Genomic DNA, 55,271 nt, shown 5'->3' on the forward strand with positions numbered 1-55,271 from the left:
CTCTGCCCCTCTGCCCCTCTGCCCCTCTGCCCCTCTGCCCCTCTGCCCCTCTGCCTTACTTATGTCGCTTCTGATGCCACTGCCACGCGTCAGCAACAATATCTTTGATAGATGGATACTGAGGTTGCCAGCCTAAGATTGTTCTGGCTTTATCGCTGGTGCCAATGAGAACTGGGGGATCGCCAGGACGGCGATCGCGTTCTTCTACTGGTATCGAAGTTCCTGTCACCTCTTCGACTGCGGCTATGACTTCTCTGACGGAGAAACCGCTGCCATTGCTCAAATTAAAAACTTCGCTATCGCCACCTTTTAATAAATATTCCAATCCCAAAATATGGGCATCTGCTAAGTCGTTAACGTGAATATAATCGCGAATACACGTACCATCGGGCGTGGGGTAATCAGTGCCGAAAATTGAAATGGATTCTCGCTTGCCTAAAGCTGTCATTAGCACCAAAGGAATTAAATGGGTTTCTGGGTTGTGATCCTCACCCAGTAACCCATCGGGATTAGCACCAGCAGCATTGAAATAGCGAAAACGCACTGATTGCAAACCGTAAGCAACATCAAAATCCGAGAGAATCCTTTCTACCATTAGCTTTGTAGCGCCATAGGGATTAATCGGATTTTGGGGATGGGTTTCTGGAATAGGCACGAATTCTGGTACCCCGTAGGTGGCACAGGTAGAAGAAAAGACAAATTTCTTTACAGATGCTGTCAGCATCGCTTCTAACAGGGTCAAAGTACCAAGGACGTTATTGCGGTAATATTTGGCCGGATCGCTCACCGATTCTCCTACGTAGGCATAAGCAGAAAAATGCATCACCGCGGCAATATCGTGGGTTTTAAATACATGATCGAGCAAGGCGCGATCACTTGTGTCCCCAATTATCAGTTCTACCTGTAAAACCTTTTCTACTAGATCGCGATGTCCATAGACCAGATTATCAAGTATGACAACGCCATAACCCGCTTTCTTCAAAGCAAGCACTGTATGGGAACCAATATATCCAGCTCCCCCTGTTACCAGAATAGTAGGCTTTCCAGGCGACATAGTTTTTCCTTTTGAGTAGATTACTTAATTAATTTAGTTTACCGGTATGAGATTACTCTTCTGGAAAATTATAAATAATAGACGCAGTGTCAAAAAATTGCACTAAAATCACTACGACGGTAGTCATTGGGTGTGAGGTTTGAGAAATTTTAAGTCAAACAGTGCGATTACAATTTGACAATAAAATAAATCCATTTCCCGAAACCTCTAGGTTGAGCCTTACGGGTGACGCTTCTAACGTCGCTACCAGTAAGAATTCGCCAGTTGTTTTATGCAGGGAAATCATGCATGGCAGTCCTTTCTGGGTGCAACCCCGCTCGAAACGGACTGCCTCTCCTAACGGAGACGCTACGCGAACACCACCACACTGGCTCACTGCACCAGCAAATTTGAGAGTTAGTCTATGTTTCTATTGTTAAGCCGGGTACTGCTGTGGCTGCTGATTGGCACTATCGTTTATTCTCTGTTCCAGCGATTTTATCCCTCTGGAACTTTTGTCGGGCGATTAATCTTAGTCGTTATCTTGGTAATCGTAGCCCTATCATTTCTTAACCCCAATGAACCTGCTGTGGCGTCGTTGTGGAGGATGCTATCTTTTCCACTCAAGCCTCTGGGAGCCTCTGTTTTACTAATGATTCTTGCCGCTCAGAAAATCAAAGGAGGTGGAATAGACAAACCAGGAGGATACTTGATCGGTTGGGCACTGACGATTTTGCTGTTAGCAAGTACACCAGCAGTCGCCTATTTCCTTTATAGAGCACCTCTAGCAATAACGGGTGAAACATCTGTTGCAAGTGCTACACCAACATCTGGGACACTGGTGGCATTAGGGCAACCTACCACAGCGAACATCTCAGATGTAACGGGGGATAGCATTCTTTCTTATAATTTGAGAGTGCCTCCCTATTTATTACAAGGAAATCCTCAAGATATTCGCACACGCGGTTTACGACTTGAAGACTTTGTACCAAATTCGGAAACATTGCAATTGACAACAAGAACTTGGGAAAGTTATCTCGTTGAAATTTACAGGTTCTTGCGTGTTCAGCGGTAATCAGGCAACAGAACTTTACTGGGTTCGTAGTAAGCGCTTGAGCCATCAATCAAAGGACTAAAGTCCTTACTACGAACTTATTTCTTCATGAAAGTTGCTGTGGTGGACTACTAGTAGTCTGCCAACCCAAAAATGCTAAGTGAGGACTGGGGAAAGGGGAAAGGGGAAAGGGTAAGGGATTTAAACCCTTTCCCCCTTACCCCTTACCCTTTACCCCGCCAAGTTCACTTGGCGAACTACTAGTATCGAACGGCAATAACTATCCAGTTAAAAGAGGTAACAAAAGCTGAATTTATAACAAGCGATATTCCCTCTGCATAGCTGCCTTCTTGGACTAGCAGTTAATCTAGATGATACAGTTGCACAATTGCTTTAATGGCAAAATCTCGACGAATCGCTAAACTCAGTGCTTACCTACGACCCCATTGGCGGGAAGCCTCCTTGGGCATTCTCGCTTTGTTGTCTGTCAATGCACTGGGTGTTTATATTCCTTGGTTGATTCGTGCTGGTGTTGACAAACTCTCGACAACCTTCAGCTGGAACCAAATACTACATTACGTAGTAGTGATTGTCTTGCTCAGTTCGGCGATGTGGCTAATGCGAATGGCATCACGCATTTGGCTATTTGGGGTGGGACGTCAGGTGGAATTTGACCTGAAACAACGGATTTTTGAACACTTACTAAAGCTGGAGCCTGGTTATTTTGCCAGTAATACTGCTGGCGATTTGATTAGTCGGGCTACTAGTGATGTAGACAATATCAAGCGGTTATTAGGTTTTGCGATCTTGAGTTTGGCAAATACTATGTTTGCCTATGCTCTGACACTGCCAGTAATGCTGGCAATTAGTGTGGATCTCACCCTAGCCGCCCTGGCAGTATACCCTTTTATGCTTTTATTGGTGAGTTTGTTTAGCGATCGCTTACGCAAACAACAAGCAGCAGTCCAAGAGCAACTCTCTGACATCAGCGAACTCATCCAGGAGGATATTAGTGGTATTGCCTTAATTAAAATCTATGCTCAAGAAGCAAACGAGCGTCGAGCTTTTGCCAAGAAAAATCAGCAGTTATTGACTGCTAACCTGGAATTGGCAAAAATCCGCAATACACTGTTTCCGCTAATTGGTGGGCTAGCTAATATCAGTTCGCTGGTAATCATCTGGCTAGGAGCGGCACGGATGTCTGCTGGGACACTTCAGGTTGGCGATTTTTTAGCACTGTTAATTTATGTAGAGCGTCTAGTTTTTCCCACTGCCCTTTTAGGATTTACAATTACTGCCTACCAACGCGGTGAAGTTAGTATCGATAGGCTTGAAGCTATTCTCTCTGTCACACCAAAAATTAAAGATGCAGCCGATGCCATACATCTGCCAGTGGCTGAACTTAAAGGGGAACTGACAGCGAAAAATCTCACCTATAATTACCCTGGTTCCACTACTCCAGCTTTAGCAAATGTTAACTTTACCATCGCTCCTGGAGAAACTGTAGCGATTGTTGGGGCAATTGGTTCGGGTAAATCTACATTGGCCAACGCTTTACCCCGCTTGTTGGATATTGAATCAGGACAATTGTTTTTAGATGGGGTAGATATTACTAAGATCGCTTTGACAGATTTACGAGGTGCGATCGCCTACGTTCCTCAAGATAGCTTTCTATTTAGCACTACAATCAAAAATAATATTCGCTACGGCGATCCAGTTAGCGAACAACAGCAGGTAGAATCTGTCGCTAAACTTGCCCAAATTGAATCAGAAATTCAGAATTTTCCCCAGCAATATGAAACTATTGTTGGCGAACGCGGTATTAATCTTTCTGGCGGTCAGCGGCAACGTACTGCTTTGGCTCGAGCAATGTTGGTCAATGCTCCAGTGTTAATTTTGGATGACGCTCTCTCTAGTGTGGATAATCAAACAGCTACGAAAATCCTCAAAAATCTCTCCAGTGGCACTGAACGTAAAACAGTAATTTTTATTACGCACCAATTATCAGCAGCGGCGGCGGCTGACCGAATTTTTGTCATGGAAAAGGGAAAAATTGTGCAGGTCGGAAATCACATAGAACTTTTAAAACAACAGGGTTTATACAGAACTTTGTGGAGCCAGCATCAAGTTGAGGAATTACTGCGGTGAAAGAAGCAGGTGGCCACTGAGCGTAGTCGTTGGCGCAGCCTCTCGTAGAGAAGTGAGACAGGAGGCAGGTGGTCACTGAGCGTAGTCGAAGTGAGGCAGGAGGCAGGTGGCCACTGAGCGTAGTCGAAGTGAGGCAGGAGGCAGGTGGTCACTGAGCGTAGTCGAAGTGAGGCAGAAAGAAGGAATTATGATTGAGTTAGGGACTGGAGATTGGGAAGATTTGAATGGGGATTCAGGCCCCAACCAATTTATTCCCCAGTACCCAGTAACCAGTTCCAGAGCGACCATTACTCACCTTCAAGCTTGGCTAAAATTGGGGAATCCTGGGCGCACCCGTTGAAAAAAAAATTCAGAAATTCCGACTTTACTGAAGGATTGTAAATAGGTCTAGCAAAATAATTGCATTTGTCATAACTTTATAGTTATAGAACTATTGACTCTATCGCCTCATCACTCATGGTTAACACCCTACCCAAGCCAGAAATTAAAACCCCCAGCAAAGAAACTGTACTCACCCCGCGGTTTTACACTACAGATTTTGAAACCGCAGCCAATCTGGATTTGTCTGCCCAGGAAACGGAGTTGCAGGCGATGTTGACAGAAATGCGGACAGACTACAACCGCCACCATTTTGTTCGCGATGAAGCGTTTGAGCAGTCTTGGGAACACATTGACGGTGAAGCAAGGCAGGCGTTTATAGAGTATTTGGAACGTTCTTGCATTTCTGAGTTTTCCGGCTTCTTGCTATTCAAGGAATTATCCCGCAAGCTGAAAAATCGCAGTCCAATGCTAGCGGAAATCTTTCAAATGATGGCGCGTGATGAAGCCCGCCACGCTGGATTTCTCAACAAAGCAATGGCCGATTTTAAACTCTCCCTTGATTTAGGCACTGTTACCAAAACCCGCACTTATACATTTTTCCCGATTGAATGGGTACTTTACACCGTTTATCTCTCAGAAAAAATCGGCTACTGGCGTTACATTATTATTTTCAGGCATTTTGAAAAGCACCCAGAAAACCAGTTTTACCCCATATTCCGCTACTTTGAGAGTTGGTGTCAGGACGAAAATCGCCACGGAGACATATTCAAAGCATTATTGCGTTCTCAACCCCAACTTTGGAACACCTGGAAATCTAGGCTGTGGAGTCGCTTTTTCTTGCTATCAGTATTTGCTACTCACACCCTGACAGTTCATGAACGTTCCGGGTTCTACAAATCATTGGGACTTGATGCCACAGAATTTGATATCCAAGTTGTCCGCAACACCAATGAAACCGCAGGACGGGCTTTTCCTGTAATGTTGAATACCGAACATCCCAAGTTTTTCCCACGTTTGCAACGCTGTGCAGGTTACAACTTGAAAATTGCAGAGATTGAAGGTAGTTATAACCCGAAATTAGTGAAGCTAATTCGCAAACTACCTTTGATTGCAGCAATTGTTTGGAATCTGCTGTTAATTTACCTCATCAAACCAATTGATACTGAAGCCCTGCGGGGAACGGTTCGTTAGCTATTTATTAGACATCTGCTTGTGAAATTAATTATGTGTTCAGAATAACGCATAATTAATTTCACTATATGTCAATTCTTCAGTATTTAGTAGCTGAATGATGAAAAAACTAGACTAAAGTCTATATATAAATATGTCAATAAGATAGTTAAATTTTTGTATAAAATATACTGGAATGCAATATATAAGAGGTTACTAATTAATCTAGAAAATGTAGGAATTGAGAGATGAGCGACATTAAAAGACAAGCCGCTTTGCCTTTAACCACATGGAAGCAGCCCCATATAGGGACATCAAATTTTACGAATCCATCGCTTGTCTCATCCAATATTCCCACATTGGCCAATCCAACACGCGGTTTTGGTTTACCAACAAATAATAATACTGCGCTCAATGGCGACCTTCAAGAAGCCCCGTCTGCTAATGAGCAATTATTAGAACCAGAAGCTATCAAAGAAAAACCTCTTATTCACGACATTAGTCGCATATCTTTGCGTCGTCCACAGCCGCAACTTATAGGTAGCCAGCCAAAAGACCAGTATGAGCAGTCATCTGACCAGATTATGCTTCTACCTAGACTTAAGTCAAATATAAATATCGGTGCAATAGATTCACATATACTACAACGAGAATGTGCAGATTGTGAGCAAGAAAAAGAGGAAGTAGAAACCGAATTGTCGCTACAACGCGTTAGTGATAACAGCGTTCAGACTCAAGACAATATTGAGAGTCAGTTAAATAATAGTAAGGGTGGAGGAAGCCCTTTATCTCCCGAAGTGCGAGACTTTATGGAACCACGCTTTGGTAGTAAATTCGACGATGTGCGAGTACATACTGACTCCAATGCTACGCAGATGAGTAAGTCGTTGAGAGCGCAAGCCTTTACTCATGGTAGTGATGTTTACTTTAGCGCCGAGAAATCACCTGGTAATAACGAGTTGACAGCCCATGAGTTAACCCATGTGGTACAGCAGACAGGCAAAGTGCAGAAACAAAGCGATACATCTACAGCACCAGCCCCTGTTGAACAGACATCTAGTGGTATGCCGCCCAAAAAAGGGACAACTAAAATTGACAAAAAGAATGCCACAATTACTGCTTCGGGAAAAAATATTACCGAAGCAATTACAAACTTAACATCACAAGGAAAAGGCGAAGCAGGGAGTGTTACTTGTGCCCCCGAAAAAGATGTCAAAACTTACCAAGCAGAAGATAAATCTGATGAAATTGTCTACGAAGCAGATGTCTTAGTAACAGAAACTAAGGCAATGCCCGTCTGGACGGAACTCGACCAACAGTGCGAACCTGTTAAAAAAGAATGGGCAAGGTTTTATAGCGCTCTTGATACACACGAGAATGGGCACATTAGTATTGACGAGAAGGCTTTTAAAGATTTACACAAAAAGCTTCTTGGCAAAACAACCTCAGCATCTGACAAAATTTTTAACGATACTTACGCTCAAGCGAATACTGATAACAACGCCTACGACACCACAACGAAACACGGACTCACTCAAGGTACAGGAGTAACTCCGGTACAGTGCGGCCCAGAAAAAGTTTCTCAAAGTGGAGATGAATCAACTGCAAAGGTAGAGGTTCAAACTCAAAAATAGAGGCGAAAACACCATAACGCAAATCGGTTAATAATTTTCGTGTTTACACTGTTTGGAGTCAAATTGAGAAATTATAAAAAGAACGCCGAACGATACGGAAGCCACTTGGTTTGATTACAGTGCAAGAAGTGTCAACGGCGAATTTATTCACAAGGTGCTTGATTCTTCTGGCTGTGTGTGATAGTTTTCTTTTTACAAACCATAAAATACTGTAAATTTATCAAGATGCCGTTGTTTGCGATTTTCGTTAACCTAGTTGCAAGGATTTGAAGTTAAGAATAAATAGCTAATCTATCGAGATTATTTATTGCAGGTATAAGATTGCGAACCAACGAACTAGAAATTAATCTCTAAGCCAGGGCAACCTTATGAGCAAAATACGTGCTGTGATTGTTGATCCCAATGTGCCGGGGCGTTTGGCACTGAGTGAAGTGACTGCACCAAAGCCTGCCCCAGATGAAGCTCTAGTGCGGGTAGCAGCAATCTCCCTCAATCGGGGAGAGATAAAACGTTCAACCACTGCTGAGGCTGGTTGGCAGCCTGGTTGGGATTTGGCAGGTGTAGTGGAAATCGCCGCCGCCGATGGTTCGGGGCCTCCCCAAGGAGCGCGTGTAGTTGGTTTGCGCCGCGTCGGCGCTTGGGCAGAACTCGTGTCTGTTCCTACTGACGCCTTAGCAGTAGTGCCGTCATCGGTATCTTTTGCTCAAGCCGCCACACTGCCTGTAGCAGGTTTAACTGCATACCATGCGGTGTTAAAAGGTGGTTCACTTTTGGGTCGCTCAGTTCTGGTTACAGGCGCATCAGGAGGCGTTGGTTACTTCGCTATCCAATTGGCGCAACTGTCAGGAGCGCAAGTCGTGGCACATATTCGTCAAGCTGGTTATGAAACTCTAGTTAGAGACGCAGGGGCGCAATCGGTGGTGATTGGCGAAGACTTATCACCCGCCAGCGAGTATGGTCCCTACGATCTAATTGTAGAGTCAGTAGGTGGCAAGACTTTGGGGGTAGCTCTTGGCTTACTGGCACAGGATGGGAAAACTGTGCTGTATGGAGTATCAGGGGGAGCTGAAGTGACATTCAACGCGGCTCAATTTTTTGGGACTGGTAGCGTCAGCCTGTATGGTTTACGTCTGTTCGATGAATTGAGATTTGAATCAGCAGCAGTCGGTCTAAAAAGGCTTTTGAGTCTAGTAGAAGCAGGCCAGTTGCATCCTCACATTGATTTAGAAGCTTCTTGGACACAAATAGCTGATGTGGCCCAACAACTACTCGATAGGCGTTTTCCTGGCAAAGCTGTGTTGCACATTTCAAATTGAGCGATCGCAGATGGGATGAGAGATAGTACTGATTTCTGGTTCAAACTAGATCGGCTTGTAGCCCTTAGTAATCTCAAGATAGATCGCCCAAAAGGGACATCACATCCACGTTATCCATCCTTTGTTTATCCGTTGGACTATGGATACTTGGAAAATACTCACTCTGGAGATGGAGCCGATATTGATGTCTGGATAGGTAGTTTGTCTAATCAAACAGTAACTGCCGTCATTTGTAGTGTTGATCTGGAAAAGCGAGATACAGAAATCAAGATACTTCTAGGTTGTACATCTGAGGAAAGCCGAGTCATATTGGATATCCACAATACAGGCTCTCAATCAGCAATATTATTGGTTCGCAATTAAATTACTTAGATTTTTGAGGGTAAGTTTGTATGAGTTTAGAACTAAAACTATCAGGTAAAAGTGCGATCGTTACAGGAGGAAGTGCGGGCATTGGTTTAGCTACTGCCAAAGCACTTTATAGTGAGGGTGTGAATGTTGCGATCGCAGCCCGCAATCAAGAAAGACTAGAAAATGCAATAGCTGACATCCAGTCTTTACCAACTTCTGGCGCTAAAGTTATTGCCATCAGCGCCGATCTAACTAAAGCAGAGGATGTTGAGAAAGTTGTCTCCACAACATTGTCCCAATTTAATCAGATTGATATTTTGATTAATAATGCAGGTTCAGCCCGTGCTGGGTCTTTCCTAGAATCCACTGATGATTTATTTTTGGATGCTTGGAACTTAAAATTATTGGGCTATATCCGCTTAGTTAGAGCCGTCGTTCCCCATCAAAAAAGTCGCGGTGATGGGCGGATTGTCAATATAGTCGGCGGTGCAGGACGGACACCTCGTCCGAACTTCCTAGCTGGCGGTACAAGTAATGCTGCTTTGCTGAATTTCACAAAGGGCATTTCTAAAGAGCTAGCCGAGTACAACATTCGCATTAACGCTATCTCTCCTGGTGCTACAGCTACAGAGCGTGCCGAGACTTTAGCGCGGCAAAACGCCCAAGCGCAAGGCATCACTGTTGAGCAAGTGAAGGCACAAAATATCCAAAGTATTCCTTTAAAAAGAATCGCCCAGCCAGAAGAAATTGCCGCGCTGGCGCTATTTTTGGTGTCCGATCTTGCTGCATCGATTACAGGAACAGAGATTATCGTTGATGGCGGATCTACCCCTGGTGTTTAGCAGACGCGATTCATCGCGTCTGATGAATCGCGTCTCTACATTTTGTAAAAACATAAACTTCTTGGAGATCAAAAACATGGGTTCTCAATACTTTGATATCAAACCAGTTGCAGGACGTATCGGTGCTGAAATTATTGGTGTTAATCTGAGTTCTAATCTCAGCGATGACATCATCAGCGATATTCGCAAGACTTTAGTCAAATACAAAGTGATATTTTTCCGTGGTCAGCAACAGCTTGATGCTGATGGACAGGTCGCCTTTGCTCGTCGTTTTGGTGAAGTCACTACAGCCCACCCAACTGTACCATCGCTGCCAGAAAACCCAGAAGTCTTAGACCTGAATTATGGTCGTACCACTTCCCGCGCCAATAGCTGGCATACCGATGTGACATTTGTAGACCGTCCACCTCTCGGTTCTATCTTACGAGCGCTTGATATTCCCCCAACTGGTGGCGATACAATCTGGGCAAACTCGGTGACTGCATACCAAGATTTACCTATTCATCTGCGTAATCTCGCAGACCAACTTTGGGCAGTACATAGCAACAAATACGACTATGCAACTGCATTTGACTTACCTGAAGATGCCAAGGCTTACCGGGCTGTCTTCACCTCGACTGTGTACGAGACTCTGCACCCAGTTGTACGCGTCCATCCCGAATCTGGAGAGCGTGGGCTATTCATCGGCGGATTTGTGCGCCAGTTCCGTGGCTTATCAACAACTGAATCAGATGATATTCTCCGGCTGTTGCAAGCGTATGTAACACGTCCTGAAAACACAGTCCGGTGGCGTTGGCAAGTTGGTGATGTTGCTTTTTGGGATAATCGGGCTACTCAACATTATGCGATCGCAGATTACGGCGACCAGCCCCGCCACGTTCAACGAGTGACAATTGTCGGCGATCTCCCAGTTGGCATCGATGGTAAACAAAGTGAGGCTATCAAAGGAGATGCTTCTGAGTACAACCGTCGTCAGGCGGTGACTGCGTAGTACTTGGGCATCCCTTCGGCTTCGCTCAGGGCAAGTGGGCATTGGGCATGGGGAATAACAGAGAGATCAGTCTTTGATACTTGTGAACGAGTGTTTAATATTCGTGAATGAGGCTTTGAGCTTCATTAATGAGTCTTTGAACTCCATTAATGAGGCTTTGAACTCCATTAATGAGTCTTTGAGCTTCATTAATGAGCCTTTGATACTCGTTAATGAGTCTTTGAGCTTCATTAATGAGTCTTTGAGCTTCATTAATGAGGCTTTGAGCTTCATTAATGAGTCTTTGAACTTCATTAATGAGGCTTTGAGCTTCATTTCCCTGTCCCCTGCCCTTTACTGGCTTAACCTTCTGCTGACTAATGACGATCGCGCTTTTTTATGAAACTCTTCTATACACCTAACTCACCTTATGCACGCATTGCACGGGTAGCAATAATAGAATTGAATCTGTGCGATCGCATCGAAACGCAAAAAGTCATTGCACGAGATCCGAACAGCGACCTACTGAATTACAACCCTACAGGTAAAGTACCAACCCTAGCGACTGACGACGGATTTATCTTGAGTGAAACACGTATAATTTGCGTCTATCTGAATCACTTAAATCCTGAAATTAAACTAGTTGCTAACATTTCTAATGGCTTTTTACAGCAACTTGAAGGTATGACTGGTGGGTTCATAGATGGCATTGCTGTCTGGGTACGGGAGTTAAGGCGTCCCCACAGCGAACAGTCTCCTGGGGCGATCGAGTTTGAGCGTGAGCGAGCGTTGAGAATTTTGGGCTACTTCGAGAAGATATCAGATAAACTCGACCAAACTCCAAAACTTGCTCATATAACCCTCGCCTCTGCACTTGGACTAGAAATCCGCCTTCCCGATCTGCAATGGCGGCAAAAATATCCAAAACTTGCCCATTGGTACGATGAATTCTCTAAACTACCCTCCATCCAAGCAACAAGACCAGAGTCTTAATAACTAACATTTTCTTGTTCCAAACTGGAGAACGAAAAAAGCATAAGTACGCCCTCGCAAATAAAAATATGAGTACAAAAAAACAACTTAAACTTGGAGCATTTTTACCCGGTAGTGGCCATCACGTTGCAGCATGGCGGCATCCCAACACTCCGGCTGATGGAGGTTTGAACTTCCAACATTACAAGCGGTTGGCACAAACGGCTGAACGGGGTAAATTTGATATGCTTTTCCTCGCAGATGGTTTAGCCGTCTGGGATAGAGGGCAAGGGACTGAGGCTTTTAGCCGTTCGGGACAATTCAGTGTCCACTTTGAACCTTTAACCTTATTATCGGCTCTGTCTGCGGTGACAGAAAATATCGGGTTGGTGGCGACATCATCAACGACTTATGATGAGCCTTATCATCTCGCCCGCAAGTTTGCATCACTAGATTATCTCAGCGGTGGTCGTGCCGGATGGAATCTCGTAACCTCCTCTGCTGAAGCCGCAGCGCAGAATTTCAGCCAAGAAAACCACCTAGAACACTCGCTACGCTATGAACGGGCGAAAGAATTTGTGGATGTTGTCACCAAACTTTGGGACAGTTGGGAAGACGATGCTTTTCTCCACGATAAGGAGTCAGGTATTTACTTTGATGCAGAAAAGTTGCATGTTCCCCACCACAAGGGCAAATATTTCTCAGTGCGCGGCCCGCTCAATGTGGCGCGTCCACCGCAGGGATATCCAGTAATCGTACAAGCTGGATCTTCTGAGGCTGGACAGGATTTAGCTGCCCAAACAGCAGAGGCGATTTTCACTGCACAACAGACATTGGCAGAAGCTCAAGCCTTCTACGCTAGCGTTAAGGGGAGATTGGCTAAATACGGACGTTCCCCTGACCATCTCAAAATTATGCCAGGTGTATTCCCCGTAATTGGTAAAACTGAGCAGGAAGCTAAGGATAAATATGAGCAACTTCAGGAGTTGATTCATCCCTTGGTTGGATTAGGGCTACTTTCTGGGCTAGTGGGTGGTCATGATTTGTCTAAGTATCCCCTAGATGGGCCGTTGCCGGATCTGCCTGATACCAACGGTGGCAAAAGCCGCTTGCAGTTGATCACCGATCTTGCCCGCAGAGAGAATTTAACAATCCGGCAACTGTATTTGTGGATTGCAGGAGCGCGGGGACATCGAACGATTCTCGGAACACCAGAACACATTGCCGATCAGTTAGAAGATTGGTTCGTCAATGGTGGGGCTGATGGATTTAACATCATGCCGCCCTGGCTACCTGGGGGTTTAGAGGAATTCGTGGACTTGGTAATTCCCGAATTGCAACGCCGAGGAATATTTCGTACTGAGTATGAAGGTAGTACTTTGCGTGAAAATCTTGGTTTGCCCCGTCCGGTGAACCAGTTCACCACAAAGACTGCTCCTGAACCTGTGGGCGTCGGTTCCTTGGCATAGTTTTGATTAGACATCTTGCAAAAGTAACTTTTGCCTTGATGTTGGGGTGCATGTTAAAGGTTAAAGGGTAAGGGAAAATTCCATACCTTTACCCTTTACCCCTTACCCTTTTCCCCACAATATCAAGAAGTCTATTGAACAACTGGCAGCGTTTTTGAAGCGACGGCTTTGATTTCCTCAAACTTCATCTGGTTTGTTATTCCAGTGGTTTTAACAATACAATCAAGTCGTCTCTAAGGAAACTTTTTATTGTGTTGGGCATCTTAACGGTTCTACTATCCTCCTTTGTTTTGACGTTTCACAACGTTACTGTCCGAGTTTTGTTTTCAGAACATCTCGTACTAGGTTTATTTTTACTCGGTGGATACGTTAAACCGGATTTGCAGAATTCCTTCTTGCTGATGTTCATGCGAATGCTGCTAGTAGTTCCACTCATGGCATCTCTATCATTCAAGCTATATCCATCTGCTTGGACAGAACTCCGATACTTGTTTACCCGCAACGGTAAGGATGTTTTAATCCAAGCTCTTGGCTGTGGGGTGCTGATGTTTGTGTATATCGCCTCACTCTACATTGCTATTGGCTTGATTCCCACAGGTATTGCCTTAACCCTTTTCTTCACCTATCCCGTATTTACAGCGCTGCTATCTTGGAGGTTTTTTGGCGATCGCCCCACATTGTTCCGTTGGCTAGTAATGGCTATTATTCTGGTGGGAAGCGCTCTCACCATTCCCCAATCTTCTGCCACCTACAGTAGTCATACCATTGCGATCGGCATTTTCGCTAGTTTTGGCGCTGGGATCGTTTACGCCTTTTATTGCATAATTGCTCAAAAATGTTTAGAAAAATTCCATCCAATTCCCTTTACCTGGATCAGTTTTGCCTGTACTTTACTGCTCTCTGGTATTAGCTTAGTGTTCTGGCCAGCTAAAAGCGGACAACTTGACTGGACACCTTTATGGATTGGTAGCATATTTTCGGGTCTTGTCAGCTTTCTCGGACACACTTTAAACAATGTGGGAATTCGGATGGTTGGCGCATCTACCGCCTCCATAATCGGCTCTAGCAGTCCAGCATTGACAGCGTTAGTGGCATGGATAACCATTAACGAAACTTTAAACTTGATTCAGAGTATAGGGATTGGTGTTGTCACATTAGGGATTGCTTTGCTAAGTGGAGAAAGCTTTATTCAAGCATCTATTCTTACCAGAAACCCAAAATAAATCATTATGAATTACTAAAAATGACTACTATAGAACAAACCTCTTCTCTATCTATCGGGATTGTACTATTCCCAAATCTGACGCAGTTAGATTTTACTGGGCCCTACGAGGTTTTTAGCAAACTACCAGACACACAATTATATCTGCTAGCGGAGACTTTAGAACCGATTCAAAGCGATCGCGGACTCACTTTTTTACCTGACACGACATTTACTGAGTCGCCAGCTTTAGACGTGTTATTTGTGCCGGGAGGGCCTGGTATTGATGCCAAGCTGGAAGATAGCAAATTTCTCGATTTTCTGAAAACTCAGGGAGAACAAGCACGCTACGTGACAGCTGTTTGCACGGGTTCTCTACTACTGGCGGCGGCTGGTTTACTCCAAGGGTATCGTGCCACTACTCACTGGGTATACTTAGATTTGCTGGAATTATTGGGCGTTGAGGTAGTAAAACAAAGGGTTGTAATTGATCGCAATCGGATTACAGGTGGGGGTGTGACAGCAGGAATTGACTTTGGACTAGTCATAGCTGCGGAATTATTCACAGAAGCGATCGCCCAATCGATTCAATTAGGAATAGAATACAATCCTCAACCGCCTTTTCAAAGTGGTTCACCCGAAACTGCACCAGAAGTAATCATCAACAGAGTCAAAGCTGCTAGCAAAAATCGTCGAGATAACCGTCTACAAATCATCCAAAAGATAATTGCTCAATCACCAACTTCTGTATCATAAAAATCTCAATTTTGTATGAATTTAATCCAGGCTTGTTTTCTATTTTTCAGTGCTTGGCTCAGTGGGGTATTAAATTCAGTTGCAGGAAAAGGTGGATTGATTATTTTTCCAGCACTTTTACTAACTGGTCTACCAGCTATCAATGCCAATGCAACAAGTACGCTAGCGTCATCTACTGGATACATTGCCAGCGTGGCTGCCTATCATGACAAGTTGCCGGCACAACAACTCTCATGGCTCCTTGGTGGTGTTAGCGTGATTGGTGGACTGTTAGGTGCAGTGTTACTGCTACTTCTTACTTTTTTATCCGCAGATAAGCAAAAGCTGATGAAACTACATATCAATCACTTAGGTCTAATTTGATATTAATATATGCTTTGTGACGCTGTCCTTTTTGATTTAGACGGGACTTTGACAGATCCTAAACCTGGCATCACTGGTTGCATTCAGTATGCGCTATCTGAACTCGGTTACAAACCACCGGATGCTGATGAATTACATTGGTGTATTGGCCCACCACTGAAAGATAGCTTTTCGCAATTACTTAATACCTTGGATAGCAAAGTAATTGAACAAGCTATTTTACTTTATCGTCGTCGCTTTGCCACAATTGGATTATTTGAAAACTCCCTTTATCCTCAAATTTCAGAAGTCCTGAAAGCCATTCGTTTTGCTGGTTATAAAACTTTTGTTGCTACTTCTAAACCATATATTTATGCTACGCAAATTATTGAACATTTTGGATTAACATTGCTTTTTGATGGTGTTTATGGTAGCGAACTTGATGGAACGCGGAGCATAAAAGGTGACTTAATTCACCATATTTTATTAACAGAAAAACTTTTACCCTCTAGTGTGGTGATGGTAGGCGATCGCTCACATGACATTATTGGAGCCAAGCACAATCAGATCGCTTCAATTGGTGTTACCTATGGCTATGGAACTGAGGAGGAATTAAAAGCTCATGGTGCTGACTTGATTGCCCATTCTCCAAGTGATATTCCCAAATTAATAATTTGTAAATAATGCCACCATCTTTAACACTTTTCCATAGCTTACTTCTGTTTAGTACCGCTTTCATTGCAGGCGGCTTAAATGCTGTAGCGGGTGGTGGAAGTTTTATCACCTTTCCAACTCTCATATTTACTGGTGTACCCCCGATCGCAGCTAATGCCACCAATAATACTGCAATTTGGGTAGCTTCCCTAGCCAGTGCTGGAGCATACCGTCAAGATTTGGGCATCGAGCGGCGAGATTTTTTACTTTTATGTGGCGTCAGTTTATTTGGTGGCATGATTGGCTCCATAGCTTTGTTGTATACATCGCCAGATGTCTTTAAAAAGCTGATTCCCTATCTATTGCTGCTAGCAACAGTTGTGTTTACCTTTGGTGAACCGTTCAAAAAGTGGTTGCAGCGTCGAAACCAGAACACCTCACCGGAATCTGTACCGTTGTTTAATTTGGTATTGGCTCAACTAGCGATCGCCATCTATGGCGGTTTCTTCGGCGCAGGTATAGGGATTTTAATGCTGGCAGCTCTAACATTTTTAGGCATCAAAAGTATTCACAAAATGAATGCTTTCAAGACATTTTTAGGGAGTTGTATCAATGGTATTGCGATCGTTCCATTTCTTTTTGCAGGTGTGATTGCTTGGCATCAAGCTATTTTGATGGCAGTCGGTGGCTCTCTTGGTGGTTACTTAAGTGCCCATTATGCTCGTCAACTTGAACCCCACTTAATTCGGAAATTTGTCATGATTGTTGCCTTCAGCATGACTGCTTACTTTTTTATTCACGGTTAAGAACTGGGAACAACTCAGGAGTGATGTATGGAAGCATCAAAAAAATCACAAGTCATGCTCCGTGCTTTTAGTTCCAGAAATTTTCGCCTGTACTACACAGGTCAGGCAATTTCTCTGATTGGTACGTCAATGACTCAAGTGGCTACTAGTTGGTTAGTATATCGCCTCACCGATTCCGCTTGGTTACTAGGTCTAGTGGGCTTTGCCAGCCAAATTCCCACACTTATGTTGATTCCTCTGGGTGGAATCATTGCCGATCGCTGGAATCGTCATCAAATTCTACTAGTTGCCCAGATTTTGGGAATGCTTCAGTCTTTAGCTCTAACGTGGCTAGCTCTAAGTGGTACGATTAATATTGAGTACATTGCAATTCTTGGTGTACTGCAAGGGGTTATTAACGCTTTCGATATTCCGACTCGGCAGGCATTTCTTCCCGAAACAGTTGGTAAGGAAAATCTTGGTAATGCTTTTGCTTTGTACTCTTCCCTAGTGAGTGTGACGAGTATGTTGGGGCCTGCGATCGCAGGTTTATTAATTGTGGCGCTGGGATCGGGGCTATGTTTCCTGATTGATAGCATTAGTTACATCGCTGTAATTATTGCCCTCCTAGCAATACGGTTGACATCCAGAAAAGCCGTCATTCCCAAACGCAAACCTTTAGAAGAATTAAAAACTAGTTTTAAATATGCCTTTGGGTTTTTGCCAATTCGCTCAGTCTTAATTGGTTCGGCTTTAGTTTGCTGCGTGTGGGGATTTTATTTAGCTTTGGGGCCGATTTTTGCCAAGGAGATTTTGCAAGGTGGCCCTAACACCTTCGGCTTCTTGATGACAGCTTCCAGTTTGGGAACCTTAGCAGGTGGTATCTATTTAACGAAGCATAGCAATGTACTAGAGTCGGGTAAAGTTCTAGCATTGGGTATAGGTTTTATGGGAGTAAGCTTAATTGTCTTTGCCCTATCCCATGTGTTCTGGCTTTCACTGCTTTCATTATTAGCAGCTGGTTTCGGCTTTATTTTGCAAATAATTGCCGGACGCACTTTGCTTCAGTTGTTGGTAAGTGATGAAAATCGCGGACAAATTACCGGTCTTTACGTTATGGCATCTACAGGCGCAGTACCTATAGGTAACTTAATAGCTGGCGCACTAGCAAGCAAAATTGGTAGTAGCAATACTGTCATTTTTGGTGCAAGTATTTGTATTGCAGGCTCAATCTTCTTTATGCAACAAATCTCCACCTTCCGCGATCTGGTTCGTTTAAATATACGTACTGAAGGAGCTTAAAAGAAAAATAGCTCTGACGATTTAAAAGAGTGCATAATCAGCCATAACATCAAAAATTGGTAACAACAATGACTACTATAAATGACCCTACTGTTGTAGCTGAAGTAACCGATTTGTACCTCAAATATGAAGAAGCCCTTTCTAATAACAATTTGGAGGTGATGGATAGCTTGTTTTGGGATGCGGTTGAAGTCGTGCGCTTTGGAATCACAGAAAACCTCTATGGTAGCGATGAGATTCGTAACTTTCGCCAGAATCGGCCAAGCCCAAAAATAGAACGAGAAATCTCGAATCTCAAGGTTGTCACCTTTGGGAAAGATGCCGCAACAGTGACATTAGAATTTCGCCGGATTATCAATGGTGTAGAGCGTTTCGGGCGACAAAGCCAGACTTGGTACAGGTTTACCGAAGGCTGGAAGGTAGTTTCAGCCCATGTTTCATTATTGCCAGTGTGAATTTTAAAACTATGACTAGCATTACCGAAATTGCCCCAGATATCTATCGCATCTCAACCTATGACCCAAAAATAGATATGCAATTCATCCAGTTTTTAGTGAAGGATGAAGAACCATTATTATTTCATACGGGTCTAAAGGGGATGTTTCCACTAGTACATGATGCAGTGGCAAAGATTATTGACCCATCACAAATTCGCTGGATTAGCTTTAGCCATTTTGAAGCTGATGAATGTGGATCGCTAAATGAATGGCTGTCCATTGCGCCAAATGCTCAGACAGTTTGTAGCCCCATAGCAGCCTTTGTGAGTGTAGATGATTTTGCAATTCGTCCATCCAAAATTATGCAACACGCTGAAGTTTTAAACACTGGTAAATATAGTTTTCAGTTTCACCATACACCACAAGTTCCTCACGGATGGGATGCAGGATTATTCTTGGAAACTAGTCATAAAACCTTGTTTTGCTCAGACCTTTTCCACCAGTTTGGAGATGTGGAAGCAATAACTGAGTCTGATGTGATTGAACGATTCCGTAAAACAATTGTCAATTATGAAGCCAGTCCTTTTCCCAATTACATACCATATACAACACATAGCGATCGCATTCTCCAGGAATTAGCAGCTCTCAAGCCGCGTACACTGGCGACAATGCATGGTTCAACGTTTGTGGGAGATGGTGAACGTGCATTGCAAGATTTAGCAGTTGTGTTGCGAGAAGTTTTGGTGAAGGAGTAGGCATGACAACTTATCCCGTCGCCTCTAGTCCATCATTAGTGCAGCAGGCCGAATCTCTAGCTGCACAACTTGAGTTTACCCAATCCTCACTTCCAGAAGTTGGTCGCCTGTTGCATGTCCTCACCAGCCACATCACACAGGGTCAAATTGGCGAGATTGGTAGCGGGTGTGGGGTTGGTGCAGCGTGGATTGTGAGCGCATTACACCCAAATAGTACATTCATTACTATTGAAAGCGATCGCGATCGTGCCAAAGTTGTGCAACAGCTATTTACTGATAAGTCTAATGTCCGCGCACTTCAAGGCGACTGGCGCGACTTGCTCACCTACGCTCCCTTTGATTTGTTATTTGCCGATGGCGGAAAGGCAAAACTTACAGAACCTCAGACATTAATCACAGCACTCAAACCTGGAGGCTTCATCTTACTAGACGATCTCACACCCGAAGAATACTGGCCACCAGAATGGCACGGACGTACAGATCCAATCAGGGAATTTTGGCTCAAAGATCCTCAGATTGCCGCCACAGAAATCCGCGTGACAGCAAAAAATGCAGTAATTTTAGCAACGCGCATCCAATGAATTATTTATGAATGCGACTTTCAATAAAAATAGTGTGCAAAAATTAATTCTGGTTAGACATTCGCTTCCAGAGAAAATAGCAAAATTGCCTGCTAGAGACTGGCCATTATCAGCAGAAGGACGAGAACGCTCAGAGTTGTTAGCGCAAAGGTTAGCAAATTTCCAACCAAGTACTATAACTGCTAGCAATGAGCCAAAAGCTATAGAAACTGCCCAAATTATTGCCCAGAAATTTAATCAATCAGTTGAAGTTTTTGCAGGATTAAATGAACATAACCGTAGTAATCTTAGTTTTATAGAAGAAAAAAAGTTTATTGAAACCCTGACTGCTTTTTTCACTAAACCAGATGAATTGGTGATGGGATTGGAAACAGCAACGCAAGCTCATCAACGCTTCCAGCAAGCTGTAGAAAATATTATTGCTAAAACTCCAACTGGTGATGTAATGATTGTGTCGCACGGCACTGTTATGACGCTGTTTATTGCTGCTTTTACTGGCAAACAACCATTTCATTTCTGGCAGCAACTTGAGCATCCAATGGCTATAGTACTAGCTTTACCAAATCTAAAATTACTAGAAATAATTACTGTAAAAAGCAGAGAAATAGAGGTTTAAATATGGGAAATTCATTTGATTGGATTGTATTAAAATCTAGACATATAGTAAAAGACAAATGGATTTCAGTACGCTCTGATACTTGCCAAATGCCTAATGGAACAATAGTTGATCCCTATTATGTTCTGGAATATCCAACATGGGTAAATGTTGTAGCTTTAACAAAAAATCAAGAAATTGTATTAGTAAAGCAATATCGTTATGGCATTAACAAAACAGTTTTAGAATTACCTGGTGGTTCTATGGAAGTAGAAGATACTTCACCATTGGAAGCGGCAAAACGTGAGTTATTAGAAGAATCAGGATATACAAGCAATAATTTTATTGAAACGGCTATACTCTCACCGAATTCAGCAACTCACAATAATCTAATTCATTGCTTTTTAGCAATAGATGTGGAATGTGTAGCTGATTTAAAGTTAGACGTAACAGAACAAATTGATGTAGTTTTATTACCCCTAGAAAAGGTAATTGAAGGTATTGAAAATGGTATATTACTGCAAACATTACATATTAGTTCATTATTCTTTGCTCTAAAAAAACTTGATAAAGTGCAATTTACTTAGCCATCTAGCTAGAGTTATCTTTGTCAATAACTTCACTAATGCATTAGATTCTTCTGATTCCTTATGTCAAGCCTGATTGAGATGCTCTTACCCTGCTAAACGACATACTTTTACTTTATTCATAATCTTTGCACCTATTCTTTCATAAAAATTGATTCCACGCTCGTTAGACACAGCTACAGTCCAATCGATTCTGCCACAACCATTTTCTTTGGCAATCTGGCGCAAGCGTAGCATGAGTGCTTCACCAACTCGGTGGCTTCGATATTCAGCTTTGACATATAAATCATCAAGCCAAATTCCCGGTTTTGCTAAAAAAGTTGAATAGATAAAGTGATAAGTTGCCAACCCAATAGTATCGCCATTAACCTCAGCCAAAAGAACAAAAGCAAGAGGCGTTTCTCCAAATAAATCAATTTCTAGTTTTTGAGGAGTTGCTTCTACAGATTCAGGACAACCATCAAATTCGGCTTTCAAGTAAATCAATTCCATAATGGCAGGAATATCCGTTTGGTTTGCATCTCTAATTAGAATATTTCTGCCCTTTATGTTCTCCATATTTGCTATTTCACTAAAACTCATATTGGGGAATAACTTCTGTCTCATTCTTTGCTGCATTTATCCACTCTTGCATTGCTGCAAGTGCCAAAACTGACTCCGCATAATCTCTAGAAATAGTATCTAACTGCACATCATAGGCAATAAATCGCAGGACAACTGGAGCAAAAAATGCATCAGCAATTGTGAAATTGCCAAACAAAAAATTGCCAACATTCCTAAATTTTTGACGTGATTCTTGCCAGATGCTAGTAATACGGTCAATGTCTTGTTGTACGCCAGGTTCTAAACCTTTACCAGGATATTTAGTACGGCAGTTCATCGGCATATTCTGACGCAAGTTTTGAAATCCTGAGTGCATTTCTGCACTGACAGAACGAGCTAATGCTCTTGCAGCCTTATCCTCTGGCCACCATTGCAGGGTTGGAAAAGTTTCAGCTAGATATTCACAAATAGCAAGAGAATCCCACACTGTTTGCGTATCGTGCAATAACACAGGTACTTTTCCTGATGATGAATATTGCCGAACCTTTGCTGAAAAATCTGGGTCGTTATAGAGAGGAATCCGAATCTCATTGAATTCCAAACCGAATTGCTTCATCGCTAACCAAGGACGAAGTGACCAAGATGAATAATTTTTGTTGCCGATTACCAAAGTAAGTTGTGTCATGTTTTTAATACCGATAAAGTTGTTCAATCCACATAAACACATCAGTTTCGGAACCAGAAGAAAAAGATTTTCCGGTTGCCGGGTCGTAAGCTTGCCAATAGATATTACCGTGGCGGTCAACCTTTTGCCAAACTTGTAATTCATTAGGATCGGCTAGCAGTTTTTTGACAAAATTTTCCCAAATCAGATGCAGAGATTTCCATAAGTTTGAATGGATTTTTTTCTGGAATGACGGACTACAATTTATTTCTATATCTTCTGTTGATAGACATCTAATGTTATTGTTCATAAAATTATTCCTGAAAGTTGCTCAGTAAATAAAACAGTAACAACATCTCAGTTAGGAATCAAATCATGGCTTGTATAGGTTCTATAAATGGGATTTATAGATATGAAAAATCACTAATACAACCTTTTTGCCACAATGAAGTCAGGATGTGTATACCCTTGTTCTCATCAATTGCCTATGAAACTCTCCCAACTCCGAGCCATAGTTGCAGTCGCAGATTGTGGTAATTTTAGTGAGGCAGCCTTAGAATTGCAGCTTTCCCAGCCTGCAATTAGTCATGCGATCGCCACCCTAGAAGAAGAATTAGGTGTACCATTATTTGCGAGAGGTCGTCACGGTGCTGTACTTACACCTGCTGGAGAGCGCATTTTGTATCATGCGCGTCAAGCAATGCAGCATTTAAAAATGATGCAACACGAAGCAAACTTGCATAAAGGTTTACATGGTGGTCATGTGCGAATTGCGGCTTTTCGGAGCGTTGCTACTCATTTATTACCGAAAGCGATCGCTCAATTTCACAATCAATTCCCAGAAATTGCTGTCACAATCATAGAGTGTGCTGCTTTCACAGATGTAGAGCAGTGTTTGCATGATGGACGTGCCGATATTGGTATTACCTGTCTGCCAACTGGTGAAGAATTTGAAACCTGGGAAATTTTTCGGGATGAGTATGTAGCTTTACTACCACCAGATAGCAAAATTAGCAGTTCGCAAATTACTTGGGAAGACATAGCAGCCTATCCGCCGGTTTTGCTTCCTTGTACACCCTGTGGACGCATTCTTCACAACCACCTGAAAACTTTGGCAATTCCAATCCATACTGCTACCGACATTCAAGAAGATTCCACAGTCGTTAGTATGGTGAATCAAGGACTGAGAGCAGCTATTATGCCTCGTTTAGCAGCTGTACCCATTCCACCAAAGGTGCAGGTATACAGTTTACCTGCACCGCTTGAAAGAGTCATTGCAACTGCAACTTTATCTAATGCTCTGCAAGTACCTGCGGTATTCACCTTTTTGGAAATGTTGAGTAAATTTGATTTTTATAGTTTAGCTAAATTCACTTATTGAACACATCCAAATTACGAACTTGTATTGAGCGTCTTGCCTTGAGCGAAGTCGAAAGGAGCCGAAATATTACGCATTAGTTAAACCGATGCCTCCTTTAGCGAATTCTTCAACAGTTTTTTGGGAGAATTCATGAGTTGCGATCGCCTGCAACATTGCCAATGGTAAAGTTAAATGATCCGCCCCGGCTTGTAACGATGCGGCTGCTTCTTCAGGAGATTTGATACTAGCTGCCAAGATTTCCATATCACTGCCTTTGAGTACGCTAGCCATATCCCTCACCAAAGCAATACCATCACCTAACAATCGAGTAGCTCGATTTACATAAGCTATGGCAATTTTAGCTCCTGCTTCTCTTGCTACTGCTGCCTGTGCTGCACTATAAATCGCTGTCACTGAACAGGTAATTTCTGGTGATAGACTCGCTACCACTTCAAACCCTAACGGTGTTGCGGGAATCTTCAAAATTGTTTGTGAACCAATAATCTCGAAAGCTTTTCTACCTTCAGCTAGCATCCCAGCTTTATCAGATGCCATAAGTTGATAATATAACGGGCCATTTGTCAAGGAAACCAATTTTTTGAGCGTGGTTTCTGGTGGAGTATCGCTTTGAGATAACAGCGTGGGATTTGTTGTAATACCTTTTACCCATCCCCAAAGCTTAACAACTTCAGCTTCCGATGCGATCGCTGAGTCTAGATATAGTGCCATACTTAATTCCTCACTTTTACTATCTGCATTTCTCCTGCTATACACCCTACATCGTTCAGAAGCTCTGTACTGAATATTTCTGCCAATCCCTATCAGATAAGCATTTTATTTGTTGATTCTATACTTTTTTAAATACCTACCCTTGCAAGCCACTATCCATTCCCCTTTCCTGAAGAAATGCATCAAATGTAAACCTATCCGGTAGCGAAGTTTGTGCGCCTGGTTTTGTCGCTGTCAAAGCACCTGCTGCTGCACCCCAGACAACTGCTTGATGTAAGGAAAGTCCTTCAAAAAGTGCCGCCGCTAAACCACCATTAAAAGCATCGCCTGCGGCTACTGTGTCAACTGCATGAACTGAAAACGCAGGTACAAAAAACTTTTCTTCAGCAGTAGCACAAAAAACACCCTTAGCACCTAGTTTGACGATCGCACATTTCACACCCCGTTGCAATAAAACCGCAGCTGCTTTAGCGGCTTGTTCCTCACCATTCACAGGAAAACCCACCAATTGCGCTGCTTCAACTTCATTCGGTGTAATAATGTCTACCAATGGATACAATTCATCTGGTAAATTAGATTGTGCGGGTGCGGGGTCAAAAATCACTTTTATGTTTGCACCTTTTGCGGCTTTAGCAGCAGCAATCACGGCAGTAATCGGAATTTCTAGTTGTAAAAGTAGTGCTGTAGCTTCTGGTAATAAGTGGGATAATCGCTCTATATCTTCTTGATTGACGCGCCCATTTGCACCAGGAATGACGACGATTTGATTTTCACCAGTATGACTCACGGTGATAATAGCGACTCCAGAACTTACAGTTTTATCTACAAAAATGTTATCAGTCTGCACACCAGATGCTTGCAAATTGTTAACAAGTTCCGTACCAAAATCGTCTGCGCCTACACGCCCCACTATCTGGGTAGGAATGCCCAATTTTGCCAATGCTACGGCTTGATTGGCTCCTTTCCCTCCCGAAACTTTAAAAAAATCTTCTCCTAGTAACGTTTCTCCTGCAACTGGCAACCGGGGTGTTGTTGCTACCAAGTCTATATTGATGCTGCCGAAGACGATAATACTCATGATGCTGCTCTTAAAGTTATTTTGATTGATATTACAGGATGCGATGTCTACGACGGGTGGTTCCTGAGCGCAGCGTCTCCGATAGGAGAAGGGCTACGCCTACGCAAATATGTAAGTAAATTAGGGTTATGTGAAACGCCCGAAATGATCAATTCTCATAATTTACATCATGGTTAGTTGTACAGTGCTTAAGTGATAAACTCCTTTAACCCTTTTGGTGGTGTTGCTGATTATATGTATGAATTTTTTGTAGAAAGGCAAAATCATTGTGGTAAAAGCGTAAACTCTACGGACACAATACTTTTCGGATAAACCCAACAATCTCTTTTTTGGTTTGGGAGAAAGGTAAATTTAAACCTTTTCCCTTTCCCCTTTCCCCTTTAACCGAAAAGTATTGCTACGGACACTTGCTTCTCTTTTCTGACACACCGTGAAATTTTTCACCAATAACTGGGAACCATATAACCATTGTTTTAATGGTTGTCTTGTTAGGAGTAGGTTATGACATTCAAAATTCTCAGTTTAGATGGTGGTGGAATTCGTGGTGTAGTTTCAGTACAAATGCTCAAAGAGGTTGAAAGTCGAATCCAAGCAACTTACGGCTTAGAATTACACCAATACTTTGACATGATTACTGGTACTTCTACTGGTTCAATTATTGCTGCGGGACTGGCGAAAGGCTTAAATACCACTAAACTGCTGGAACTATATCAAACAAAAGCCAAGGATATCTTTCCGCAGCCAAGGAATTTTGAAAAACCTTGGCGATTTGTCAGAGATATATTTTCACCCAAATATTCTCATGATGGATTAGAGAATGCGCTTAAAGATGATTCTGCTTTGGGTGAAACTAAAATTGGCGAAATTACCAATACCATATTGTTGATTCTCGCCTATGATATGCGTTATCGCAACACAACTTTTTTCACCAATTTACATCCTGATTTGGGCGCTCAGTGGTACGATGGACTTCCACTCAAAGATATATGTATTAGTTCGGCATCAGCGCCAACTTTTTTCCCTCCACGCGAGTTAACAGCATCTAACGAACAGGTATTTGGTAAATGGTCATTCCCTCACATTGATGGTGGAGTTTGTGCTAATAATCCATCCTTGGCAGCAATTAGTCATGCTTTAAAAGTGAGTCGTTCTCGTAAACTATCGCCAGAAGATAAGAAAAAACATAATTTAGAGAATCTCAAGCTAGAGGATATTTCTGTACTTTCTATCGGTACGGGTAGAAGCGCGAACCCATTTGAATATGAAAAAATAAAAAAATGGCACAAATTAAGCTGGGTAGAACGGCTTGTGGATGTATTCATGGAGCCAACAGGTGAAATCAATGCTACGATTTGTCAAAATATCCTTGGAGGTTTTGAGTTAGGGCACTATCTCCGATTGGATTTTGATTTGAATGAGAGATACCAAATCTCAGCAAATGAAAATTATAAAATGACTCGTACTCTCATAGAAAAAAAAGAGGAAAGAAAAAATAAGTATTTAGTTAAAGCTGTAAATACAAACCCCAAAGAATACAAGAATTATGAGAAGGATATGCGTGTGAATGAAGAGATGGATGATTCCACAGATAAAAATATTACCACTTTGATTGCTACAGCTCAAGCTTTCATTGACTATGGTCTAATTTTTGAGTCTAGAGTATATGGTGAAGGGCCTCAAGTAAAAGAGGCAATTAGACAATTCATTGACAATAATCCTGTTACTCATACAATTACTAATCAGACCGAGGCGCTACCAGTTTGACATCGTTGCTAGGCAACTCTAGCAATCCTGAATCATTCCTGAAAAACAAGATATCCGACCTCTTTGATAAATCGGATATCTGCGGCTTAAAATTCTCACAAATCAAATCAGATTGCGATAAAAACAGAATTTGTTCTGAGGCGATCGCAGCAACAGTTGGCTCGCTGTTATATGACTCCTATTTGATTTTTTAAATATACTTAGGTTGCCCACTAAAAACTGGTGTTAACCTTTGCAAAACTTGCTTCAATACCATTACCGTCCAATCTATATCAGCTTCAGTCGTATCACGCCCCAAAGTTATACGAATTCCCCCCAAGGCAGCTTTTTCTGAATAACCCATCGCTAACAATATCGGGCTAGGGCTAAGTTTACCACTGTGACAAGCAGCACCAGCACTGATACCGATGCCAGCAAGGTTTAGCTGTCGCACCAAGGCTTTACCGCTAAGTTTTTCCCCGTCGGCGTATTCTAGGCACATACTGACATGGTGAGGTAAACGATCGCAAACATCCCCTGTAGGAATTAAACCAGGAATCTCAGCTAATTGGGCAAAAGCGCGATCGCGTAACTCAATTAATCGTGGTGTTTCTGTAGCTAATTCTTCGGCTGCTAATTCTGCTGCTACACCAAATCCGGCAATTATCGGTACTGCTTGCGTACCAGAACGCAGTCCCATTTCCTGTCCACCACCACCCAGTAAGGGCATCAACTCTACACCAGGACGCACATACAGCGCCCCTACACCTTGCGGCCCATATATTTTATGACTGGAAAGGCTAACTAAGTCTACAGGTAGTTGTTGCACATCTATGGGTAAGCGTCCCGCAGCTTGCACCGCATCTGTATGGAACAAAGCACCATGCGATGGCTCCGCCCGCCGCAGGCATCGCACTATCTTACCCAGTTCTGCGATCGGTTGCACAGTCCCAACTTCACTTTGACCGTAAATTATAGAAACTAAGGCTGTGTTATGTCGCAACGCCGCCTTTAAATCTAAGGGATTGACTCTGCCTTTAATATCTACAGATAAGCGCGTAACTTCCCAACCCCACATTTCTAGCAACCGCACTGTTTCAGAAATTGCGGAATGCTCAACACTGGAGATAATTAGATGTTGAGGTACAGCATATAACCGAGCTACACCCATAATTGCTAGATTATTTGCCTCAGTGCCACCAGAAGTAAAAACGATCGATTCAGGGGTAGCGGCGTTAATTAAACCAGCAACTTGGACTCTGGCTTGTTCTACAACCGTTGCTGCTCGTTGTCCCCACTCATGTAAACTGGAAGGATTGCCCCACTGTTGAGTGAGGACTGTTTGCATAACTGCGATCGCTTCTTTTCGAGTCGGAGTAGTGGCGCTGTAATCTAGATAAATTTGCATATAACCGATAATGGTGAGAACACACGTTGGTGATAAACTGCGGATTTGTCAGGATATACAGTTTTTGTGGACAAATCCTGAAAAAAATATCTGTAATTTTACATCTAACAGTGAATTTTTCCTTGACTTGGAAACTTATTTCTCTACTTAATTCAGACCACAAAATTTTGGGAATGATAAATATATCCACTCCCAATTCACTTTTAACAGATTACAGTGCAACTTATCTCTAGACAAAGATATTTTTTATATATCTTTTTACTGATATTCTCCCTCCCTGGTTGTCAACGAGTCCAATCCTACAATCAACGTCCAGCACCCTTACCACAAGACCCGTTAATTCAAGCTTACTTTAACCATTCTGAGTCTTCAGAATACCAAGAAGCTTACCGTCAGCAAACTCGCCTGGGGGATGATTTAGAAAAACAGATTGCGGATGCGATTACGAATGCTAAATCTACAGTAGATATAGCGGTGCAAGAATTACGTTTACCCAAGGTTGCCCAAGCATTGGTTGATAGACAAAAAGCTGGGGTAAAAGTCAGGATAATTTTAGAAAATATCTATAGCCGACCTTGGAGTAGCTTAACATCTGCTGAAGTAGGTAAGTTAGATAAAAGAGAACAAGAACGCTACAACGAATTTCGCCAATTTATTGATATTAATCAAGATAATCAACTTAGTCCAACCGAAATCAATCAAAGGGATGCTTTGATAATTTTGCAGAATGCCAAAATTCCCTGGCTAGACGATCGAGCAGATGGTTCAACGGGTAGCAGCTTGATGCATCATAAATTTGTGATTGTGGACAATCGCCTCGTAATTATCACTTCAGCTAATTTTACATTAAGTGATACTTCGGGTGATTTTACAAATTCTAGTAGTTTAGGCAATGCCAATAACTTATTGCAGATTGACAGCCCAGAATTAGCTGCTTTATTTACAGAAGAATTTAACATTATGTGGGGTGACGGGCCGGGAGGTCAAGCAGATAGTCGATTCGGTTTGCAAAAACCGATACGTTTACCTAAACAGATAACTTTGGGTAATACCAAAATTACTGTGCATTTTTCGCCTACTTCTCCAACTCAACCTTGGAATAACAGTAGTAACGGTTTAATTGGTAAAACTTTAGATTCAGCAACCAAATCTATTGATATGGCGTTATTTGTCTTTTCTGAACAGCCTCTTGCCAATATTTTAGAAAAACGCCATCAACAAAGTGTGCAAATTCGCGCTTTAATTGAACCACAATTTGCTTATCGTTCTTATAGCGAAGCCTTAGATATGATGGGGGTTGCTCTTAGTAATAAATGTAAATATGAAATTGACAATCATCCTTGGTCAAATCCAATTACTACCGTAGGTGTACCTGTATTACCCAAAGGCGATTTATTGCATCATAAATTTGGTGTTATTGATAGTCAAACAGTAATTACAGGTTCTCATAATTGGTCAGATGCTGCCAATAATGGTAACGATGAGACGCTTGTAGTGATTGAAAATCCGATAGTTGCTGCCCATTATGTGCGAGAATTTGCTCGTCTTTATACCAAAGTTAAACCCGGTTTACCACCAGCAATTCAAGAAAAAATCAAATTAGAACAAACACGGTGTCCTCAGATAAAAACTTCTTCATCAAGTGAGTTACAAGCGATTCAAAAAGTCAATATCAACACTGCAAGTTTAGAAGAATTAGCAACTCTCCCTGGCCTGGGTAAGAAGTTAGCACAGCGAATAATTATTAGTCGTCAGCAGCAAAAATTTACATCTTTACAAGACTTAGAACGAGTTCCAGGAGTGAGTGCTAGAACTTTAGAAAAATGGAGCGATAGCGTGACTTGGTAGGGTAGCACAGTTTTGTTACCCTACGAGAGTCTATATTCTACTTAGTTAATTAAAAAGATGTAAGATTACACAAATGCGATCGCTAGCTAGCTAAATCAACTAAACTGCGGAAATGCCCATTCTGAGAAAATCGTTCTGCTATTATTTGTTGATAAACCGCCTCATAGCCATCAGTCATGTGCTTAACGCTAAAAAAGTTTTCGACATAGCGACGACAGGCATAGCGGTCTAATTCTACGACGCGATCAATGGCACTGATGCACTCTTGAATATTATTGCAGAGGAAACCCGTCTTACCGTGGGAAACTACCTCTTCAGTAGACCCCAACTTCAGCGCAATCACTGGCGTACCTGAAGCCATTGACTCTACCATCACCAATCCAAAGGGTTCCCGCCAAGTGATGGGGAACAGAGTTGCGACTGCACCTCCCATCAGGTCATTTTTTTGAGCGTGGTTGGCTTCACCCAAATACTCAATTTGCTCTCCGTCAATATGTGGTTTAATTTCCTTCTCAAAGTATTCCACATCAACGACATCTATCTTACCCGCCATTTTTAAATGCCAACCAGCAAGTTTTGCAATTTCTATGGCTAAATGCACTCCCTTTTCTGGAGACATCCGGCCTAAAAATGCTAGGTAAGGAGGATTTTCTGGTTGGGAGTGAAACTTATAACTGCTAACATCAATCCCGTTGTAAACCGTCGCTATACAGTTCAACCCTAACCTTGCTTCTCGTTGTGAATTGGAAATACTGACGTAGGGTTGTTTTTTCGCAAAACTAAACATCTTTTCGTTGTCAGGGGTAAAAGTACCGTGCAACGTGTGAACTGTAGGAGTTTTTACTAGATTTGCATAAGGCAGTGCCCCATGACCAATATGGGAGTGGATAATATCAAACTCTTCTGCACGTTCATACACCGAAGCTAGATTTAGCATCTCGTAAATGCTGTAATCTTTGATTGTGCCATCGAGTCTGAGAGCGCGGGGATGAACTGAAATGAGTTTTGCCAGACTAATAGAATCTCCCGATGCAAATAAAGTTACTTCGTGTCCGCGTCGGACTAATTCATCGGTCAGCAACCCCACTACTAACTCTATGCCACCATAAGCTGGAGGTGGAACTCTTTCCCACAGTGGAGCTAATTGAGCAATTCGCATCATAAACCTCCTAAAAATCAAACTTGAATTAGAAGTTTTTTATTTCTGTTGTTTGAGTGCTTATAATTGATTCACTTGGCATCAATAAAGTAGCTTCAAATACTAAACTTCTTAACAACTCCCTTTAAATTTTATGCTCTTATTTATATATTTTTCATCTATCCTAGTACGGAAATTACCCACTCCTCAAGAGGTAAATACACTCTGATTTATTGTTTTTTAGTGTTTGGTGCAATTTTAAATATAGATTTTTTTACAGCCAATAATTTCCTAAAATCGTCAAAAATCAAGTTAAATGCTGATAATAGGCAGAAAAAGTCAGCTATTACCTATCAATTGTCCGATTTACAAATATTAATTAAAAAATAATTCATGTAGATACTTTTTGGGCGGCTTTCCGTACTCTCAATAATAATTTGTAGCCAACCAAAGGGTAAAGTCGGTAGCTTGAAATCAGAAGCAGCAATTTTTCTTATAAGTTCTATCCAAGTTCTTAAAGATAGCAATTAACTATTAGACATATTCAGAAATTAAATATGCGTTATCCAGAACCGTTATAGAGACATAGCAGTGCTACGTGTCTTTTTCGCCAGATGTCTAGGGCGAAAGTTTACCTACCTTATAACCAGTTGCTCAGAGAATTTATCTGATTAATTGAGATGCTATTGGATTCTCCACTAGTCAAAAAGGAAAGAAGATGTTAAATCATTGACTTATTACATAAAATATGATACTTTATATTGCTATCTAAGAAAAATCATATATAAACGTGAATATCTCTTCATCTCTTAAAAAACCGCGTGTCTCATGGCAAGCGGTTTTCTCACTGCTGATATTTGTGTTCATGTACCTGCCTATACTGGTACTTGGCTTTTATAGCTTCAATAAGTCGCCTTACAGTGCAACTTGGCAAGGATTCACCCTCGATTGGTATCGCAAGTTGTTCAGTGACGATCGCATCTTATCAGCTTTGCAAAACAGTATGATAGTTGCAGGTTGTGCCGTGGCAATTTCCGCAGTGCTGGGAACCTTGATGGCGGTAGGGTTGGCGCGTTACGAATTTCCTGGTAAAAAATTGTATCGGGGTATTGCTTACCTACCATTGATTATTCCTGATATTGCGATCGCAGTGGCTACCCTAGTATGTCTAGCAGCCTTTGCAATACCTTTGAGTTTGTGGACGATAGTTGCAGCCCATGTGGTGTTTTGTCTGGCCTACGTTGGGCTTGTAGTTGCTTCCCGACTGACTAATTTAGATCCTCACTTAGAAGAAGCAGCACTAGATTTAGGCGCGACACCAACCCAAGCTTTCATCAAAGTATTGCTACCTCAATTAATGCCTGGGATTGTTGCTGGTTGTCTCTTAGCTTTTGTTCTTAGCTTAGATGACTTTCTTATTGCTAGTTTTACTGCTGGTAGCGGTTCTAACACCCTACCAATGGAAATTTTTAGCCGGATTAGAACCGGAGTTAAACCTGATATTAATGCTCTGAGTGTAATGTTAATTTTAGCATCTGCGATCGTTGCCCTTGTAGCTGAATTAATTCGCGCTTCTGGAGAGAATAAAGCTTTTAAATAAGAGTCGCAATTGGCAATAAAAGTTACAGGTAGGTGATTTGGTTATTCGTGAACTTTTTTAGATAGTAAACAACAGTTATATTAAAATTTAGGGTGGATTACGGCAAGCCTAACGCCCGAATATTATGGCAATATGCCGTGCTTTCTGCTAACACAACGTCATAGTATAGATAAGTCAATAAAGATAATTAATTTATCCTTATGCCCTCGTGTGAAAGATAGTTTTAAGCACATGAATAAACTTCCGTGTTCGCTTCTCTACATAACTGCTTTCAATTAGATAATATTGGGGCTAACTTTGGAGAAGATGCTATTTCCCCCTCATTATGCAAATCTGCCAAAATCCCAATTGCTCAAATCCATTCAACTCTGATAGCAATAGATTTTGCGTGAGTTGCGGACAAAGCAACTTTGGCAAACTTCTCAGAAATCGTTACCGCGTATTAAGACTCTTAGGTGAAGGCGGATTTAGTAGAACATATTCTACAGAAGATGTAGACAGACTAAACGCCCCTTGCGTCATCAAGCAATTTTTCCCCCAATTTCAGGGAACAGGACAACGCACTAAAGCCGCAGAATTTTTCAAAGAAGAGGCTTTTAGATTGTATGAACTGGGAGAAAATCATACCCAAATTCCCAGATTACTAGCCTATTTTGAACAAGGTACTAGTTTGTATCTCGTACAAGAATTTATTCAAGGCAAAACTCTCTTACAAGAAGTTCAGCAACAAATTTATGGTGAACAAGAAATTTGGGAACTTTTAGCTGATTTATTGCCAGTACTGCAATTCATTCATACTCATAATGTCATTCATCGAGATATCAAACCAGAAAATATCATCCGCCGTGCAAGTGATGAAAAACCTGTATTAATTGACTTTGGTGGTGCTAAACAGGTAACACAAACTAGTATAGGAAGACAAGCTACGGTAATTTATACCCTTGGTTATGCCCCAACAGAACAAATGGCTGGATTTGCTTGTCACGGTAGTGATTTGTATGCTTTGGGTGTAACTTGTGTGCGTCTTTTAACTCAATGTTTGCCCTTGCAGGATGCTTCTGGACAGATTAATGACCCTATTTATGATGCCATGAGCGCTAAGTGGTTGTGGCGCGAACGTTTACAAGAAAAAGGTATTACTATCAGCGACGAATTAGGAAAAATTTTAGATAAATTACTCAAACATCTACCGAGTGAAAGGTATCAAACAGCAGTAGAAGTCATCAACGATGTAAAGTTCGCCACATCGAACATTGAACCTGTTGCCTTAAAAATTGTTTCGATGCCTCAACCTATATTATCGCCGCCACCACAAAAAGTAATCGTCCCATTGCCCCCATTAGAAACCTTTGAATTCGACGTAGTGACAGTAGACACAGGTGGCAGAGAAGTAAACCGCATGAGTGGTAACGCAAACTTCTTTGCTGAAGAATTAGGTAAGTCTGTCACATTAGAAATGGTATCGATTCCTGGTGGTACTTACATGATGGGTTCACCGGAATTTGAAGGAGATGCTGACGAACGCCCTCGACATCAAGTTACCGTTGAACCATTTTTTATGGGGAAATTTCCCGTAACTCAAGCACAGTGGAGAGTAGTAGCAGCTTTACCCAAAGTCAAACAAGCTTTAAATCCCCATCCATCGAAATTCAAGGGTCTAGATAGACCAGTAGAAAATGTATCTTGGTATGAGGCTGTAGAATTCTGTCTTAGGCTATCAGAAAAAACTGGACGCGACTATCGTTTACCGAGTGAAGCTGAATGGGAATATGCTTGTCGAGCCGGAACTACAACATCATTCCACTTTGGCGAAACCATTACCTCTGAGTTAGTCAGCTGCACTATGGAACAAAAAAGCAAATTCCGTAAAGAAACAACCAATGTCGGTAGTTTTGAAGTCGCCAATGCCTTTGGATTGTACGATATGCACGGGTTAGTTTGGGAATGGTGTGCTGATTCGTGGCATAACAATTACAACGATGCACCCTTAGATGGAACAGCTTGGGAAGTTGGCGGTGATATGAATCGTCGCGTGCTACGCGGTGGTTCTTGGAGTTTTAGTGCAGAACTGTGTCGCAGTGCTAGCCGTAGCTGGAATGAGTCAGACGGTGGACTGAGGGTTTGTGGCTTTAGAGTAGTATTTTCTGTAGAGGAGATTATTTTGTAATTTAATTACGAGGCTGTATAAATTATGAATAACAAAATTGAGAAAGGTGACATAGTAGTTATAAATAAAAATGGAAAATATCATCAGCAAGTAGGTGAAGTTAGTCAGATAGATTACAATATTTTCTTTGTCAAAATAGTTGTAGTAAAGTTAGGTAATCAAGAAGAAGCCTTTGAAGAAAAAGATTTACAATTACAAACTAAAAAGCCCAGCTTGCAAGAAATAATTGTATCAGTAGACAAAATTTTAGAACAAGTTACTCAGATTGCCCACTTGCCGACAAAAGAGAAAGTAGAGTTACCTAACCGTCTGAAATATCTGAAATTAGATATTCCTAAACTAGATAAGCAGTTGATTCAAAAAAACTTCGACACTATAGATAAAATACTCGCAGCAACAAGAGAAACAGACTCATCAGCAAGCTTTTGGCAGGAAATAGATCCTAATTTGAGGAAAATAAGCTGGTGGATTAGAACAAGTCTGTGAACTAAGAAGTAAATCAGCTTTCTCTGGTTCTCAGCTAGAGTCTGCGAATCAGGGTAAGAGCATCTCAATCAGGCTTGACATCAGGAATCAGAAGAATAAACTTCTTGCAAAAATCGTTGAATCACCCCTCTCCAACCCCCCCGTATGTATTGGAGAGGGAGCAAGATTTCAATTTTCCCCCCAATATATCGGGGGGATTAAGGGGGGGTCGATTCGACTTATGCAAGAGGTCTAATCTAATGTATTGTCAATGAAACAACTGAGAACCTGAATTATATAATATTATATGAATGAATAAAATAATCAATCAGGCAAAGTTAGGGTAATTTACTCAGTGGTGTCGCTAAACCGTCAATGCTGACAAGATTTTTATTTTGTTGATATTCTCGAACTCCCTCTTCGCCTTTTTTAGTAGCCCAGTTTACTAGAGTCTGGCGCTGACCTTGATATTCATAAAGTGGTACGCCAAAACCACAGGAAGTCTGAATTTTTTCAATGTCAGCGACGATAATTTGACGAGTTCCAGGTATTGGCAAAAATAGAGAATACAGGGAGTCCCACTCTGGAGAATTCGGTAAAATTGTGGTTCCTTGACCGTAAAGACGCAAGATACACGCGGGTTCTTGAAAGGCACAAAACATGAAGGTTATCCGCCCATTTTCTTGCAAATGGGCTGATGTTTCGTTACCATTACCTGTTAGGTCTAAATAACATACTCGGTTGGGAGACAGGATACGAAAGCAGTCCTGACCTTTAGGAGACAGGTTAACATGACCCGTGGGACTCAAAGGTGCAGAGCCAACAAAGAAAAGGTGTTGGGCAGCAATAAAGTCTTGCAGTTCTTCAGTAATAAAGTCAAACAATTTAGACATAGACTGTCTGATTTATATTTACAAATTGATTGTATTCTCAGCCTATGTCTTAGCTAAAAATCTAGCAAGGTATAATTACCGATGTCTGGTTTATCGCAAGGGAGTGGGGAGTTGGGAGAAAACTTTTACTGTCTCATATATCGACTAGCCATTTGGATGGCATCAGCAATATCGACATCACCATCACCATCAGCATCCAAGAAGGAATTTAGTACAGGATTTCCGCCAGCTTGGGGATTTTGAGTATTGGCACCTGATTGCAAAAACTTTAGCACCAAAGGTACTGCCAAAGGCAGCAATTGTTGAACGATACCAGCATCCAACCCAGTGCGCTGGGCAGCAACTTGAGCTACTTGCTGTTGTATCTGAGGAGAAAACAACGAATTGACGGCTTGGGGATTGGGAGAAGTACCAGCATATTGACTGACTAAATTTTGTGTGGCTTCATTACCATCTGTGGCTTGTTTGTTTTGTAAAGCAGAACGCACTTGACCACCCACAATTGACAAAACTGATTGGATGGTAGAAGGGTCTGTGCCTGTGCGATCGCTCAACTGCTGTACAGTATTAACAATGCTTCCTATTTGACTTAAGCTGCCCTGTTGATTGGGATTAGCAACGGCACCAAGAATTTGATCGAAAAGTCCCATAAGTTTGTTTCTCTCTTTGTTCTCAAAAACTTGCCAAAACTGGCTGGAAGTTTTTTGTGTACGCGGACTTTTTTTGTAAGTCTAATAAAAGATTAAAACACGCTAGCTCTAAATTTTAACAGTTACTAGCTCAAGTATGAGAAATCGCTCGAGCAATGACAAATTCTGTGCTTCGATTTAACTCAGACTGGCAAGTAATTTTACCCTAATGTTTTTCTACCACAATTTTAGATGCGTAGGCGTAGCCCGCACCTCGACATGGTTCGGCTTCCTTCTCTACGAGAAACTGCGCCTTAAACGTAGCTATGCCGCAGGCTTTACGACTGCGCTCAAGGCATCACTAGCCTTTAACCCTTAATGCGTCCTACTTTGGTTGTAAAAAATGCTTCAAGTTCCCACTAACAAAATAAATCGCTGTCTGTAGAAAAATGTTTATCTATCTTACAGACAGCGATTGCAAAACGCTCAACTTATTTGCTCTACGCTAATGCCCCTACTTTCTCTAGTAAGCCTTGAAACAACCTTAAGCCGTCACTACCCCCTAGCATTGCGTCTGATGCCCTTTCTGGGTGCGGCATCATTCCCAACACATTACCCTGGCGATCGCTAATCCCGGCAATGTTGTTGAGTGAACCGTTGGGATTCTCCCCTTCATAGCGAAATATGACTTGTCCGTTATCTTCAATTTTTGCGAGAGTGGCTTTATCAGCGTAGAATCGCCCCTCTCCGTGGGCAATGGGCAAAGTGATAACTTCACCAGTTGTATAAGCTTGCGTCCATAGATTAGTACGTTCAACTTTCAAGGGGACGCGATCGCAAATAAAATGCAAATCCCGGTTTCTGGTTAACACCCCTGGTAAAAGTCCAGCTTCAGTTAATACCTGAAAGCCGTTGCAAATACCGAGGACAAACTTACCCTTTTGGGCGTGTTCCACAACCTGCTGCATCACGGGTGAAAAACGCGCGATCGCACCACAGCGCAGATAATCCCCGTAACTAAAGCCACCAGGAATAATCACGACATCCAAATCAGCAATATCTGTTTCTTGATGCCAAACCATGCGCGTTGGTTGCCCCAGTAAATCTCTGGTTACATAAGCAACATCGCGATCGCAATTAGAACCGGGAAAAACAACAACACCGAATTTCATGATTAGTTAGGGGAGTAGGGAGCAGGGGAGGCAGGGGGGCAGGGGAGCAGGGGAGCAGGCAGGGCTGATTCATTCCATTTCAAACAGGATTTGTCAAGATGGTTAGCAAGAAAATTGTAAGTAAGCGTGACGAAGAGATGAATATTTAAGCACTGAAATATCAGTAAAATAGTTGGTTTCATCGGCACGCTAGTAACAAAATAACTAATTTTTAATTGCTATAACCCTTGATTTTTAAAGCTCTTTGGGGAATGAAACAGCCCTGGGGGAGCAGGGGGGCAGGGGAGAAGTTGCAGTAAGTTTTTCCTCTCTGCCCCTCTGCCCCTCCGCACCTCTGCCTCTTATGCCCAGTCCCTAAAATACCCCGGTTTGAGTTTCGACCTCAATTAATTCAAAGCGGTAATTTTCAATTACGGGATTTGATAGCATTTGGTCACAAATGGTATCAAGGTCTTTACGCGCTTTCTTCTCATCAGTTGAGGTGATGGTGAGTTCAATGTACTTGCCAATCCGCACCTGGTCAACGTTATCGTATCCCAGTTGCTTAAGACCGGATTGTACTGCCACACCAGCGGGGTCTAAAACTGAAGGACGAAGGGTCACGAAAATTTTGGCTAGATACTTGGTTTGCACGGGCTTTTGCTGAATGCTGCGATCGCTATACTATAACTTTCTGTTCCAACTGAGTGAAAATAAGATTACGAAGCGGTTAAAGTTAATCGATCGATTAACTCATCTAACAGCTTCAAACTACAGTGGCATACTTAAATAATTGTCTATGAGAGCCATACGCACCCGCAGTCAAGAGCGTATTTTCAACCTGCTGAAAACTATCAAAAAAGGCATTTCCGCCCAAGATATTTACGTAGAACTACGTAATACAAATCAGAGCATGGGTTTAGCAACAGTTTACCGTTCTCTAGAAGCTTTAAAACTAGAAGGCATGGTACAAGTGCGGAATTTGGCTAACGGTGAAGCCCTCTATAGCCTAGCACAACAAGATAAACACCACCTTACTTGCTTGCAATGTGGTGTCTCAATTCCAATTAATCAATGCCCCGTTCATGACTTAGAAAACCAGCTAGAGTCAAGCCATAAGTTTAAAGTTTTTTACCACACTCTAGAGTTTTTTGGGTTGTGCAGTCAATGCCAGGTAAATCAAGCTACTGAGATTGGTCAATAGTCATATCAATTTTATATGGTGTTGCACTTTATTCTCCTACAAACTAAAGCCTGTGGCTACCAGAACATAGAAGCAAATCGGCTTCCCGCAGGGTAGCCTGCTTAGACGGCTAATGATATGAATTTTCATAAATAAATGGCGTGAGCAGGAAATTTTCTTTGCTCTTCAAGCTTAATTACAGGAGTAATGCAGTGTTGAGAATTAGCGTTGAAGAAGCAGCTATGAATTTAAAATCTCTTTTGGAACTAGTAGCTAGGGGAGAAGAAGTAATTTTGCTAGAGCAAGATAAAGCTGTCGCTCGTTTAGTTCCTCCGCTACAAAAAGAAGAACAATTAGCAAGTATGAAGCAATTTCGTGATTCCCTTGCGATTAAGGGTGAATCATTGAGTACAACTGTCATAAATGCACGTACAGAGGAACGTCGTTGATTTATTTAGATACAAGTGTCATTGCTCCTTTGTATTGGACAGAGGCTTTAAGCGATGCAGTTGAACAATTACTACTCAATAATGCTGAAGTAGGTTTAAGTCAGTTGGTTGAGGTTGAACTCGTTTCTGCTTTATCGCGTCGAGTCAGAATGCGAGAAATATCTCAGGAAGATGCAATAGCTATTGTAGAAAGGTTTCAATCAGATTTGGATAGTGGATTTTATACTCAAATTGCAGTGGAAACAGTTCACTATAATTTAGCGCGTGAGTGGATTAGTCGGTTTGATACACCATTGCGTACACTTGATGCTCTACATTTGACAATTGCATTTCAAAATAATATCCAATTGGTAACGGCTGACGAAGCTTTAGCAACAAGTGCTGAAATTTTAGGAGTTGAGGTTTTGTTACTGCGGTAAATCAACTTTCCTTTACAAATATTCATTTTCTATAATGATTCAGAAGTGCATTAGCGTCAGCTTACTGTTGCTTTATTCAAATAAAACTCAACCAACTAAATACATCTGCAACTGTTAATTGCCAATTTTCCAAAACACTCAAAACGGGTAATATATCTTGTTGTTCTTTTAATTCTGGTAATTTATTAGGTTCAAAAATCATGATTGACTCATCAGCAGAATCGAGCAACCAACCTAGCTTTGCTCCATTTTGAATAGAAAATGTAATTTTGCGGATAACTCGATTTGCTGATTGATCTGGTGAAAGAATTTCAATTATCCAATCTGGGGCAATTTCAAATTTATTGGCAATTCTACCTTTAGCATCAAGGGGAATTCTTTGCCATTCAAACACAGCAATATCCGGTACTATTGAACGACCTTCAAATGTACAGCGTAATTCAGGAAAGGCATAAGCAATCTTTTGCGGTTTAGCAATCTCATTAATAGCTGTGACTAAACTGCTTTGTAATGTACTGTGTTCTCCTTGCGGCATAGGCTTTTGGTATATTTTTCCGTTAAAATACTCGCTTGCTGGTTTTGTCTCTGCTAGTTGTAAGAACTTTTCTAAACTTAGTACTGTGGTTGGCTGAATAGATAATGTCATAATTTACAACTTATCAAAACTGGATTATTTCATTTATAGAAGAATGCGACAATTTAGTGCGTAGGCGTAGCCCGTCGTAGAGATCGTATTGTTTTCACTAGCCATTGTAATCTTATCAAATAGGTTAGATGAAATCGGAGCCGATGTCTACGATGGGCTAGCTTATCGTCAGGTATCACCTAAAATTTATTCTCCATCTTCCATAGCACCTAATGCTCTGAGAGTTGCTTTTTTAGATTCGGTTAAACCTGTAACGCCTGTAATGTTCATCTCTTCGTAAGGTCTTTTTGATCTAATAGTTCTTATACAATTACCTGTGCTAGTCTCCCAAAGCATTATTGTGCCATCACAACTACAACTAGCAAGCATTTTACTATCCAGACTAAAAGCAACTGAACGAATCCAAAGAGAATGACCTTGTAAAATTTTTAGGCATTTACCACTGTTTATATCCCAAAGTATTACAGTCTTGTCGTCTGCACCACTCGCTAGAGTTTTACCATCTGGACTAAAAGCAACTGCTGATACTGATTTGGTATGACCTTGTAAAGTTTTCCAGCATTCACCCGTTAAGGTACACCATAACCCAACGCTTTCATTAAAAGTACCACTAGCTAAAAGTTTACCATCTGCACTAAAAGCTATTGAACGCGTCCAAGAGCCCCTTCCGATTTCTAATGTTTTAAGACATTGGTTTGTATAAATATTCCATAGCTTTATCTTTCCGCCATAATTGCTAATAGCTAATGTTTCACCATCGGGGCTGAAAGCAACTGAGCGTATTGAGTGATTGTCTTCAAAAACTTTCCAGCATTCTCCCAGTTTAATATCCCATAATCTTACACTTCCGTCACCACTAACACTGGCAAGTATCTGAGCATTTGGGCAAAAAACGATTGATTGTACCCAATCACTATGTCCGCGCAAAATATTCAAACATTCTCCTGTGCGGAAATTCCATAATCTGACTGTTGTATCAGCACTACCGCTAGCAAGTATTTCACCATTTCTATCAAGAGCAACTGATTGCACCCAATTAGTATGACCTTGTAGAATTTTTACAGATTTACCAGTACTAACATTCCATAATTTTACTGTTGTCTCATCATCTGCACTAATAATTATTTCACTATTTAAGCTAAAAGCGATAGAGTTTATCCAAGTGCTGTGTCCCTGTAAAACTTTTTGGCATTCACCTGTCGCAACACTCCAAAATCTTAGTGTCTTGTCATAGCTACCGCTAACAAGAGTGTCTCCATCTGGACTAAAAGCAATTGAACGTACTGAATTAAAGTGTCCTTTTAATATTTTTAGATATTCACCCGTTTTTACATCCCAAAATCTGATATTTTGGTCGCCGCTACTAGCAACTATTTTACTATCAGGGCTAAAAGCAACTATTAATGATGAGATATCATGCCCTTGCAAGGTTAAATTACATTCGCCTGTATTCACGTTCCATAATTTTATAGTTTCATCATAACTACCACTTGCAAGCATTTTAGCGTCTGGACTAAAAATAACTGATTTTACTGAGTTTCTATGTCCTTCTAAAGTTTTTAAACATTGGCTAGTTTGAATATCCCATAATTTTATCGTGCGATCAGCACTACTACTAGCAAGCATCTCACCATCTGGACTAAATACAATTGAGTGTACTAAATTAGTATGCCCCAGCAAAATCTGTAAGCATTTACCAGTTTGAATATCCCATAATCTCACTGTTTGGTCATTACTGCCACTAGCAAGAATCTTACCTTTAGGACAAAAAGCAACTGAATTTATAAAACTATTGTGTCCTTGTAAAATTGTTAAGCATTTACCAGTGCGGGTATCCCATAGCCTAATTGTCCCATCGTGACTACTGCTAGCAACTTTATTGCTATCGTGACTAAAGTCAACTGAAACTATTCCGCCAGTATGTCCATTAAAAGTCAAAATTTCTTCGCCAGTAGCAACTTTCCATATCCGAACAATGCCTTCACCATCACCAGTAACTACAAATTGACTATCAAAACTATACGCAACTGAGAAAATTGCACCAAATACTTTAGTAAAAATACTATCAACCAAATTTGCTTGTGCAAGATTAACATGATGCAAGCTAGCCTCACTAAAATCAGCACCTTTAAGTACAGCACCGCTTAAATTTCTTCCATCCAAAGCAAACTTGTCAATCTTTACCAAAATGGTTGCTGCATTTCCCCCAACATAACCAACTTCATCCTCACTTTTCCCCCGCGTCTCTTCAATAATCTTAATTACTGACTCTTTAGCCTCAACATCAATCATCCCTACCAGCAAATCCATTACTGCTTTTGTTAAAGGTGCTTGACCAAAAGTCACCCTCAATTTTTCTAACGATTCACTTATAAATCCCTTCAATGCTGGAGTTGGCAAAATCTCTCCAGCCGTATTTACCTGACGACTGAAATAAGCAGACCAACTATAATCAACAGGTGCAGCATCATGATTTATCTGGAACCGCACCCGCGCTAATTCAGTAAAATCACTTGCTAAAGCTCCAAGCTCTGCTGCAAATTTATACGCCACAAAAAACTCTAACAGCGACCGATGTGCTGGAGTATAGTCACCATCAGCATTGCGGATGAGCATTGTTTGCCCCATCATGTCGTAATGCCAGTGGTCTAAATCCTTCTCTTCTTGCACTACCGAACCAAATAACCGCCGAATTCTGTCAGGGAAAAGCCGATAATTGAGGCTCATTTCGTCTGTAGACAGCATTTCCCAAGAAAGTTCGCACAAAAAGTATAGCTTTTCTGCCAAAGAAGTAAAAGTACGATCGCTCTTAATATCCCGTTCCATTTTCCGCCGCACAGCGTACAAGTAAACCCGCGACATATCCACAGGTTTACCCGCCTCAATATCTGGCAAAGCTTCCAAAATTAACTCTGTCATCACCGGACGACGGGCTAAATCCAATAATTGCGGATTTCCCATTACTTGTTCAACCGTTGCAGCTTCCGTTTGGTGCGACAACACCAGCCGAATTTGCTCGTCGTTAAATTTCTCCAGTTCCAGTACTTCAAACTGCGGTGTTTCACCCGTCAGTTGCTTGGTAGATGCTTGCAACTCGGCATTGAGTAAAGCGCGTCCTTCCTTTGCGTCGGGAAAATGTTCAGTGCGACAAGTCAGCACAACCTTGGCACCGGGAACCACCACTTTTGCCAGTTCCCAAAAGTTATTAATCATCTGCTGACGGTCAACTTTTGCTGCCATTTCGTCAAAACCATCGAAAATTAGCAGCAATTTACCCATGCGGTTCAGTTGGTCAAATACTTCGCTAGTTAAACGAATATTATGTTGTGTAAAAAAGAACCCTGCTAAAACGTTCTCGACATTTATTGCTTTGGCAAAATCTCGCAGCGTAATTACCAAAGGCAAACGGGGACGCTCAACACCACGTTTTTGGGCATCTCGGTAACGTTGCAATGCCACCCAAGCATAATGGAAGGCAAACCAAGTTTTCCCCGTACCAAATTCTCCTAGTATAGAAATATGCTCTTTGGCGGGATCGTCCAACCACATATCAATATAACCATCAATCCAACCATCGCGATCGCTATAATGGCTGATGCCAATACGCTGTTTAGTATCGGGGTCAATTTCCTCTTTTGTACAAGCTAGAGGAACGTATTTTGTATCGATTTGCCGCCGGATAATTTCCGCTTCTAACCAATCGAGATAATCACTAAAATCAGCATCTTGGTCAATGAGTTCGTCAAAAGTGTAACAACCTAAGTGGCGATTTTCCTCCTTTTCCACCTCATTCCGCGCCGCGCGGGCAATGCGTCTTGCTGTTACTAACCAACCTTCATCAGTTCTCTGCTGCTCCACAGAAGAACGCAAAACAGCAACATCCTTGAGTCCAACTTCCCCCTCAATTCCCCGGATGAGAATGCGGTCATATCGGTTACGCCGCGTTGGTACATTAATAATCCACTCAAAATATGAATCACCCCAAATTTCATACTTTTCAAAGCGGTAGCCCAAGGTTTCAAACCAGCCGCGCATTTGTTGAGCTAAAGCTATAGCTCGACATTGATTTTCGGTGGATGTTTCGGCTTCCAGCAATGCTGGGGGATTCTGTGCAGCCAACCGCGCTATTTCTGTACGAATACCTTCTAAAGTCGGCAACCTGTCAAGTATTTCTTGGATATTTACAATGCGTTTTTGCAAAGAGCCAATTTGTTGACTCATTAATGTATCTGCTGGGTTGCGAGTGCGTTTAGCAACTTCCGCAAAAACAATATAAAACGCGGCAACTTCTCGTCTAATGTCAATTCCCAAACTTCTAATGTCATCACCCAACGAGTATGCATCAAGCGAAGCATCAACCTCAGAAAGCAAAATTGAGGGATTATTATGGTCAAATGCTTTACGGAAAGCCTGTTTTATTGCTTCTTGGCGAAAAAGTTCTAAACAAGGCTTGGGTTTCCCAACACCATACTCTACCAGGGTGTATGCGTAAACCCCACTAAAATCTGCTGGTGGATGCTCTGGATCGAGGTTAAACTGCTGAAGTAATTTAATTACAGTCTCATTGCGCTGAATTTTTTCCTTAATTAAAGGATTTGCGATCGCAATAATAGCGTTGATGACCTGTTCTGGGTTAATTATCATTAGTCATTAGTCATTAGTCATTGGTAGGTTTTACGCACAAGAGATCCCCCAACCCCCTTAAAAAGTTGGCTCTTTCAGCTCCCTCCTTTTTTAAGGCTACGGTGTACACACAAGTTATCGAATCACTACCAGTCCTCGAATTACCCCACCCTAACCCTCCCCGTATGTATTGGGGAGGGAACGAGATTCTCTTGTTTCCCCCCTTTCCAAGGGCAGGGAACGACGAGATTCTCTTGTTTCCCCCCTTTCCAAGGGCAGGGAACGACGAGATTCTCTTGTTTCCCCCCAATGCATCGGGGGGATTAAGGGGGGTAATTCGATTTGTGTGTACACCGTAGCCTTAAAAAGGGGGGTTAGGGGGGATCGAGGTTTCAGGTTTTGACTGCGTAAGTCCTAATTGGAAAGAGACAAAGAGACAAGTTTCTTGTCCTCTTGCCCCCTTGTCCCCACTTCTAACTAGGGCGGTTATTTTCTAATCCTGGGATTTGCTTAGAAAACAGCTCGTTAGAGTCAACCTGACCATTTGAGATAACGGAACGCATACCCTCGAAAGCAGCAGGAATAGTGCGCGGATCTATAAATAATACCTTGCTGCTATCGCTTTTACCAATTGTCGCGCCCATATCCAAATAGCCCAAGGCAAACAGTACTTCCACTGCTTTATTGGCATTAGAGTTAGTGTGGAGCTTTTGAGCAATAATTTCTGCTGATTCTGCGATCGCTTGGGCTTTCAGAACTTGCTGCTGACGTTCCGCTTGAGCCTTCAAAATGATCGCCTTTTGTTCAGCTTCCGCTTGCAAAATTACCGATTTTTGACGAGCTTCCGCATCCAATATTTGCGCCTCAGCTTTACCTCTGGCGCTATTGACAGCAGCTTCGCGATCGCCCTCAGAAGTTAAAATTGCTGCCCGTTTGCGTCGTTCTGCCGACATTTGCAATTCCATCGATTCACGCACAGCTTGAGACGGAATAATATCTCGCAGTTCTACCCGTGTCACTTTTACACCCCAAGGATCGGTAGCAACATCCAAATCCTGTAATAAAAGCTCACTGATATGAGAACGAGCAGTAAAGGTTTGATCCAACTCCAGTTGTCCCATTTCGGCGCGAATTTGAGTCAGCACCATGTTTACCATTGCCGACTGGAGATTTTCTACCTTGTACCAGGCTTTTTCCATATCCACGATGCGCCAGTAAAACACCGCATCTACCTCAATGCCAACGTTGTCACGAGTGATGCACTGTTGAGGAGGAATATCTAAGACTTTTTCTTTAATAGTTTCTCGGTAAACAATTCTATCTAGGAAAGGAACGACAAAGTTTAGTCCTGGTTCCAGCTTTTTGTTATAACTACCCAATCTTTCCACCAAAGCTTGATTGCCCTGATTGACGACTTTCACCGAACCTGCCACAGCAGAACCACCAAGAGCTAAAAATACTAGTAAAAAGAACTGTTCCATTGTAAATCTCCTAATTTTTAATAAAAGAAGTGCGGAGTGGAAGATATGAGTGAGCAGAGAAATTAGAGTAAAAAGAACTATTGAATTGTGACAAATGACAAATACTTAAGAATTCAACAGATTTTCCGGTACAACAATCAAAGTAGTACCTTCCCTCCTAACCACATAAACTCTTTGATGGGGTGGTATGGTAAATTTGTCATCGTCACATCTTGCTTGCCAAGAATTTCCCTCATACCGCACCCGCCCTGTTTTCCCAGGCAGAATTTCTGTTAAGGTTTCAGCTATGACTGCATCCCGAATTTTTGATTTGCGTTGTCTTGGTTGCAAAAACCGACGAGAAAGCACGATTAGCACCGTGGAAAGCAAGAGCCAAACCACAATTTGCAACCATACACTTCCCATACCCACTCTAGACAGCAGCGCCACCACAAAAGCGCTAATTCCCATCATGAAGGCGACAAACGCCGATGGTAAGAACAGTTCTGTTAAACACAGAACTGCTCCTGCCAGAAGCCAGATTAAGGTAAAACTTGGCATAGCGCCATCCTAGTCTCTACATTATTGACGTAAATGCATTTCTACGATTAGATACAGCCAGACATAAGTTATTTACAGAAAACAAAACTGGGTATTTCTACCAATAATTTTGATTAATTTCAGTAACAAGGTGTAGTTAGCGGTACACAAGTCCAGTTTATTCTAGCCTTCAATTCATTGCCAGCTAAAGTTAATCGAAGTTTATGTATAAAGAAGAATTCTGACTCCTATTTTATGATTTCTACTCAACTGATAATTTTTTGTATAAATCCACGCTGTAATAGCCCCATTAATCCTATGGGAGATAACGTTTGTGCTAGTTGCCAAACTCCTTTAGTTCACCGCTATCTTTGGGCGACTGGCTCATTGTCTGCTTACATCCCACCAGGGACAAAGGTAGCAGATAGGTATGAGGTAATTAAACAACAGATTTGGCTGGATACTCAACCGGGGCTGCCGCCAGATGTACCGGAAGAATTGCCAACCGAAGTAATTCCTTATTTACAATTATATGAAGAGCGGTTACATCTGCCCCAGGCTTATGGGTTTGTTAGTAATCTTGAGCAAGATACAACTGATATTCTCTTATTGGAAAATGCGCCGATAGATAAGACAGGAAATATCTATCCAACTATTGTTGAGGCTTGGGAAGAAGCCACGGCAGTACGACAAGTTTATTGGTTGTGGCAAATTCTTCAACTTTGGACACCTCTAGCAGAATTGGGACTTAGCCGCAGTTTACTAGTAATAGACAACTTGCGAGTCGAAGGTTGGTGTGTGCGACTTTTGGAACTCTACCAAACACCAGATGATAAAAAGTTGAGTTTACAAAATCTGGGGGAGTGTTGGCAGTTTTGGGTAGCTTCTGCAAAAGCATCAGTAGCTAAAGGGTTACAAAACATTGTCCAGGAGATGTGTGAAACTGAGATTGAGTTAGAGGCGATTAATATTCAACTCAATAATTTACTACTAGCAGCTGCGGCAGAATTGCCATTAGTTTTAAAGGTGGCAGGTTCTACAGATATTGGCCCGATGATGGCGCAAAATGAAGATGCTTGCTATCCCAATAGTTTGACTGATTTAGATGAACCTTTATTGCGCCACTTGTCGATTGTTTGCGATGGCATTGGCGGGCACGAAGGCGGTGAAGTTGCAAGTCAATTGGCAGTGCAGTCTGTAAAGTTACAAATTCGCGCTTTACTAACTGAGGTGACAGAACAAACTGCACTTGTACCACCTGAGTTGTTACAGGAACAATTAGAAGCGAGCTTACGGGTAGTAAATAATGTAATTTGTGCCCGCAATAACGAGCAAAAACGCCAAGGCAGAGAACGCATGGCTACAACTATTGTCATGGCGTTGCAAGTTCCACAACGAGTCCAGACAAGTACTGGGTGGCAATCAAATAATACCCATGAGCTTTACTTGGCTAATGTTGGTGATAGCCGTGCCTATTGGATTACTCGCAATTATTGCCAGCTACTGACAGTAGATGATGATGTGGCAACGCGAGAAGTACGCTTTGCTAAAAGCTTGTATCGAAAGGCACTTCTCAGACCAGATGCGAGTGCCTTAACTCAAGCATTGGGGACAAGAAATTCAGAATTTTTGCGTCTTAAGATTCAGCGATTTATTCTGGAAGAAGATGGCATTTTGCTACTGTGTTCTGATGGTTTAAGTGATAATAACTGGGTAGAACAATCTTGGCAGGATTATGCAACACCCGTGTTAGCAGGGCAAATGACAGTTGAAGATGCTGTCCGCAACTGGATTAACTTGGCAAACGAAAAAAATGGGCGTGATAATACTTCGGTTGTTCTCACTTATTGCCGTGTCTCTCCAGAATACTTAGTACCTGTGACTCCGGCGTTGCCAGAAGAAATTATAGAAGCAGAAATACAGGAAGAAGAACTAGAGGAACTAGAGGAACTAGAAGAATTAAAAGAATTAGAAGAACCAACTTCTTTTACAGAAAGTTCGCAAGCTTTGCTAGACTTGGATCTAGATTTGGATCTTTCAGAGGAACCACCTCTCAATCCAGAAATTTCACCAACTTTAATTACAAAGCCGAAGCGGGGTAAACCTTTAGTGATGCTGGGGGTAGGGTTGGCGTTGCTTGTAGGGGGTACAAGTCTGGGATTATTTGCTTGGTGGCAAATTAATCCTCAAGGATTACAGCAGATGTGTCGGCAATTTCCCCAAAAAGTACAGTCAGTGTGTCCGAGTAAGAAGTAAGTTATACCGAAATGTTCTAATGTTGATGAGAAATATTCCAGTATTGATAAGGAATCTTGTAATGTTGATGAGAAATATTACAACATTCCTTATGGATATTGTAATATTGATGAGAAATGTTGCAATGTTTGGGAGAAATATTACAACCTTCCTTATAGATGTTGTAATGCTGATGAGGAATATTGCAATGTTTGGGAGAAATGTTGCAATCTTGACAAGAACAACTTAACGCTAAACCCGCTTGGTGACAACGTTTTTAAGCATTTTTCACTTTCCTTATGATCTGGGGAATGGGTTTGCGGGTAAAGGGGAAAGGATGTATTCAAAACCTTTCCCCTTTCCCCTTTACCCGAACCGTATTGCAACAGCGTCTATTTGACCCTTTTTTACGACCAAACCAGTAGGTAAGGGAATTGGTTTAGGAATGTTAATTAGCTATCAAAAAATTATCACAGAAAAACATCAAGGACATTAGACCTGCCTTGAAAATAAGGCAGAAGGCAGGAGGCAGGAGGAAAAGACATTTTCATTGTTCCTTGTGAGCGTAGCTCATGGAGTCTCTTGCAAAAATATATTTTTGCACTCTTAGGGAAAAGGATGCATGTTAAAGGGAAAGGATTTTGAAGACCTGAATCCTTACGGTATGACAGCTATGCCATATCTATTCTTGATGATAAAAGTCACAACTACTTTTGGGAATTATAAACTGGACAACCTGTGTTGAGGGTTACTGGCCTTCAGCTATCTGCACGGAGATAAGAAATGCAGCAAACTCGCGATCAGCAGCAATTCCTACCCAAGCTGGATCGTCCATTTATAATAGCAGCACTGACTATTCCTATTGTTCACCTCGGACTGGGATACATAGGTTTATCCATGACATTTGTCGGTGGTGCGTCAGCATTTTGGCCTTCATTCGGTGTGTTTTTAGCAGGAATGTTATTGGTAGGCTATCGGGTCTGGCCCATCATATTTTTGAGTGATTTTATTGTTAGTTATACTCTCTTTTTTAAGAACAATCTTTTACTTAGTACTATCATTCCGGCTGTCAACTTAATTACTCCTTTCGTAGCAACTTTTTTAATTCATAAGTTTATCAGGCGTCGCCATTTTTTAGAGCGATCGCAAGATATTTTTAAATTTATGGTTCTGACTATACCCAGCCCCCTAATCAGTTCCATCTTGGCTGCACTAACACTTTGTATTAGTGGTATTGCACCTTGGTCAATATTTACTAACGTTTGTCGAACTTGGCTGACATCAGACAGCACAGGTATTTTAATTGTTACACCTTTAGTGCTGGCATGGTTGCAAAAATCTCCATCGCCGAGAAGCTTCCATCGGCGACAAATTATCGAGCTTGCATTCGTCTTATTGTCAATGATGACGATTGTTCGGGTCGCTTTTTCAGGGGGATACCCAATCGAATACATGATCATTCCGCCGTTAATTTGGACGGCATTTCGATTTGAAGCGCGGATATCGACTCTAGCTGTACTTATTGTGTCAGCGATCGCGGTTTTTGGTACTGTTAAAGGCTTTGGTTCGTTTGCTAAACAACTTTCACCGAATGAATCGCTCATCTTGTTGCAATCATTCATTTGTGTAATTGCTATCACTACCTTTGTTATCTCTGCGGTAACTAGTGAAAACCAAAGATCAGCAATGATACTGCGGCAAACCAATGATGAACTAGAGCGACGAGTTGAAGAACGAACTGCCCAACTCAACGAAGCAAAAACTGTTGCCGAAGTTGCCAATCAAGCCAAAAGTGAATTTCTCGCCAACATGAGCCACGAATTACGAACTCCACTTAATGGCATCCTCGGTTATACTCAAATTCTCCAACGTACTGAAACCTTGTCCGACAAAGGATACAAAGGAATTGAAATTATCCATCAATGCGGCTTTCATCTGTTAACTTTAATTAATGACGTGCTGGATTTGTCTAAAATCGAAGCCCGCAAAATGGAGTTGCATCCCATCGATTTCCATTTTCCTTCGTTTCTAGAAGGAGTAGTCGAAATCTGTCGCATTAAAGCCGATCAAAAAGTTATTTCCTTCACCTATCAGCCTGACTCTCAACTCCCGGTTGGTATCCACGCCGATGAGAAAAGACTGCGGCAAGTTCTGATTAATCTTTTGGGTAACGCAGTCAAGTTTACAGATAAAGGAGGGGTGACTTTAAAAGTAAACGTTATTAATCATTCGTCCAGAGTCAGTAGTCAAGAAACGGAACAAATAACTAATTATAAAATTCGTTTTCAAGTAGAAGATACAGGGGTTGGGATGACATCGATGCAATTGCAGAAAATCTTCCTTCCCTTTGAGCAAGTAGGAGACATCAAACGACAATCTGAAGGATCAGGTTTAGGATTAGCTATTAGTCAAAAAATTGTTTACCTCATGGGTAGTACTTTGGAAGTTGAAAGTCAAATTGGTCAAGGTAGTATTTTCTGGTTTGAAGTAGAGTTACCAGAAGCAAAACAATGGGCTGCAAGTTCCAGAGTAATGCAGCAAGGAGCTATTACAGGCTATCAAGGCAAAAAACGCAGCATTTTAGTAGTAGATGACAAGTGGGAAAACCGTTCGGTAATCCTTAATTTATTAGAACCAATTGGATTTGAGTTAATAGAAGCTAGTAATGGACAAGAGGGGATTGATCGGGCTGTTACATCTCAACCTGACTTGATCGTCACTGATTTAGTTATGCCTGTAATGGATGGCTTTGATCTGATTCGGTATATCAAGCAATCTGCTCAGTTAAAAAATATAGCAATAATTGCTTCTTCTGCAAGTGTGTTTGACAGCGATCAAAATCGTAGTTTAAATGTTGGTGCGGATGCTTTTTTATCTAAACCTGTTGTAGCTGAAGTTTTGCTGGAATTACTGCGATTAAAATTAAATTTGGTATGGATTTATGCACCAAAATTGGAAGTTGATTTAGAGTGCAACCAAACTAAGATTCAGTCGGATTCTCAGAATATCTCTTTACCTTCAATTGATATCTTGACTAGCTTGTATGAGTTAGCAAAAGATGGCAATGTTGATGAGATATTGCATGAAACCAATAATTTAAAGAGTAATCATCCTGTTTATTTTGATTTTGCTCAACAAGTAATCCAACTTGCCGAGAATTTCCAAATTAGGAAATTGCGAGAGGCATTAAATCAATGGATAGCTCAGTCAAAATAAACTGTAAGTAATCCTTAATAAAATTTGTGGTTCTGTTAATTCATTTTATAAAAAACATTTGATAACCATGAAAAACTCTGATTTTGTTTTAATTGTTGATGATAATCCAACTAATTTGTCAGTACTATCACAAGCACTAAAAAGTGCAGGTTTCGCGGTTAGAGTCGCCGAAGATGGAGAAAGTGCGATCGAAATGGTGCGGCATAAACCACCTGCTCTAATTTTGTTAGATGTGCAAATGCCGGGAATAGATGGGTTTGAGACTTGCCAGAAACTTAAAGCTGATCCATTAACGCAAAACATCCCAATTATTTTTATGACAGCGTTGGCTGATACTGGAAATATGGTGAAAGGGTTCTCGTTAGGAGCCGTTGATTACATTCCCAAACCTTTTGAACAAGCAGAAGTGATTGCCAGAGTGCGAATGCATTTGCAACTGAAGCAATTAACCGATAATCTTGAACAAATGGTTACAGAGCGAACGACAGCATTACAAAAGGCACAAGTGCAACTGGTGCAACAAGAAAAGCTTTCAATGCTTGGTCAATTGGTAGCAGGTGTAGCACATGAAATGAATAATCCTATTAGCTGCATTGTTAGTAATATTCATCCTGCTCAAGAGTATATTGCCGATCTCACTCATATCCTGCAATTATGTCAGGAAAATTATTCCCAGCTACCGCCTGTCATTCAGAATGCGATCGCTCAAACAGATTTAGACTTTCTCTTAGAAGATTTGCCCAAACTCCTCAATTCTATGCAGGTTAGCACAGAACGAATTAAAGAAATATCCGTGTCGCTGCGAAACTTTGCCCGGATTGACACATCGGTAAAGGTTAAGTTTGATGTTCATGAGGGACTTGACGATACATTATTAATCCTGCGACATCGTTTTAAAGGGTTGGGACAGCAACCTGAAATTAAAGTCGTCAGAAAATACGCTTCCTTACCAAAGGTTGAGTGCTATCCAGGACAACTCAATCAAGTGTTCATGAATATCTTAGCTAATGCTGTAGATGCTTTAGAAGATGTTTGGCAGCAGGGCAAGCGAGTCAATGATTCCCTAGCAATCAATATCTTTACAGAGATGTCCAGCCCTGGATATCTAACGATTCGGATTGCCGATAATGGCATTGGCATGACAGAGGAGGTGAGGCAACAAATTTTTAATTATCTATTCACAACGAAAACAGTTGGTAAAGGTACTGGACTGGGATTGGCGATCGCTTATCAAATTGTAGTAGAAAAGCATGGTGGAGCAATTAAGGTTAATTCCACACTCAATCAAGGAACTGAATTTGCAATCATGTTGCCTTTGTAGGACTTACATAGTCAACTCTGACAAACCACACCATCCCCATCCCTATCAAGCCTGTGCCGATCCAATACTTTTCGGTTAAGGGGGAAAGGGGAAAGGGAAAGGGTTTGATATTTACCTTTACCCCTTCCCCTTTAACCTTTACCCAGACCAACTTGCTTCAATTCCTCAGAATATCCTTTCGGCGGATTGTACAAATCAATAAATTGGCGTTCGCGTTCGCGTAGCGTCTCGTAGAGAAGCGGGGCGGAACGCACCTCGCACGATACGCAAATGTAATGCAAGTTTACCTCTTTGCTTTCCGTTCTTACGAATTTCCGTAGATCCGCAGTATGGACATTGCACAGTAGATGGCCTCAATTCATCCTTCTATAGCCGTAGTCACACAGATTAGGACAGTGTTGATTGCTCAAAGTCTTGAAAAAACTGGATTTTTACTCAGCACTTAGCACTCAGCACTCAGCACTCAGCACTCAGCACTCAGCACTCAG

Annotated in this window: 50 protein-coding genes and 1 pseudogene; 34 read left to right on the forward strand and 17 right to left on the reverse strand. The window is 41.7% G+C overall.

Annotation, left to right across the window (positions count from 1 at the left end; genetic code table 11):
• Positions 1-55 precede the first annotated feature (55 nt).
• A complete protein-coding gene (galE, locus tag RMY27_RS26070) occupies positions 56-1,054 on the reverse strand; it encodes a UDP-glucose 4-epimerase GalE (RefSeq protein WP_322667769.1) in 999 nt (332 codons plus the stop codon).
• A gap of 403 nt (positions 1,055-1,457) precedes the next feature.
• On the opposite strand from galE, the gene RMY27_RS26075 reads away from it, so the two are divergent.
• The 22 genes from RMY27_RS26075 to RMY27_RS26180 all read left to right on the forward strand — a co-directional run bounded on the left by RMY27_RS26075 (position 1,458) and on the right by RMY27_RS26180 (position 21,275).
• Positions 1,458-2,108, forward strand: a complete 651-nt coding sequence (locus tag RMY27_RS26075) for a hypothetical protein (protein ID WP_322667770.1) — start codon at positions 1,458-1,460, stop codon at positions 2,106-2,108.
• Positions 2,109-2,483: 375 nt separating this feature from the next.
• Positions 2,484-4,235, forward strand: coding sequence for an ABC transporter ATP-binding protein (locus RMY27_RS26080; protein WP_322667771.1), 1,752 nt, complete (start codon positions 2,484-2,486; stop codon positions 4,233-4,235).
• Positions 4,236-4,341: 106 nt separating this feature from the next.
• The gene (locus tag RMY27_RS26085) at positions 4,342-4,575 is read left to right on the forward strand and encodes a hypothetical protein (RefSeq protein WP_322667772.1); all 234 of its coding nucleotides are present in this window, start codon (positions 4,342-4,344) and stop codon (positions 4,573-4,575) included.
• A gap of 116 nt (positions 4,576-4,691) precedes the next feature.
• A complete protein-coding gene (gene acsF / locus RMY27_RS26090; protein ID WP_322667773.1) occupies positions 4,692-5,747 on the forward strand; it encodes a magnesium-protoporphyrin IX monomethyl ester (oxidative) cyclase in 1,056 nt (351 codons plus the stop codon).
• 227 nt (positions 5,748-5,974) lie between these two features.
• Complete coding sequence (locus RMY27_RS26095; protein ID WP_322667774.1) at positions 5,975-7,360, forward strand: eCIS core domain-containing protein; 1,386 nt, start codon at positions 5,975-5,977, stop codon at positions 7,358-7,360.
• A 368-nt stretch (positions 7,361-7,728) separates the two neighbouring features.
• The gene (locus RMY27_RS26100) at positions 7,729-8,676 is read left to right on the forward strand and encodes a zinc-binding dehydrogenase (RefSeq protein WP_322667775.1); all 948 of its coding nucleotides are present in this window, start codon (positions 7,729-7,731) and stop codon (positions 8,674-8,676) included.
• 15 nt (positions 8,677-8,691) lie between these two features.
• Positions 8,692-9,039 carry a hypothetical protein gene (locus tag RMY27_RS26105; RefSeq protein ID WP_322667776.1) on the forward strand — a complete coding sequence of 116 codons (348 nt, stop codon included), beginning with the start codon at positions 8,692-8,694 and terminating at the stop codon, positions 9,037-9,039.
• Positions 9,040-9,068: 29 nt separating this feature from the next.
• Positions 9,069-9,869, forward strand: a complete 801-nt coding sequence (locus tag RMY27_RS26110) for an SDR family oxidoreductase (RefSeq protein WP_322667777.1) — start codon at positions 9,069-9,071, stop codon at positions 9,867-9,869.
• A 76-nt stretch (positions 9,870-9,945) separates the two neighbouring features.
• Positions 9,946-10,860, forward strand: coding sequence for a TauD/TfdA family dioxygenase (locus RMY27_RS26115; RefSeq protein WP_322667778.1), 915 nt, complete (start codon positions 9,946-9,948; stop codon positions 10,858-10,860).
• Between the two features lie 378 nt (positions 10,861-11,238).
• A complete protein-coding gene (locus RMY27_RS26120) occupies positions 11,239-11,832 on the forward strand; it encodes a glutathione S-transferase family protein (RefSeq protein WP_322667779.1) in 594 nt (197 codons plus the stop codon).
• Positions 11,833-11,900: 68 nt separating this feature from the next.
• Positions 11,901-13,280: an LLM class flavin-dependent oxidoreductase gene (locus RMY27_RS26125; protein ID WP_322667780.1), complete on the forward strand. Its 1,380-nt coding sequence runs from the start codon at positions 11,901-11,903 to the stop codon at positions 13,278-13,280.
• A gap of 251 nt (positions 13,281-13,531) precedes the next feature.
• The gene (locus tag RMY27_RS26130; RefSeq protein ID WP_322667781.1) at positions 13,532-14,503 is read left to right on the forward strand and encodes a DMT family transporter; all 972 of its coding nucleotides are present in this window, start codon (positions 13,532-13,534) and stop codon (positions 14,501-14,503) included.
• A 20-nt stretch (positions 14,504-14,523) separates the two neighbouring features.
• Positions 14,524-15,237, forward strand: a complete 714-nt coding sequence (locus RMY27_RS26135; protein ID WP_322667782.1) for a DJ-1/PfpI family protein — start codon at positions 14,524-14,526, stop codon at positions 15,235-15,237.
• 15 nt (positions 15,238-15,252) lie between these two features.
• Positions 15,253-15,600 carry a TSUP family transporter gene (locus tag RMY27_RS26140; RefSeq protein WP_322667783.1) on the forward strand — a complete coding sequence of 116 codons (348 nt, stop codon included), beginning with the start codon at positions 15,253-15,255 and terminating at the stop codon, positions 15,598-15,600.
• Positions 15,601-15,609: 9 nt separating this feature from the next.
• Positions 15,610-16,263: an HAD family hydrolase gene (locus tag RMY27_RS26145; RefSeq protein ID WP_322667784.1), complete on the forward strand. Its 654-nt coding sequence runs from the start codon at positions 15,610-15,612 to the stop codon at positions 16,261-16,263.
• Complete coding sequence (locus RMY27_RS26150) at positions 16,263-17,039, forward strand: sulfite exporter TauE/SafE family protein (RefSeq protein ID WP_322667785.1); 777 nt, start codon at positions 16,263-16,265, stop codon at positions 17,037-17,039. The genes RMY27_RS26145 and RMY27_RS26150 overlap by 1 nt, the downstream gene beginning before the upstream one ends.
• A 27-nt stretch (positions 17,040-17,066) precedes the next feature.
• Complete coding sequence (locus tag RMY27_RS26155) at positions 17,067-18,320, forward strand: MFS transporter (RefSeq protein WP_322667786.1); 1,254 nt, start codon at positions 17,067-17,069, stop codon at positions 18,318-18,320.
• A gap of 68 nt (positions 18,321-18,388) precedes the next feature.
• Positions 18,389-18,775: an oxalurate catabolism protein HpxZ gene (hpxZ, locus tag RMY27_RS26160; protein WP_322667787.1), complete on the forward strand. Its 387-nt coding sequence runs from the start codon at positions 18,389-18,391 to the stop codon at positions 18,773-18,775.
• Between the two features lie 11 nt (positions 18,776-18,786).
• Positions 18,787-19,512, forward strand: a complete 726-nt coding sequence (locus RMY27_RS26165) for a hypothetical protein (protein WP_322667788.1) — start codon at positions 18,787-18,789, stop codon at positions 19,510-19,512.
• A 2-nt stretch (positions 19,513-19,514) separates the two neighbouring features.
• On the forward strand, positions 19,515-20,093 hold the full coding sequence (locus tag RMY27_RS26170; protein WP_322667789.1) for an O-methyltransferase: 579 nt from the start codon (positions 19,515-19,517) through the stop codon (positions 20,091-20,093).
• 7 nt (positions 20,094-20,100) lie between these two features.
• Positions 20,101-20,709, forward strand: a complete 609-nt coding sequence (locus RMY27_RS26175; protein ID WP_322667790.1) for a histidine phosphatase family protein — start codon at positions 20,101-20,103, stop codon at positions 20,707-20,709.
• A gap of 2 nt (positions 20,710-20,711) precedes the next feature.
• A complete protein-coding gene (locus tag RMY27_RS26180) occupies positions 20,712-21,275 on the forward strand; it encodes an NUDIX hydrolase (RefSeq protein WP_322667791.1) in 564 nt (187 codons plus the stop codon).
• 87 nt (positions 21,276-21,362) lie between these two features.
• Here RMY27_RS26180 and RMY27_RS26185 read toward each other — a convergent pair whose 3' ends face one another.
• From RMY27_RS26185 to RMY27_RS26195, 3 genes are read right to left on the reverse strand one after another with little or no spacing between them, the layout of a single operon-like run.
• Positions 21,363-21,857 carry a GNAT family N-acetyltransferase gene (locus RMY27_RS26185; RefSeq protein WP_322667792.1) on the reverse strand — a complete coding sequence of 165 codons (495 nt, stop codon included), beginning with the start codon at positions 21,855-21,857 and terminating at the stop codon, positions 21,363-21,365.
• Complete coding sequence (locus RMY27_RS26190; RefSeq protein WP_322667793.1) at positions 21,847-22,503, reverse strand: glutathione S-transferase family protein; 657 nt, start codon at positions 22,501-22,503, stop codon at positions 21,847-21,849. The genes RMY27_RS26185 and RMY27_RS26190 overlap by 11 nt, the downstream gene beginning before the upstream one ends.
• Positions 22,504-22,507: 4 nt before the next feature.
• Positions 22,508-22,792, reverse strand: a complete 285-nt coding sequence (locus tag RMY27_RS26195; protein ID WP_322667794.1) for a hypothetical protein — start codon at positions 22,790-22,792, stop codon at positions 22,508-22,510.
• 177 nt (positions 22,793-22,969) lie between these two features.
• On the opposite strand from RMY27_RS26195, the gene RMY27_RS26200 reads away from it, so the two are divergent.
• A complete protein-coding gene (locus RMY27_RS26200; protein ID WP_322667795.1) occupies positions 22,970-23,863 on the forward strand; it encodes a LysR family transcriptional regulator in 894 nt (297 codons plus the stop codon).
• Positions 23,864-23,929: 66 nt separating this feature from the next.
• On the opposite strand, the gene RMY27_RS26205 is transcribed toward RMY27_RS26200, so the two are convergent.
• Together RMY27_RS26205 and rbsK are read right to left on the reverse strand one after the other, a co-directional pair.
• Positions 23,930-24,571, reverse strand: coding sequence for a transaldolase family protein (locus RMY27_RS26205; protein ID WP_322667796.1), 642 nt, complete (start codon positions 24,569-24,571; stop codon positions 23,930-23,932).
• A 136-nt stretch (positions 24,572-24,707) separates the two neighbouring features.
• On the reverse strand, positions 24,708-25,649 hold the full coding sequence (gene rbsK / locus RMY27_RS26210) for a ribokinase (protein WP_322667797.1): 942 nt from the start codon (positions 25,647-25,649) through the stop codon (positions 24,708-24,710).
• Between the two features lie 501 nt (positions 25,650-26,150).
• On the opposite strand from rbsK, the gene RMY27_RS26215 reads away from it, so the two are divergent.
• Complete coding sequence (locus RMY27_RS26215) at positions 26,151-27,413, forward strand: patatin-like phospholipase family protein (RefSeq protein ID WP_322667798.1); 1,263 nt, start codon at positions 26,151-26,153, stop codon at positions 27,411-27,413.
• Positions 27,414-27,603: 190 nt separating this feature from the next.
• Here the strand turns inward: RMY27_RS26215 and RMY27_RS26220 are convergent, their stop codons facing one another.
• Positions 27,604-28,800: a cysteine desulfurase family protein gene (locus tag RMY27_RS26220; RefSeq protein ID WP_322667799.1), complete on the reverse strand. Its 1,197-nt coding sequence runs from the start codon at positions 28,798-28,800 to the stop codon at positions 27,604-27,606.
• A 216-nt stretch (positions 28,801-29,016) separates the two neighbouring features.
• Here RMY27_RS26220 and RMY27_RS26225 point away from each other — a divergent pair, with 216 nt between their 5' ends.
• Positions 29,017-30,648 carry a phospholipase D-like domain-containing protein gene (locus RMY27_RS26225; protein WP_322667800.1) on the forward strand — a complete coding sequence of 544 codons (1,632 nt, stop codon included), beginning with the start codon at positions 29,017-29,019 and terminating at the stop codon, positions 30,646-30,648.
• A gap of 82 nt (positions 30,649-30,730) precedes the next feature.
• Here the strand turns inward: RMY27_RS26225 and RMY27_RS26230 are convergent, their stop codons facing one another.
• Positions 30,731-31,807, reverse strand: a complete 1,077-nt coding sequence (locus tag RMY27_RS26230) for a glycosyltransferase family 4 protein (RefSeq protein ID WP_322667818.1) — start codon at positions 31,805-31,807, stop codon at positions 30,731-30,733.
• A gap of 769 nt (positions 31,808-32,576) precedes the next feature.
• Here RMY27_RS26230 and RMY27_RS26235 point away from each other — a divergent pair.
• The 3 genes from RMY27_RS26235 (at position 32,577) to RMY27_RS26245 (ending at position 36,039) form a co-directional block, all read left to right on the forward strand.
• A complete protein-coding gene (locus RMY27_RS26235) occupies positions 32,577-33,386 on the forward strand; it encodes an ABC transporter permease (RefSeq protein WP_322667801.1) in 810 nt (269 codons plus the stop codon).
• 325 nt (positions 33,387-33,711) lie between these two features.
• Complete coding sequence (locus RMY27_RS26240; RefSeq protein ID WP_322667802.1) at positions 33,712-35,553, forward strand: bifunctional serine/threonine-protein kinase/formylglycine-generating enzyme family protein; 1,842 nt, start codon at positions 33,712-33,714, stop codon at positions 35,551-35,553.
• A gap of 24 nt (positions 35,554-35,577) precedes the next feature.
• On the forward strand, positions 35,578-36,039 hold the full coding sequence (locus tag RMY27_RS26245; protein ID WP_322667803.1) for a hypothetical protein: 462 nt from the start codon (positions 35,578-35,580) through the stop codon (positions 36,037-36,039).
• Positions 36,040-36,356: 317 nt separating this feature from the next.
• Here RMY27_RS26245 and RMY27_RS26250 read toward each other — a convergent pair whose 3' ends face one another.
• From RMY27_RS26250 to purS, 4 genes are all read right to left on the reverse strand, one after another.
• Positions 36,357-36,911, reverse strand: a complete 555-nt coding sequence (locus tag RMY27_RS26250) for a pyridoxamine 5'-phosphate oxidase family protein (protein ID WP_322667804.1) — start codon at positions 36,909-36,911, stop codon at positions 36,357-36,359.
• A gap of 125 nt (positions 36,912-37,036) precedes the next feature.
• On the reverse strand, positions 37,037-37,561 hold the full coding sequence (locus RMY27_RS26255) for a DUF937 domain-containing protein (protein ID WP_322667805.1): 525 nt from the start codon (positions 37,559-37,561) through the stop codon (positions 37,037-37,039).
• A 479-nt stretch (positions 37,562-38,040) separates the two neighbouring features.
• On the reverse strand, positions 38,041-38,712 hold the full coding sequence (gene purQ, locus RMY27_RS26260) for a phosphoribosylformylglycinamidine synthase subunit PurQ (protein ID WP_322667806.1): 672 nt from the start codon (positions 38,710-38,712) through the stop codon (positions 38,041-38,043).
• Positions 38,713-39,066: 354 nt separating this feature from the next.
• A complete protein-coding gene (purS, locus tag RMY27_RS26265; protein ID WP_322667807.1) occupies positions 39,067-39,345 on the reverse strand; it encodes a phosphoribosylformylglycinamidine synthase subunit PurS in 279 nt (92 codons plus the stop codon).
• A gap of 145 nt (positions 39,346-39,490) precedes the next feature.
• Here purS and RMY27_RS26270 point away from each other — a divergent pair, with 145 nt between their 5' ends.
• The 3 genes from RMY27_RS26270 to RMY27_RS26280 all read left to right on the forward strand — a co-directional run bounded on the left by RMY27_RS26270 (position 39,491) and on the right by RMY27_RS26280 (position 40,742).
• Entirely contained in the window at positions 39,491-39,895 is a 405-nt protein-coding gene (locus RMY27_RS26270) for a Fur family transcriptional regulator (RefSeq protein ID WP_322667808.1), read from the forward strand.
• 191 nt (positions 39,896-40,086) lie between these two features.
• Positions 40,087-40,323, forward strand: a complete 237-nt coding sequence (locus RMY27_RS26275; protein WP_322667809.1) for a hypothetical protein — start codon at positions 40,087-40,089, stop codon at positions 40,321-40,323.
• Positions 40,320-40,742 carry a type II toxin-antitoxin system VapC family toxin gene (locus tag RMY27_RS26280; protein WP_322667810.1) on the forward strand — a complete coding sequence of 141 codons (423 nt, stop codon included), beginning with the start codon at positions 40,320-40,322 and terminating at the stop codon, positions 40,740-40,742. The genes RMY27_RS26275 and RMY27_RS26280 overlap by 4 nt, the downstream gene beginning before the upstream one ends.
• A 76-nt stretch (positions 40,743-40,818) precedes the next feature.
• Here the strand turns inward: RMY27_RS26280 and RMY27_RS26285 are convergent, their stop codons facing one another.
• The 4 genes from RMY27_RS26285 to RMY27_RS26300 all read right to left on the reverse strand — a co-directional run bounded on the left by RMY27_RS26285 (position 40,819) and on the right by RMY27_RS26300 (position 48,032).
• Complete coding sequence (locus RMY27_RS26285) at positions 40,819-41,388, reverse strand: Uma2 family endonuclease (protein ID WP_322667811.1); 570 nt, start codon at positions 41,386-41,388, stop codon at positions 40,819-40,821.
• Between the two features lie 186 nt (positions 41,389-41,574).
• Positions 41,575-46,032: an NACHT domain-containing protein gene (locus tag RMY27_RS26290; protein WP_322667812.1), complete on the reverse strand. Its 4,458-nt coding sequence runs from the start codon at positions 46,030-46,032 to the stop codon at positions 41,575-41,577.
• Between the two features lie 452 nt (positions 46,033-46,484).
• A complete protein-coding gene (locus RMY27_RS26295) occupies positions 46,485-47,492 on the reverse strand; it encodes an SPFH domain-containing protein (RefSeq protein WP_322667813.1) in 1,008 nt (335 codons plus the stop codon).
• Between the two features lie 105 nt (positions 47,493-47,597).
• Positions 47,598-48,032, reverse strand: a complete 435-nt coding sequence (locus tag RMY27_RS26300; RefSeq protein ID WP_322667814.1) for an NfeD family protein — start codon at positions 48,030-48,032, stop codon at positions 47,598-47,600.
• Between the two features lie 234 nt (positions 48,033-48,266).
• Between RMY27_RS26300 and RMY27_RS26305 the strand changes: the two genes are divergently transcribed.
• The 3 genes from RMY27_RS26305 to RMY27_RS26315 all read left to right on the forward strand — a co-directional run bounded on the left by RMY27_RS26305 (position 48,267) and on the right by RMY27_RS26315 (position 54,783).
• A complete protein-coding gene (locus RMY27_RS26305; protein ID WP_322667815.1) occupies positions 48,267-50,267 on the forward strand; it encodes a protein phosphatase 2C domain-containing protein in 2,001 nt (666 codons plus the stop codon).
• A 762-nt stretch (positions 50,268-51,029) separates the two neighbouring features.
• On the forward strand, positions 51,030-53,462 hold the full coding sequence (locus RMY27_RS26310; RefSeq protein WP_322667816.1) for an MASE1 domain-containing protein: 2,433 nt from the start codon (positions 51,030-51,032) through the stop codon (positions 53,460-53,462).
• 58 nt (positions 53,463-53,520) lie between these two features.
• Positions 53,521-54,783, forward strand: coding sequence for a response regulator (locus RMY27_RS26315; protein ID WP_416212367.1), 1,263 nt, complete (start codon positions 53,521-53,523; stop codon positions 54,781-54,783).
• Between the two features lie 152 nt (positions 54,784-54,935).
• On the opposite strand, the pseudogene RMY27_RS26320 reads toward RMY27_RS26315, so the two are convergent.
• Positions 54,936-55,125 (reverse strand): annotated as a pseudogene (locus RMY27_RS26320) (transposase-like zinc-binding domain-containing protein); the annotation flags it as partial.
• Positions 55,126-55,271 lie beyond the last annotated feature (146 nt).

The organism is Nostoc sp. DedQUE09, from assembly GCF_034530915.1.
Classification (GTDB): domain Bacteria; phylum Cyanobacteriota; class Cyanobacteriia; order Cyanobacteriales; family Nostocaceae; genus Nostoc.

Excerpts from the sequence above, each read along its gene's own strand:
- galE (WP_322667769.1), bottom strand. The coding sequence starts at position 1,054 with ATGTCGCCTGGAAAGCCTACTATTCTGGTAACAGGGGGAGCTGGATAT.
- RMY27_RS26075 (WP_322667770.1), top strand. The coding sequence starts at position 1,458 with ATGTTTCTATTGTTAAGCCGGGTACTGCTGTGGCTGCTGATTGGCACT.
- RMY27_RS26080 (WP_322667771.1), top strand. The coding sequence starts at position 2,484 with ATGGCAAAATCTCGACGAATCGCTAAACTCAGTGCTTACCTACGACCC.
- acsF (WP_322667773.1), top strand. The coding sequence starts at position 4,692 with ATGGTTAACACCCTACCCAAGCCAGAAATTAAAACCCCCAGCAAAGAA.
- RMY27_RS26095 (WP_322667774.1), top strand. The coding sequence starts at position 5,975 with ATGAGCGACATTAAAAGACAAGCCGCTTTGCCTTTAACCACATGGAAG.
- RMY27_RS26100 (WP_322667775.1), top strand. The coding sequence starts at position 7,729 with ATGAGCAAAATACGTGCTGTGATTGTTGATCCCAATGTGCCGGGGCGT.
- RMY27_RS26105 (WP_322667776.1), top strand. The coding sequence starts at position 8,692 with ATGAGAGATAGTACTGATTTCTGGTTCAAACTAGATCGGCTTGTAGCC.
- RMY27_RS26110 (WP_322667777.1), top strand. The coding sequence starts at position 9,069 with ATGAGTTTAGAACTAAAACTATCAGGTAAAAGTGCGATCGTTACAGGA.
- RMY27_RS26115 (WP_322667778.1), top strand. The coding sequence starts at position 9,946 with ATGGGTTCTCAATACTTTGATATCAAACCAGTTGCAGGACGTATCGGT.
- RMY27_RS26120 (WP_322667779.1), top strand. The coding sequence starts at position 11,239 with ATGAAACTCTTCTATACACCTAACTCACCTTATGCACGCATTGCACGG.
- RMY27_RS26125 (WP_322667780.1), top strand. The coding sequence starts at position 11,901 with ATGAGTACAAAAAAACAACTTAAACTTGGAGCATTTTTACCCGGTAGT.
- RMY27_RS26135 (WP_322667782.1), top strand. The coding sequence starts at position 14,524 with ATGACTACTATAGAACAAACCTCTTCTCTATCTATCGGGATTGTACTA.
- RMY27_RS26140 (WP_322667783.1), top strand. The coding sequence starts at position 15,253 with ATGAATTTAATCCAGGCTTGTTTTCTATTTTTCAGTGCTTGGCTCAGT.
- RMY27_RS26145 (WP_322667784.1), top strand. The coding sequence starts at position 15,610 with ATGCTTTGTGACGCTGTCCTTTTTGATTTAGACGGGACTTTGACAGAT.
- RMY27_RS26150 (WP_322667785.1), top strand. The coding sequence starts at position 16,263 with ATGCCACCATCTTTAACACTTTTCCATAGCTTACTTCTGTTTAGTACC.
- RMY27_RS26155 (WP_322667786.1), top strand. The coding sequence starts at position 17,067 with ATGGAAGCATCAAAAAAATCACAAGTCATGCTCCGTGCTTTTAGTTCC.
- hpxZ (WP_322667787.1), top strand. The coding sequence starts at position 18,389 with ATGACTACTATAAATGACCCTACTGTTGTAGCTGAAGTAACCGATTTG.
- RMY27_RS26165 (WP_322667788.1), top strand. The coding sequence starts at position 18,787 with ATGACTAGCATTACCGAAATTGCCCCAGATATCTATCGCATCTCAACC.
- RMY27_RS26170 (WP_322667789.1), top strand. The coding sequence starts at position 19,515 with ATGACAACTTATCCCGTCGCCTCTAGTCCATCATTAGTGCAGCAGGCC.
- RMY27_RS26175 (WP_322667790.1), top strand. The coding sequence starts at position 20,101 with ATGAATGCGACTTTCAATAAAAATAGTGTGCAAAAATTAATTCTGGTT.
- RMY27_RS26180 (WP_322667791.1), top strand. The coding sequence starts at position 20,712 with ATGGGAAATTCATTTGATTGGATTGTATTAAAATCTAGACATATAGTA.
- RMY27_RS26185 (WP_322667792.1), bottom strand. The coding sequence starts at position 21,857 with ATGAGTTTTAGTGAAATAGCAAATATGGAGAACATAAAGGGCAGAAAT.
- RMY27_RS26190 (WP_322667793.1), bottom strand. The coding sequence starts at position 22,503 with ATGACACAACTTACTTTGGTAATCGGCAACAAAAATTATTCATCTTGG.
- RMY27_RS26195 (WP_322667794.1), bottom strand. The coding sequence starts at position 22,792 with ATGAACAATAACATTAGATGTCTATCAACAGAAGATATAGAAATAAAT.
- RMY27_RS26200 (WP_322667795.1), top strand. The coding sequence starts at position 22,970 with ATGAAACTCTCCCAACTCCGAGCCATAGTTGCAGTCGCAGATTGTGGT.
- RMY27_RS26205 (WP_322667796.1), bottom strand. The coding sequence starts at position 24,571 with ATGGCACTATATCTAGACTCAGCGATCGCATCGGAAGCTGAAGTTGTT.
- rbsK (WP_322667797.1), bottom strand. The coding sequence starts at position 25,649 with ATGAGTATTATCGTCTTCGGCAGCATCAATATAGACTTGGTAGCAACA.
- RMY27_RS26215 (WP_322667798.1), top strand. The coding sequence starts at position 26,151 with ATGACATTCAAAATTCTCAGTTTAGATGGTGGTGGAATTCGTGGTGTA.
- RMY27_RS26220 (WP_322667799.1), bottom strand. The coding sequence starts at position 28,800 with ATGCAAATTTATCTAGATTACAGCGCCACTACTCCGACTCGAAAAGAA.
- RMY27_RS26230 (WP_322667818.1), bottom strand. The coding sequence starts at position 31,807 with ATGCGAATTGCTCAATTAGCTCCACTGTGGGAAAGAGTTCCACCTCCA.
- RMY27_RS26240 (WP_322667802.1), top strand. The coding sequence starts at position 33,712 with ATGCAAATCTGCCAAAATCCCAATTGCTCAAATCCATTCAACTCTGAT.
- RMY27_RS26245 (WP_322667803.1), top strand. The coding sequence starts at position 35,578 with ATGAATAACAAAATTGAGAAAGGTGACATAGTAGTTATAAATAAAAAT.
- RMY27_RS26250 (WP_322667804.1), bottom strand. The coding sequence starts at position 36,911 with ATGTCTAAATTGTTTGACTTTATTACTGAAGAACTGCAAGACTTTATT.
- RMY27_RS26255 (WP_322667805.1), bottom strand. The coding sequence starts at position 37,561 with ATGGGACTTTTCGATCAAATTCTTGGTGCCGTTGCTAATCCCAATCAA.
- purQ (WP_322667806.1), bottom strand. The coding sequence starts at position 38,712 with ATGAAATTCGGTGTTGTTGTTTTTCCCGGTTCTAATTGCGATCGCGAT.
- RMY27_RS26270 (WP_322667808.1), top strand. The coding sequence starts at position 39,491 with ATGAGAGCCATACGCACCCGCAGTCAAGAGCGTATTTTCAACCTGCTG.
- RMY27_RS26285 (WP_322667811.1), bottom strand. The coding sequence starts at position 41,388 with ATGACATTATCTATTCAGCCAACCACAGTACTAAGTTTAGAAAAGTTC.
- RMY27_RS26290 (WP_322667812.1), bottom strand. The coding sequence starts at position 46,032 with ATGATAATTAACCCAGAACAGGTCATCAACGCTATTATTGCGATCGCA.
- RMY27_RS26295 (WP_322667813.1), bottom strand. The coding sequence starts at position 47,492 with ATGGAACAGTTCTTTTTACTAGTATTTTTAGCTCTTGGTGGTTCTGCT.
- RMY27_RS26300 (WP_322667814.1), bottom strand. The coding sequence starts at position 48,032 with ATGCCAAGTTTTACCTTAATCTGGCTTCTGGCAGGAGCAGTTCTGTGT.
- RMY27_RS26305 (WP_322667815.1), top strand. The coding sequence starts at position 48,267 with ATGATTTCTACTCAACTGATAATTTTTTGTATAAATCCACGCTGTAAT.
- RMY27_RS26310 (WP_322667816.1), top strand. The coding sequence starts at position 51,030 with ATGCAGCAAACTCGCGATCAGCAGCAATTCCTACCCAAGCTGGATCGT.